We start from the raw sequence: 57,671 nt of genomic DNA on the forward strand, positions 1-57,671 counted from the left end.
GGGGGGGGGCCCGCCCGGGGGGGGGGGGGGGCCGCGGGGGGGGGGGGGGGGGGGGGGGGGGGGGGGGCGGGCCCCCCCCCCCGGGGGGGCGCCCCCCCCCCCCCCAGGACCCTGGTGCCGGCGGAGGTGTCAGGGGATGGGGCGGTGGACGTTCTGCCGGGTGCTCGGGCCGGGTGTCGCGTCCGCGATCCAGGGGTTCTGGCCCGACGGGTCGATGACGCCCTGTTCCAGCCACTCGTAGGCGCCGCCCAGGACGCCCTTGACGACCTTGCGGTCGAGGTCGTCGGTGTTGGTCCACAGGCGGCCGAAGAGTTCCTCGACGCGGATGCGGGCCTGGCGGCAGAAGGCGTCGGCGAGCTGGTAGGCCTCGCGGCCGTGGTCGCCCTTCGCGCGCAGGTGCTCGGCGCGGACGCAGGCGGCGCTCATGGCGAACAGCTCGGCGCCGATGTCGACGACGCGGCCCAGGAAGCCCTGCTTGGTCTCCATCCGGCCCTGCCAGCGGGACATGGCGTAGAAGGTGGAGCGGGCGAGCTTGCGGGCGGTGCGTTCGACGTAGCGCAGGTGCCCGGAGAGGTCGACGTGGCCCGTGGGGTGGAAGTCGCCGTAGGAGCGAGGGAGGTGTCCCGGTCCCGCGACCAGTTTCGGCAGCCACTTGGCGTAGAAGACGCCCGCCTGGGCGCCCGCCCTCGCCTTGTCGGACAGGGACTTGTCCGGGTCGATCAGGTCGCCGGCGACCGAGAGGTGGGCGTCGACGGCCTCGCGGGCGATCAGCAGGTGCATGATCTCGGTGGAGCCCTCGAAGATGCGGTTGATCCGCAGGTCGCGCAGCATCTGCTCGGCGGGGACCGCGCGCTCGCCGCGGGCTTCGAGGGAGGCCGCGGTCTCGAAGCCCCGGCCGCCGCGGATCTGGACCAGCTCGTCGGCCATCAGCCAGGCCATCTCGGAGCCGTAGAGCTTGGCGAGGGCGGCCTCGATGCGGATGTCGTTGCGGTCCTCGTCGGCCATCTGGGAGGAGAGGTCCACGACGGCCTCGAGGGCGAAGGTGGTCGCGGCGATGAAGGAGATCTTGGAACCGACCGCCTCGTGCAGGGCGACCGGCTTGCCCCACTGCTCGCGCGCCGCCGACCACTCGCGGGCGATCTTCAGGCACCACTTGCCGGCGCCGACGCACATGGCGGGCAGCGAGAGGCGGCCGGTGTTCAGGGTGGTCAGGGCGATCTTGAGGCCGGCGCCCTCGGGGCCGATGCGGTGCGCGGCGGGCACGCGGACCCGGTGGAAGCGGGTGACGCCGTTCTCCAGGCCGCGCAGGCCCATGAAGGCGTTGCGGTTCTCGACGGTGATGCCCTCGGAGGACGCCTCCACGACGAAGGCGGTGATGCCGCCCTTGTGGCCCTCGCTCTTCGGGACGCGGGCCATCACGACGAGCAGGTCGGCGACGACGCCGTTGGTCGTCCACAGCTTCACGCCGTCGAGGACGTAGTCGTCGCCGTCCGGTACGGCCGTGGTCGCGAGGCGGGCCGGGTCGGAGCCGACGTCCGGCTCGGTGAGCAGGAACGCCGAGATGTCGGTGCGGGCGCAGCGCGGCAGGAACGTGTCCTTCTGCTCCTGGGTGCCGAACATCTTCAGCGGCTGCGGCACGCCGATCGACTGGTGGGCGGAGAGCAGCGCGCCGATCGCCGGGTTCGCGGATCCGACCAGGGCGAGGGCCTTGTTGTAGTAGACCTGGGTGAGGCCGAGTCCGCCGTACTTGGTGTCGATCTTCATGCCGAAGGCGCCCAGCTCCTTCAGCCCCGTGATCACCTCGTCGGGGATCCGCGCGTCGCGTTCGACGACGGACCCGTCGATCTTCGTCTCGCAGAAGTCGCGGAGCTTGGCGAGGAACTCCTCGCCGCGCTGGACGTCCTCGTCGGCCGGGACCGGGTGGGGATGGAGGAGGTCGAGGCGGAAGCGGCCGAGGAACAGCTCCTTGGCGAAGCTGGGCTTGCGCCAGTCCTGTTCCCGGGCAGCCTCCGCCACCTGGCGGGCCTCACGCTCGGTGACGGTGGGTCGGGAGGAAGGGGTGGGTGGAGCGGACATGAGGCTCACCTCGCCGCGAATCGGCATCGAAGGGAGGTACGGCCGCGAAGTCCCCGACGGGCGAACTCGCGGGCGTACGTTACTAGTCGGTGCTACCCGATCGTGTGTACCCGTTCCGGGGCGTACCCACCACCCCTCGTGCCGCCGTTCGGCCGATGGCCGTCGGCGCGAGAGGATGGGCGGGAGGCCGGGGAGACAGTGGGAAGGAAAGAAGCTGTCGAAGCGCTTCGACGACCTATGGACACCCACTGCCGCTGGGACTACTGTCGAACCACCCTCACCCGCCCTTGCCCACCCCGCGCGCTGTCGAAGCGCTTCACAAAGCTTGGAGAGCTGGATGGTCACCCTCGCCGAGGTCGCCCAGCACGCCGGAGTCTCGGCGAGCACGGTGAGCTATGTCCTCAGCGGCAAGCGGTCCATCTCCACCACCACCCGGCAGCGGGTCGAGGAGAGCATCCGGACGCTCGGCTACCACCCGAACGCCGGCGCCCGCGCCCTGGCCAGCAGCAGGTCGAACATCATCGCGCTGATGATCCCGCTGCGCACGGACATGTACGTGCCGGTGATGATGGAGATCGCCATCGCGGTCGCGACCAGCGCACGCGCCCACGGATACGACATCCTGCTGCTCACGGGCGAGGAGGGGCCCGACGCGGTGCGCCGCGTCACCGGCAGCGGTCTCGCCGACGCGATGATCCTCATGGACGTCGAACTCGACGACGAGCGGCTGCCGTTGCTGCGCGGCACCGACCAGCCCTCCGTGCTGATCGGCCTGCCCGCCGACACCACCGGCCTGACCTGCGTCGATCTCGACTTCCGGGCGACCGGTGCGCTGTGCGTGGAGCATCTGGCGTCGCTGGGGCACCGCGACATCGCTGTCATCGGTGAGGCGCCCGCCGTCTACGAACGGCACACGGGCTTCGCCGAGCGCACCCTCGACGGGCTGCGCACCCGCGCGCGCGAGCTGGGGCTGCGGCTGCTGCACCGGCCCTGCGAGGGCGGCTACGACGCGATGTCCGCGACCCTCGCCCGCGTCTTCGACGAACGCCCCGGCACCACCGGATTCGTCGTCCAGAACGAGTCGGCGGTCGAGCCGCTGCTCGCCCTGCTGCGCCAGCAGGGCCGGGCCGTGCCCGAGGACGTGTCGGTGGTCGCGATCTGCCCCGAGCAGGTCGCCTCCCAGGCCTCGGTGCGGCTGACCTCGGTCGCCGTGCCGGCGCAGGAGATGGGCCGGCACGCCGTGGAGCAGCTCGTCGCCAAGCTCGACGGGCGCGGCAGCGAGGAGGTCGTGCTGCTCGCGCCGGAACTGACGGTGCGGGCCAGCTCGGGGCCGGCACCGGTCCGGCCGTAGGCAGCGCCCTCCCGGCGCGGGATGGCCGTGACGGTCGACGCTCCGCTGGAGCGCGTCCCGCTGGCCCGCTGTGCCTGCGGAACGGGTGCGGCTGCCGGGCGCGGGGAGGGGCCGGTCCCGGGTGGGGCCGGCCCCTCGGCCGTGGTGTGTGGTGCCGGGGAGGCCCACGGCCCCGCTACCGCGCCTTGACGCCGATGACGCGGTCCTCTCCGGCGACGAGGTCGAGCGCTTCGGTGCCGGCGGGGGTCCTCAGTTCGACGCGGTGGGTGCGGTCCGGACGCAGGACGGCCGTCGCGCTCCCGTCCGGCGACCAGGTGAGGTCGAGCACCGCTCCGAACCGGGTGCGTACGCCCTTGAGCTCGCCCTCGGGGCAGTCCGCGGGGAGAGCCGGGAACAGGACGAGCCGGCCGGGGGTGGACTGCACGAGCATCTCGATGAGCACGGCCGGGAGGGCGTGCGCGGCGTCGGCGTTGTAGACGTCGCGGTGGGGGTAGTGCGCGCTCATCAGGGACGCGTGGAAGTAGTCGCCGTCGAGCACCCGGCCGAGGGCGTGGGCGACGTGGGCGCCGTCCCGGAGCCGGGCGGCGACCAGGGCGTGGTGGAGGTGGCCGTGGGCCGAGTCGTTCTCGGCGCCCCGCAGCCGGAGGGCGCGGTGGGCGGCCTCGGCGAGTTCGGGGGTGTCGTAGGGGGTGATCTCGTCGAGCGGCCAGACGCCGTAGAGGTGGCTGAGGTGGCGGTGGTCGTAGGTGTCCGTCAGGCCGGGCCGGGCCCACTCGGCGAGGGCGCCGTCGGCGTTGATCCGGTGCGGCGGGAGCCGGTCGGCGAGGGCCCGCCAGCGGTCGGCGTGCTCGGGGTGGTGGTCGGCGGCGGTCAGCAGGGCGTGCCGGGCGGCGGAGAGGTCCATGGCCGCGTCGACCGTGCCCCAGCTCGCGTTCGCGGGCCGGTTCTCGGGCGAGTAGGAGGGGACGACGGCGAGGCGGCCGTCGCTGTCGGTGCGGGTGAGGAAGTCCTCGTAGAACAGGGCGGCTTCGGCGAGTGCGGCGACGGTGCGCGGGTCACGGGTGCCGTACGTCTCGTCGTGGTCGACGAGGGGCTTGAGCAGCCAGTCGGCGCCGGCCGTCCACAGGTGCAGGGGGTATTCGCGGCTGAAGTGGTACGTGTGGCCGGACTCGCCGTCGGTGTGGGAGGGCGCGACGATGCCGCGGGTGCCGAAGATCGCGCGGGCGTTGTCCCGCCAGTCGGGCAGCTGGCGGTGGACCAGGGCCGCGTGCGCCTCGGTGACCTCGGGCAGGGCGGCCGCGGCGGCGGAGGCGGTCTGGAGGTTGAGGTTGGCGTTGGTGGTGAACGCCCCGGACCAGGCGGTGTCCCAGTCGCCGGTCCACAGGCCGGTCAGGCGGGGCGGGAGCAGTCCGCTGGCCGACAGGAGGTGATAGCGGCCGGCGGCGAAGAGGCGCTCCAGGAGGGCCGCGCCGCGGGGTCGTGCCAGCAGGACCGAGCCCGGCAGGGCGCGTTCGGCGGGGTCGGCGGCGAGGTCGAGGGTGACGCGGTCGTAGGCGGTGCGGTGCCGGGCGAGGTGACGGGCGAGGAGGGCGTCGTACGGGGTGCCGGGCGGTCCGTCGCGCAGGGGCGTGTCCTGCCCGTCGTCCGGGGTGCCCTCCTGCCCGTCGTCCGAGGTGCCGGGCGGTCCGTCGGGGAAGGTCCCGTCCGCCAGGTCGCGCAGGGCGCGGCCCTCGGCGGTCACGTCCAGTTCCCCGGTGTGCCGGCGCACCCGGGTGAGGAGCAGGACCTCCGTGGCGCCCTCGACGAGCACGCCCGGCGGTACCAGCTTCGTGGTGCCGCCGGTGACGGCGACCAGGGTGACGCCGGTGTACCCCAGGTCGCTGCCGGGGTAGCGGGCGCGCAGGCTCAGCAGGGCGCCCCCGGGGGTGAGGACGGCGCCGTGGCCGACGCCCAGACCGGCGGGGGCGCCGGGGAGGCGGGGGTCGAGGGAGATGTCGAGGGTGAGGTGCGGGGCGGTGACCTGCTGGACGATCACGTCGTCGGCGCGGGAGACGAAGACGCGGCTGGCCCACGGGGAGCGGACGGCGGTCGCCTCGCCGGTGGCGAAGTCGACGGAGCGGCGGTAGCGGTGGCCGGTGTCGTCGGGGGGCCGGTTCAGCCGGATCTGGAACGCCGGGTGGAAGGGCCGCACCCATTGCAGCGGGCGGCCGTCGGTGAATTCCTCGGCGGCACGCACATCGCCCGCCAGCAGGCGGTCCTGGAGCGCGGGGAGCCGGGCGGCGAGCTGCGGCGGCCGGCGGTGCTCGTCGCCGCCGGGGCGGACGAGGGTGTGGTGGGTGACGACGATCCGGTCGGCCTGCGGGTCGCCGAACACCAGGGCGCCGTGGTGGCCGTTGCCGCTGAGGAAGGCGTCCTCCCAGCGGGCGGCGGGCTCGGGCTCCCAGGTGCCGTGCACGGGCCCGCCGGTCATGAGGCCGGCTCCGTCAGGACCGCCACGCCGTAGCGGCCGAGGGTGACGCGGCCGGTGACGTCCGTCTCGGCCAGCAGGTCGTGGTGGGAGCCCGGGACGTCGACGGTGACCGGCTCGCGGCCGTGGTTGAGGAGGAACAGCAGGTCGCCGCGGCGTACCGCCTCGACCGCGGCCGGGAGGCCGTCGAGCACCGGGCGGGCGCCCGCGTCGGCGGCGACGCGGGCGAGCAGGTCGCGCAGCGCCTCCGGTTCCGGCAGGGTCGAGACGTACCAGGCGCGGCCCTTGCGCAGGACGGCCGGGAGCCCGTCCAGCTCACCGCCCTTGTACGGGATCGTCTCGTCGGCGGTGCCGTCGGGCTCGATCTCCTCCGACCACAGGGTGCCCCGGAAGCCGTCGCAGGCGGCCGTCTCGTCCGTCTCCAGGGGCCACCACTCGTGCAGGACGCGGATGCCGAACAGGTCGCGCAGCCGGGCGTCCATGGCGCCGGGCCTGATCCGGTCGTCCTGGTCGGCGATGCCGGTGAGGAAGCCGCAGACGAGGGTGCCGCCGCCGCGGACGTAGGCGAGGAGGTTGTCGACCGCCGCGTCCGTGAGCGCGTAGAGCTGCGGCACGACGACCGCCCGGTAGGGGGTCAGGTCGTGCTCGGGGTGGGCGAAGTCGGTGGTGAGGTGGGCCTCCCACAGGGCCCGGTGCCAGGCGTGCAGGACGTCCGGGTAGTCGAAGCGGGCGGAGGGGCGGCCGTCCTGGGAGCCGGCCCACCAGGAGTGCCAGTCGTGCAGGACGGCGACGTCGGCCGTGGTCCGGGTGCCGGCCACCTGCGGGCCGAGCTTCGCGAGGTCGGCGCCGAGCCGCTTGACCTCCTGGTACGTACGGCCCCGCTCCCCCGCGTGGCCGAGCATCCCGGAGTGGAACTTCTCCGCGCCCTGCCTCGACTGGCGCCACTGGAAGTAGCAGACGGCGTCCGCGCCGCGCGCCACGGCCTGGAGGGACCACAGGCGGTTCAGGCCGCGCGGCTTGGGGTGGTTCGCGCCGCGCCAGTTGACCGGTCCGGCCGCCTGTTCCATGAGCATCCACGGGCCGCGCGCCTGCGAGCGGGTCATGTCCTGGACGAGGGCGCCGTGCTGGGCGCCGAGCGGGTCGCGCGGGTCGGGGTAGAGGTCGACGGAGACGACGTCCTCCTCCTCGGCCCAGCGCCAGGCGTCCTGGCCGTGCCACAGCGGCATGAAGTTGGTGGTGACCGGAAGGTGCGGGGTGTGGCGGCGGACGATGTCGCGTTCGGCGGTGAAGCACTCCAGGAGCATGTCGGAGGTGAAGCGGCGGAAGTCCAGGACCTGGGTGGGGTTCTTCAGGTAGTGGGCGCGGCGGGCCGGGAGGATCTCCTCCCAGTCGCCGTAGCCCTGGCTCCAGAATGCGGTGCCCCAGGCGGTGTTGAGGGCGTCGAGGGTGCCGTACCGGTCCTGGAGCCAGCGGCGGAAGCGGGCGGCGGCCTCGTCGCCGTGGTCGAAGGTGCAGTACTCGTTGTTGATGTGCCACATCGTGAGGGCGGGGTGACCGGCGTAGCGGGCGGCCAGGGCCTCGGTGATGGCGGCGGCGTGGCGGCGGTAGGCGGCGCTGGAGTGCGAGAAGTGCTGCCGGCCGCCCCACCACTCGGTGCGGCCGTCCTCGTCGCGGGGCAGGGTGTCCGGGTGGAGGCGGCCGAGCCAGGGTGGGGGCGAGGAGGTGGGGGTGGCGAGGACGACGCCGATGCCGTGCGCGTGCATCAGGTCCATGAGGCGGTCCAGCCAGGCGAAGTCGTGGACGCCGGGCCGGGGTTCGAGTTTCGACCAGGAGAAGACGCCGAGGGTGACGGAGTTGACGCCGGCGGCCTTCATCAGCCGGACGTCCTCGTGCCAGGTCTCCTCGGGCCACTGCTCGGGGTTGTAGTCGCCTCCGAAGAGGACGCGGTCGCGGGTGACGTCCGCGAGGCTCGGTGTCATCTGGGCTCTCCGTACTGGATGCCGCGCCCGTTGGTGGCGAGGTAGACGCGGCCGTGGACGCGGGGGTCGCCGGTGATGGTCTCGCCGGTCCAGCCCCACTGGTGCTGGTCGTCGTTGATGCGCGTCCAGGTCCGCGCCTCGTCGTCGGAGCGGTGGACGGCGGTGCCGGCGCCGGTGGAGCCGACCTGGTAGATCGCCGGGTAGCCGGCGCCGTCGGCGGCCTTGCCGAAGCCGAGGGTGTGGGAGGAGCGGCAGCTGGTGACCCTGGTGAAGGTGGCGCCGCCGTCGGTCGAGCGGTGCAGGCCGTTCTCCTTGGCGCTCAGCCACAGGTCGCCGGACCGGCCGGGTGCCGCGGCCAGCTTGAACTGGCTGTCGCCGGAGGGAAGTCCGGTGGCACGTGCGGTGAAGGTGCGGCCGCCGTCGGTGCTGGCGAGCAGGACCCCCGCGTCCGTGTCGTAGGCGTAGAACAGCGCCGGGTCCACCGGGTCGGCGACCGGCACGGCGCCCTTCGGGAAGGAGGGGACCTCGCTCCAGGTCGTGCCGTTGTCCGCCGAGCGGTGGGCCGGGTACCTGGTGCCGTCCCAGTGGACGAAGGACCACAGGAGCACGCCGCCGTCGGCGTTGACGGCGATCGGTCCGGGCGCGTCCTTGGCGAGGGCGGGCTGGGACGCGAAGGGCGCCCAGGTCCGGCCGCCGTCGCGGGAGTACGCGCCGTTGCCGTGGTCGCCCCAGCCCGTGCGGACGACGTACGCCGGTCTGCTCGCCGCCTGTGCGAGGCCCGTCGCCGATCCGGTCACGGGGTTGGTCGCCATGCCGCGCGCCGGGGACGAGGTGAGCCGCTCGTGGTACATCACGCCGATGTCCCGCGAGCCGCTGAGCAGGTGCGCCCCGCCGGCCGGGGGTGAGATCAGCTGGGTCACGGACGACTCCTCCAGGCCGCGGATCCGCGGGGCCCAGTGGCGCAGGTCGCGGGTGGCGTAGAGGGTGGCGCCGGTGCCGTACACGACGTGTCTCGCGTCGTACGGGTCGACGGCGACGGCCTGGATCCACCAGCCGAACTTGGGCCGGTCCTCGCCCCATTCGAGGTAGGGCGTCTCCGACACGTCGAGGACGGCGGAGTCCTTGAGGGACGTCCAGGTGCGGCCGCCGTCGGTGGTCCGGAACAGGGTGTCGACCAGCGCCCACCGGTTGTTGGTGGAGACGACGACGGTGCCGGGGCGGCGGGCGTCGACGGCGACGCCGCCGTAGCCGAAGGTGTCCGTGGAGCCGTCGCCGGTGGTGCCGCCCGGCCGGACGGGCGTGACGTCGGTCCAGCGGCCGTCCGTGGTGCGCAGCTTGTGCACGCCGCCGGTCGACTGTCCGTTGGGGCCGGGGGCGTCGGCGTACGTCACGTACAGCTCGCGGGCGTGACCGTCGTACGCGGCGCGGACCGGGACCCTGGCCGCGGTGCCGGAGGGCTGTCCGGGGACGGCCTCCCAGGTGCGTCCGTCGGCCGTGCGGAACAGGTTCGGCGCGGTGCCGTCGGCGTCGCCCCAGCCGGCGTAGACGGTGCGGCCGGCGGCCACGAGGAGGGTGACGCCCTGGCCGCCGGCGGCCGGGGCGGCCGGGAAGCCGGGGGCGGGGGCCCAGGTGGCGCCCCGGTCCGTCGACCGCCACAGGCCGTCGTGCCGGGTGCCCAGCCACAGGGTGCCGCTGTCGCGCGGGTCGACCAGGAGCCGCTCGCCGGTGCCCCGGCCGTCCTCGTTGGCGCCGAGCTTCACGGTGAGGTCGGTGCGCCGCCAGGTGGTGCCGCGGTCGTCGGAGCGCAGGATCGCCCCGGTGCCCGCCCAGGCCTGGGCGTAGGTGCCGCAGGCCAGGTAGAGCCGGTCCGGGTGGGCGGGGTCGACGGCCATCGCCTCGACGCCGAGGAGGTTCCAGTCGTCCCAGCCGAGGTGGTCGAGGAGCGGGGTCCAGCGGGCGGCGCGGTCGTCCCAGCGGTAGGCGCCGCCGATGTCGGTACGGGCGTAGGCGAGCCCGCGGACGCGGGGGTGGAACATGACGCCGGTGACGAACCCGGTGCCGCCGATGACGACGTTGCGCCAGCGGTAGGAGGAGGCGTCCGCCGTGTTCTCCGCCGCCTGTGCGTGCCCGGGTGCGAACGGGACGGCGGTGAGGGCGGCGGCGGCCGCGGTCCCGGCGAGAACGGCACGCCGGCTCGGGCGTGACATGGACGCAGACATGGCATACCTCGTTCTGTGCGGCTCGGGGCTGGGGGCGTACGGGGTTGCCGTGGCCGGCCGCCGGTCAGGAGCGGCCGGCCACGACGGGACCGGGGTGAGGGGGTCAGCCCTTCACCGCGCCGGTGAGCATGCCCTTCTTGAAGTGGCGCTGGACGAACGGCGACAGCACGGCGACGGGCAGCAGGGCCATGACCATGACGGCCATCTGCACGGCCAGGCCGGAGAGTTCGCCGGTCTTGATCGCCTGGCCGAGGCCGACGGGCGCCTCCTGCTTCTGCACGAGCTGGATCATGACGTTCTGCAGGGGCAGCATGTCCTGGTCGTTGAGGTACAGGGAGGCGTTGAACCAGGCGCTCCAGTAGCCGACGGCGTAGAACAGGGTGATCACCGCGACGACCGCGCGGGACAGCGGCAGGACGATCCGCCACAGGATGCGCAGGTCACCGGCGCCGTCGATGCGTGCGCTGTCGATCAGCTCCGGCGAGATGCCCATGAAGAACCCGCGCAGCACCAGGATGTTGAAGACGCTGATCGCGCTGGGCAGGATCAGCGCGAGATAGCTGTCCATCAGGCCCAGGGACTGCACCAGCAGGTAGGTGGGGATGAGTCCCGCGCTGAAGAACATCGTGGCCAGCAGCACCATGAGGATCCAGCGGTGGCCCAGCGAGCCGCTGCGGGACAGCCCGTAGGCGCACAGCACCGACACCGCCATCGAGAACAGGGTGCCGACGAGGGTGATGCCGATGCTCACGAGCGCGGCCCGGGTGACCTGGCCGCCGCTGAGCAGCTCCTGGTAGGCGACGAAGGTGATGTCCTTCGGGATCATCACCAGTCCGCCGGCCTCGTCGATGGTCCTGCGCGAGGAGAGGCTGGTGACGACGACGATCCACAGGGGGAACAGGATGGCCAGGCAGGCCAGGAGCAGGACCAGGCCCTTGCCGGCGAGTCCGGTGCGGCTGGGTTTCTCCTCCCACACCGGCCGGGGCGGGGCCGCCCAGCGGCTCGGCGTGCGGCGCGCGGGTTCGTCGGTCACGGCGGTCGCTTCTCGGACGGCGGTCACTTCTTGTACACCCCCTGCTCGCCCATGAGGTGGGCCACCTTGTTCGCGATCAGGACCAGGCCGAGACTGATGACGCCCTTGACGAGCCCCGCGGCGGCCGCGTAGCCGAAGTCCTGGTTGCGGACGCCGTTCCACCACACGAAGGTGTCGAGGACCTCGGCGGCTCCCGGTCCGACGGCGTCGCGTTGCAGCAGGATCTGTTCGAAGCCGACCGTCAGGGCGTCGCCGACGCGCAGCACCAGCAGCAGGGCGATCACGGGACGCAGCGCGGGCAGCGTGACGTGCCACATGCGGCGCCAGCGGTTCGCGCCGTCCATCGCGGCGGCCTCGTACAGGTCGGGGCTGACCGAGGCGAGCGCGGCGAGGAAGACGATGATCCCCCAGCCGGCGTCCTTCCAGACGCTCTGGGCGGTGACCAGGAACTTGAAGGTGTCCGGGTCGGTCATGAGGCTGAGCCCGTCGTACCCGTGGTCGCGCAGCAGCTGGGAGAGGAGCCCGGCACCGCCCAGCAGCTGCTGGAAGACGGCGACGACCAGCACCCAGGAGAAGAAGTGCGGCAGGTAGAGGATGGCCTGCGCGACCGCCCGCACCCGGGGCCGGACCACGCTGTTGATGAGCAGCGCGAGCAGGATGGGGACCGGGAAGTACAGCACGAGCTGGAGGACGAACAGCACCAGCGTGTTCCGCACGGAGTTCCAGAAGGCGGAGTCCTCGAGGATCCGCTGGAAGTTCTCCAGCCCCACCCAGGGGCTGTGCAGCATGGAGACGATCCCGTTGTCGCTGACGTAGGGGTCGTACTCCTGGAAGGCGACGACGTTGCCGAGGATCGGTACGTAGTTGAAGAGCAGCACCAGCAGGAGGGCCGGCAGTGTCATCAGCAGCAGTACGCGGTCACGCCGGAACCTCAGCCGCAGGCTGAGGTTCCCCGTGGTCGGACCGTCCTTCCGGGGACCGGCGGCGTCGCCGGACGCCATCGGGTTCTTCTTCGTCGTGTCGGCCTCGGCCCTGGACCGGGGCACCGTGCTGTGGGACACGGCCGTTCTCCTTGCCTCGGTACCGGTCAGCCCGCCGCCGTGCCGTTCTCGTCGAGCAGCTTCTTGTACCAGTCGCGCAGCTTGTCGCCGCCCTTGCTCCGCCAGTCGGAGACGGCCTGCTGCATGTCGCTGATCTTCTTGCGGCCGCGGACGATGTCGTCCTCCAGCTGCTCGAAGTCGTTGGAGAGGTTGGTGTAGCGGGCGGGTTCGGTGATCTGCATGCCGTAGAACGTGGACTTCTTGGTGACGGCGCCCATCCGCTGCTGCCACTCGACCTGCCCCTTGGCGACCTCGGGGAAGTCGGGGTGGGCGATGGTCGCGGCGGGGCTCTCGATCATCACGTAGGCGTTCATCACGTCGAGGTTGCCCTGGTCGGTCTTGGTGGGCACGCCGTCCTTGACGGTGTAGTGGGTGCCCTCGACGCCGTAGTTGGTGGCCATGTACTCCTTGGTGCCGTACGGCGCCGCGGTGACGTTGGCGACGGCCAGCACGTCGCGGATGACGGACTCGGACGCCTTCTTGTTGACGAAGGCGAAGATGCTGGCCGGGTTCTGCGCCCACAGGGTGGGGGCGCCGCCGTCGTGGCCGAAGACGTCCATGCCCCAGACCTTGAACTCGGGGTTCTGGGTGGCCTGTTCGGCGGTGCGGCTCCACCACTGCGACATGTCCTGGTTGTAGACGAGGAACTCGCCGGCGGCGAACTTGGGCCCGGGGTCGGCGGCGTTGCTCTTGCCGAGCTCGGCGTCGGGGTGCACGACCCCGGCGGCGAACAGCTTGCGCGTCCACTCCAGGGCCTCGAGGTACTCGTCGGTCTCGATGCGGTAGACCAGTTTGCCGTCGACCTGGTTCCAGCCGAGGGACTTCTCGTTGCCGGAGAGCACGCCGAAGGCGTTGAACGCGGTCCACTTCATGTCCAGGCAGGCCCAGCGCTTGGCCTTCGCGTTGGTGGCCTCCTTGGCCAGCGCCATGAACTCGTCGCAGGACCGGGGGACTTCGTAGCCCTCCTTCTCGAAGATGTCCTGCCGGTACAGCGGCACGATGCCGGTCACGTACGAGGACGGCATCGGCAGGCCGCGCAGCTTGCCGCCGAAGATGGACCGCTGCCAGGCGTCGGTGGGGATCGCCGCGAGGTTGGGGTACTCCTTGACGGCGTCGCCGGAGAGGTACGGGCCGAGGTCGGCGAACTTGCCGATGATGGCACTGGGGATCTTGCCGGTCATGTTCCAGCCGGGCACGACCACCACGTCGGGCACCTCGCTGGAGGCGAGGACCGCGCCGAGCTTCTGGTCGTAGGTGTTGCCGTCCTGGTTCTGCCAGACGACGTCGACGCCGATGAGGTCGTTCATCGCCTTGTAGTAGGCGTTGTCCCCCTTCGGCGGGGACCCCCAGAACGGCGACATGACGGTGACCTTGCCGCCCTTGCCGAGCTTCTCGGGCACCGAGGTCTTCAGGCCGGCGATGTCGAGCTTGCCGGTGAAGCCGACCGCGGAGCCGTTCTTGCTGGGGATGTCGGGGGTGACCACGTTGCTGGCCACGTACGCCGGCAGCAGCTTCTTGGCGTCCTTGCCCGACGTGGTGCCGTCCCGCGAGCCGCCGTCGGAGCCCCCGCCGCAGGCGGAGAGCAGCGGCATCCCTCCTGCCACCGCTGCGGTGGCGACCGCCGTGGAGGCGAGGAACTTTCTCCGGCTGGGGCCGGAGGCGGCGTTCGGCGTCATTGCGTCAACCCTTCATGGCGCACCAGGACACCCGGCGGTGGCCGTCGGCTGCGGTGTCTTCAGTGGAACTGGCTGAGCTGAAGCGGTCGTTGGAGGAATGCGCGGTTCCGGATGCACCCGCGGGTGCACCTCCGGTTCACCGCCTCCGGGAGTCGAAGCGCTTCGATGTTGCAGTGAGGTTAAGTGAACCCCTGGGGGCGCACAAGGGTCGCTTCCAAGATTCCTCCGAGTGCACTGCATGAACGAGCGTCTGACCTTGTTCAACCACCCCTTGGTTCCCGGAGGTAAGTCCGGGACGGTTGGCGGATAGCGCTTGACACCCACCCCACAACCGACTGAGCATCGAAGCGCTTCGAAAGCGTCTCTCCGCTCCATCGCAAGGGGAACTCCACGTGACCGCACCCACGCCGCCCACGCCGCCTTTCCGTGATCCGCACCTGCCGTTCGGGAAGCGCGTCGACGACCTGATGTCGCGGCTGACGCTCGACGAGAAGACCGCGTTCCTGCACCAGTTCGCCCCGGCCGTCGAGCGGCTCGGCATCGCCGCGTTCCGCACCGGCCAGGAGGCTCTGCACGGGGTGGCCTGGATGGGCCCGGCGACCGTGTTCCCGCAGGCCGTGGGCCTGGGCGCCACCTGGAACGAGGACCTGGTGCGCCGGGTCGGCGAGGCGGTGTCCCAGGAGGTCCGGGCGATGCGCGCCCGCGACGAGCGCGTCGGCCTCAACGTGTGGTCCCCGACCGTCAACCTGCTGCGCCACCCCCTGTGGGGCCGCAACGAGGAGGGCTACTCCGAGGACCCGAGGCTCACCTCGGCCATCGCCACCGCCTACACCCGCGGGCTGCGCGGCGACCACCCGGCGTACTGGCGCACGGCGCCCGTGCTCAAGCACTGGCTCGCCCACAACAACGAGACCGACCGGGACACCGCCTCCTCGTCCGTCCGCCCGCGCGTCCTGAACGAGTACGACCTGCGCGCCTTCCGCGAGACGGTCGAGGCGGGCGCGGTGGCCGGGGTGATGCCGGCGTACAACCTGGTCAACGGCCGCCCCAACCACGTCTCCCCGTACCTGCGCGAGCACCTGCGCACCTGGACCGAGGAGGAGCTGCTGGTCTGCTCGGACGCCGGAGCCCCCTCCAACCTGGTCGACTCCGAGCACTACTTCGACACCCACGAGGAGGCGACCGCGGCCGCGCTGCGCGCCGGGGTGGACAGCTTCACCGACCACGGCACGGACTCCTCGAAGATCGTCGCGCGCGTCCGGGGCGCCCTGGAGCAGGGGCTGCTCACCGAGGCCGACCTCGACGCGGCCGTGCGCCGCCAGCTCTCGGTCCGGTTCCGCCTCGGCGAGTTCGACGGGTACGACGAGCCGGGCGCGTTCGACACCCCGGAGCACCGGGCGCTGGCCCTGGAGGCCGCCGAGCAGGCGGTCGTCCTGCTCAAGAACGACGGCGTGCTGCCGCTGGCCCCGGACGCCCGCGTCGCCGTCGTCGGACTGCTCGCCGACGAGTGCAAGCTCGACTGGTACAGCGGCACGCTCCTCCACCGCTCCACCCCGCTGGAGGGCCTGTACGAGCGGTTCGGCACCGACCGCGTGGACTTCGCGGAGGGCGTGGACCGGGTCCGGCTGAAGACCGCCGCCGGTACGTTCCTGCACGTGCTCCCGGCGGAGGACTCCCCGGGCGACGCGCCCGGCGCCGAGGGCGCCCTCGACCCGGCTCTGATCGCCGGCCGCACCGACCTGCCGCCGCTGACCACCGACGCCACCGGCAGCGAACTCGCTCTCGTCGACTGGGGCGAGGGCGTGCTCACCCTGCGCGCCGACGACGGCCGGTACCTGTCGGTCGCCGAGGACGGGTACGTCCGCGCCTCCGCCGACCAGCCCGGCGGCTGGGTCGTGCAGGAGACGTTCCGCCTGGAACCCCACGGGAACGGTCACCTCCTCCGGCACCTGGGAACGGGTCGTCCCGTCCGTGTCGCCGCCGACGGCGTGAAGGTTGCCGCGGAGGGCTCCGACGACACGGCCGGCGAGGTCTTCGAGCTGGTCGTCGCCGAGCGCGGCGAGGACGCGGTGGCGCGGGCCGCGGCCGGCGCGGACGTGGTCGTGGTGGTCGCGGGCAACGACCCGCACATCAACGGACGGGAGACGGAGGACCGGACGACCCTGCGGCTGCCGGACCACCAGGAACGGCTGCTGCGCGCGGCCCGCGCCGCCAACCCGCGCACGGTGCTGGCGCTGGTCTCCGCCTACCCGTACGCGGTCGACGCCGAGGCCCTCCCGGCGGTGCTGTGGACCGCGCACGGCGGCCAGGCGGGCGGCACCGCACTGGCCCGGGTCCTGGCCGGTGACGTCTCCCCCGCCGGGCGGCTCCCGCAGACCTGGTACGCCGACGACGCCGACCTGCCCCCGCTGCTCGACTACGACGTGATCGGCGCCCGCCAGACCTACCTGTACTTCGAGGGGACCCCGCTGTTCCCGTTCGGACACGGCCTGTCGTACGCGTCCTTCGCGTACGCCGGCCTCTCGGCCCGGGTGGCGGACGGCTCGGTTCACGTGTCCTTCACCGTCACCAACACGGGGGGCGTCACCGCCGACGAGGTGGCCCAGCTCTACGCCCGCGCCGAGGAGCCCTCGGTCCCGCGCCCGCGCCGGGAACTGCTGGCGCACCGGCGACTCACCCTGGCCCCGGGCGAGCGGGCGGAGGTGTCCTTCCAGGTCCCCCTGTCCGCCTTCGCGTTCTGGGACGTCGCGCACGGCCGGTGGCGGCTGGAGCCGGGCCCGTACGCGCTGCTGGCGGGCGCGTCCAGCGAGGACGTGCGCCTGTCGGCGACCGTGGTCCTCGACGGGGAGCCCGCCGCGCCGCGCCCGGTGCACGAACGCGGCCTGGCGGCGGCCGACTTCGACGAGCAGAGCGGCACGGAGATCGTGGACCGCACGAAGGTGGCCGGTGACGCGGTGACGCCGGCCGCGGGCGGTTCCGGTGAACTGCTCTACCGGTCCTGCGACTTCGGCACCGGCGTCACGGAGGTGACCGTCGCGGTGGCGGGCGAGGGCACGGTGGAGATCGAGGTGGCCTGGAGCCCGTCGGCGGCGGTGCTGTCACCGAAGGCGCCGACGCGGGGCCCGTACGACTACGTGGAACTCGGCGCCGCCCTGACCGCCGAGGGCGTGCACGACCTGACCGTCAGGCTGCGCGGCTCCCTGCGGCTCGCGCACGTCGGCTTCTCCGGCTGAGGGTCCGGAGAAGCCGACGGGAGGAAGGGGCCCGGTACCGGTACGCCCGGAACGCGGTGGGCGAATTCGCCAACGCGCCCCAGGCGTGCTCCGGGGCCTCGATCGGAGCGGATGTCCCGGCGGAGCGACGCCCGGGCGGCGTGTCGCCGGGACATCCGCTCCACTCGCCACGCCTCGGCGCCCTGGGTGCGCGCCGACTCCGCAAAGACCGGTGCCGGAGGAGGGGGCCGTCAGACCCGCGCGTCGCGGGCGCGGGCGTCACCGCCCGCCCGGACCAGGCCCAGTTCGTAGGCCACGATCACGGCCTGGGCCCGATCGCGCAGTCCCAGCTTGGCGAACAGCCGGTTGATGTGCGTCTTCACCGTGTGGTCGGTGATGGTGAGCCGGTCCGCGATCTCCGCGTTGGACAGGCCCCGCGCGATCAGGGTCAGCACCTCCGTCTCCCGGGCCGTGAGGTCACCGGCCGGGCGGCCGGCCTGCCGGGACGCGCGCGCGTGGACGAACTCGGCGATCAGCCGCTTCGTGATCTCGGGCGAGAGCAGCGCGTTGCCGTCCGCCACCACCCGGACCGCGTGCAGCAGTTCGGGAAAGGTGGCGTCCTTCAGCAGGAAGCCGCTCGCCCCGGCGGCGAGCGCGTCGTACACATACTCGTCGAGGTCGAAGGTCGTCAGCATCAGCACCTTCGTGGCGCCGCCGGACGCGGCCAGGATCTCGCGGGCCGCCTCGATGCCGTTCTTGTTCGGCATCCGGATGTCGAGGAGGGCCAGGTCGGGCCGGGTCTCGGCGGCGATCCGCACCGCCTGTGCGCCGTCCTCGGCCTCGCCCACGACCTCGATGTCCTCCTGCGTGTCCAGGAGGTTCACGAAGCCGGTGCGGACGACCGCCTGGTCGTCGGCCACCAGTGCCCTGATCATGTGCGTCTCTCTCCTCCGCTCCATGGTCACCCGCCCCCCCAGGGGAGTTCCGCCTCCACCAGGAAGCCGCCACCGGGGACCGCGCCCGCGCTGAGCCGACCGCCGACCAGGGCCGCCCGCTCCCGCATCCCGGTCAGACCGTGCCCCGCGCCGGGTCCGGAGACCGCGCCGGAGCCGGCCTCCGGGCGGGAACCCGGCGCGGGACCGTCGTCGCGCACGCGCAGCCTCAGCAGCCGATCGGCGCCGTAGTCGACCTCCACCACCGTACGGGCGCCGGGTGCGTGTTTACGCGCGTTGGTCAGCGCCTCCTGGGCGATCCGGTAGGCGGACAGCTCCCACGCGGCGGGCAGGGGCACCCGCTCTCCGGTGATCCTCAGTTCGGCTGCGCCGCCCACCGCCCGGTGCTGCTCGACCAGTTCGGGGAGGTGGTCGAGGGTCGGCTGCGGGGCGGTGAGGGCCCTGTCACCCTCGGAGGTGCGCAGGACGCCGAGCAGACGGCGCAGTTCCGCCATGGAGGAGCGGGCGGTGGCGGCGATCTGCTGGAAGCCGTCGTGGGCCTCGGGGGTGAGTCCGGGGGTGGTGTACGTGGCGCTCTCGGCCTGGACGGCGATCATCGACACCGAGTGGGAGACGATGTCGTGCAGCTCGCGGGCGATGGCCGCCCGTTCGGCCTCGGCGGCCTGCTGCCGCTCCATCGCGATCAGCTTGGCCTGGGACAGGCTCCGTTCGTTGCGGGTCTCCTCCCGTGAGCGCACCGCGTCGCCCATCATCACGGCCCCGAAGACGACCACGCTCAGCAGGAACGACTCGGCGAACAGGCTGAGCGAGCCCTTCTCCCACAGCGCGGGCACCGGCAGTTCCATCCGCGACCAGGTGTTGATGTGCACCAGGTTCACGCACAGGGCCCCAAGGGCGCCGCCCGCGACGGTGACGGCGGGGTGCAGCACCCGGTTGCGGCCGAGCGAGTAGCAGCCGATCAGACCGCTCGCCACGATCGATAGGTACAGATTGACGTCGCCGGCGAACCCGAGGAGACCCGCCGAGACCGTCAGCACCGCGATGGGCGGAAAGGCCCTCCGCCACATCAGCGAGGCGGAGGACACCAGCACGCCGACCGTGGTCGTCACGGACCCGGGGATGGCGACCAGTTCCGCGACGGCCCCGACGGTCAGTGCGCCGCCGGTGACCCACGGGTAGACGGGTGCGGTCATCAGGTCACGGAGGAGCCGCTGCGGCGACGTACTCATACGCCCATGATCCAGGCCGGGGCGAGAACGCGCGTCACCGTACGGGTCGAGTCCGCGGACGCCTGTCGTACCACGGGTTGACTTCCTTGTGCGGAGCCTCGTTTGACGCCTTCCCGACCGCGGATTCCTAGCGTCGACGGGCATGAGGCAGATCCTTCGGGAACAGGTCACGACGTATGCCGACGGGCACGTCGAACGGTGGGTGTGGGCCGGATCCGCAGTCGTCGCGGTGAGCTTCGCGGCGGTGTCCGGCATCGTGGCACACCGGGCGTGGGGGATGGTGGCGGGTGCCGGGTACGCGGCCGCCGCGTATCTGGCGTCCGGCGACCGCACGCGCCGCGCGGCGCGCGTGGTCGCCTTGCTGGGGGCCGTCGTGGTACCGCTCGTCGGGCTGGTGTCGGCCGGGCTCGGCCAGTCGGAGGTCGCCGTCGTCGAACGGTCGGGGCACCTGCTGCTCACCACCGGCAGCCCCTACGTCACCGCCCCGAAGGCCGTCGCCGACTTCAACCCCTACCTGCCCGGGACGGCGCTCTTCGGTGTGCTGCCCGGGGACGCCCGGTGGTGGCTGGGCGGCGCGTTCGTGGCGGCCCTCGCCACCGCCGGACTGTGCCGGGCCCGGCTGCTCGCCTGCCCGCTCGTCGCGCTGCCCCTCGCGGTGAGCGGAGTCGACCTGCCCGTGGTCGCTCTCATGTGCCTCGGCCTGACACTCGCCGGGCAGGGGCGTGCGGGTCGTGCCGGTCTGGCGCTCGGGGCCGCCGCCGCCCTCAAGTGGACCGCCTGGCCCGCACTGCCCGTGGTGCTCGTCCTGACAGCCGTACGCCGGGGCGGCCGGCCCGCGCTGCGGTGCGCGGCCGTGAGCCTGAGCACCGTGACGGCGGTGGTGCTGCCCTTCGTCCTCATCGACCCGTCCGGCTTCTGCCGCAACGTCGTGGCCTTCCCGTTCGGCTTCACCGCGGTCTCCTCACCCGCCGCGAGTCCCCTGCCCGGACATCTGCTCGCGACCCATGTACCCGGCGGGACGGTGATCGCGCTCGCGCTCCTCTCGGTGGGCGCGCTGCTGATCGCTCTCTCCCTGGCGGTGCGCCCTCCGGCCACGGTGCGGGCGGCGGCCGGCCGGCTCGCGTTCGGCCTGGGTCTGGCGACGGCCCTGATGCCCGCCTCCCGCTTCGGCTACCTGGTCTTCCCGCTGGTGCTCGGCGCACTGGCCCACCGGGCGGCGGGCCGCGGCGCCACTGTCACGACCTCTCCCGCAAAGGCCCCGGCATGACGGACAACACCCGTACGCGCACCCTGATCGTCACCAACGACTTCCCTCCCCGGCAGGGCGGCATAGAGACCTTCGTCCGGCACCTGGCCGACCGCTTCCCGCCCGGCGAGGTCGTCGTCCTCACCTCGACACCCGCCACGGCCGGCCCCCGCGAGCCCTTCCCGTACCCGGTGATCCGCCACCCGGTCGGCACCCTCCTGCCCTCCCCTCGCGCCACCACCCACGCCGCGTCCGTGGCCCGCCGGTACGGCTGCGACCGGGTGTGGTTCGGCGCGGCGGCGCCTCTCGGGCTGATGGCGGGCACACTCCGGCGTACGGCGGGAATCCGTACCGCCGTCGCCACCACCCATGGCCACGAGGTGTGGTGGGCCCGCACACCCGGGGCCCGGGGCCTGCTGCGCCGCATCGGCACCGAGGTCGACACGCTCACCTGGCTGGGTGCGAGCACCCGGCGCCCCATCGAGGCGGCCCTCGCGCCCGGTACCCGGACCGCCCGCCTCGTCCCCGGCGTGGACACCACGGTCTTCCACCCGGCTGTGGACGGCGGCCCGACCAGGGCGCGGTACGGCCTGGGCCACCGTCCGGTGATCCTGTGCGCGGCCCGCCTGATCCCCCGCAAGGGCCAGGACACGCTGATCAGGGCGCTGCCCTGGATCCGCAGGGTGGTCCCCGACGCCGTACTCCTCCTGGTCGGCGACGGCCCGTACGCCCCGGAGCTGCGCCGGCTGGCGCTGCGGGAGGGCGTCGTGGACTCGGTCGTCTTCGCGGGTGGCCGGCCCCACCACGACCTCCCGCGGTTCTACGCCGCCGCCGACGTCTTTGCCATGCCCTGCCGTACCCGCAGGGGCGGCCTGGAGGTGGAGGGGCTGGGCATCGCCTGCCTGGAGGCCGCGGCGTCCGGTCTCCCGGTCGTGGCGGGCGACTCGGGCGGCACGCCGGACACCGTACGCGAGGGCGAGACGGGCCATGTCGTCGACGGCCGCTCGGTGGCTGCCACGGCGGACCGGCTGATCAGGCTCCTGCTCGACCCTCGACTCGCCCGTGCCATGGGCGAGAAGGGCCGCCACTGGGTACGTACCGAATGGTCCTGGGACCGCTCGTGGGCGACGCTGAGGGATCTGCTCTCCGGGGAGGCGCCCGCGCCCCACGCGGACTGACTGCCCTCCTGTGCGGCCGCCACCGACCGGTCCGCCGTGACCGGCCAGGACGTGCTGCGCAGCCGGACGGTGCCGTCCAGGAAGCGACAGCGGGCTGTCTGGAGGCCGAGCGGGACTCGGGCGGACGGCGGACACCGTCGACCCGCACACCGTGGCCCTCGCCGTCGGCGGCACTGCCCACCACCCGCCGATGACCGCCTGGCCGGGCAGCCCGGACTCGCGTCCGGCCATGAGCCGCTTGGCGGCGGCGCTGGTGGGCGGCCGGCGCTCCGGCAGGACTTCCGGGCCCCCGGCCGACGGAGCGGTGGCGAAGCGCGCGGCCGGTGTGCGGCCGTCGCGGGGCGGCCGGTGCCCGGCGGGCGCGGGGCGGTCCTGGAAAGGCGAGGTAAGGCCGTTGTCTCCGGCGGGGGCTTGCGGGAATCTGGAGGGATGAGCGAGGGGGAAACGAAGCGGACGCCCGCATCACCCGGACCCGCATCACGAGCAGAGGAGACAAGTCCCCCGGTCCGTCCGGTCGACGGAAGGATCGGCGTGTACGCGCAGTGGCTTTCCCCGGTCGAGGGGGCCCACCCTCCCCCGTCCGTCTTCGTGCTGTCGACGCCGAAGCCCGGCTCGAGGGTCACCACCGTCCCCTGCGACCCGGAAACCTGCCGCCGGTGGTGGGAAGCCGGCCTGCGGTATCAGCGCACCGTCCACCGGATCGCGGACGAGATCCGGGTGGCCGAGCGGAGGGTCCGGCACACCGGAACGTGGATACCGTTCCGGCGACGACGCGCCATGAGCGCCCTGGAACACCTCCGGCGCCGCTGCCTGCAGGAGTTCCAGGCGGCGGAGGCGGCGTACGCCCCCGTGCGCCGACGGATCGCGGACAGTCTGGCACTGGAGGCGTGGGGGCGGCGCCGGAAGATCCTCGACGAGGAGATCTGGGGCTGGACGAGAGCCGTCGGCCGGGACGGGACCGAGCGGGTCCACGTCTTCCGCCACGACGTCCCGCCCTCGGACTTCCCCCGGACGGCCACGGCCGGCCGGCCGCGCCTGACCCTGCCGGAGCTGCGGGAGGCCCTGATCGAGCTGGGTCGGCGGGAAGCCCGCTGGGACCGTGCCGCGATCACCGCGACCGACCGGGCGTTGCACGACATCGGTCTCGCCACCCTGTGGCACCAGGAATTCCGCGAGGACTTCTTCACAGGTCACTCGTACGCGACCGGGCCCGGCCCGTCGACCGGCGGGGGCAACCCCTCCGGTGGCAGCTCCACCGGCGGAACGGGTGGCTACATCGGGGGCGGCACCTTCTAGCTTCCGCCCGCACGGTGAGCCCCCTGCCGCCCTCTGCGGGAGCGGGCCGGGGGCAGGGGACGGCTCGGACAGAGCCGGAGGGTCCTCGCGGGGGCCGCGGGACCCTCCGGCCCCGGAGACGACGGCCCGAGCCCCCGCACAGTTCGGGCTCGGGCCGTCGGCCTTCTCGGGTGGGTCAGAGGGCGAGGTCCGTCAGGACCAGCACCCGCTCGTAGGTGTAGTCGTCCATCGCGAACCTGACGCCCTCGCGGCCCACGCCGGACTGCTTGGCGCCGCCGTACGGCATCTGGTCGGCACGGTAGGAGGGCACGTCGCCGATGACGACGCCGCCGACCTCGAGGGCGCGGTGGGCGCGGAAGGCGGCCTGCAGGTCGTGCGTGAACACGCCTGCCTGGAGGCCGTACTTGGAGTCGTTGACGGCGGCGAACGCCTCGTCCTCGCCGTTCACCTTCTGCACGCTCAGGACGGGACCGAAGACCTCCTCGCGGGCGAGGGTGGTGTCGGCCGGCAGGTCGGTCAGGACGGTCGGCGCGTACGTGGCGCCGTCCCGCTTGCCGCCGGTGAGGAGCTTCGCGCCCGCGGCGACGGCCTCGTCGACCCAGGACTCCACGCGCTCGGCGGCGGCCTCGCTGACCAGCGGGCCGACGTCGGTGGCGTCGTCGTTCGGGTCGCCGGTGACCTGAGCCTCGACGGCGGCGACGATGCGCGGCAGCAGCCGGTCGTAGACGGCGGCGTCGGCGATCACGCGCTGCACCGAGATGCAGGACTGGCCGCCCTGGTAGTTGGAGAAGGTCGCGATGCGGTTCGCGGCCCTGTCGAGGTCCTCGTCGCTCGCCCAGTCGCCGAGGACGACGGCCGCGCCGTTGCCGCCCAGCTCCAGGGTGCAGTGCTTGCGCGGCACCGAGTCCATGATCGCGTAGCCGACCGTCTCGGAACCCGTGAAGGAGATGACCGGCAGCCGCTCGTCCTGGACGAGGGCGGGCATGCGGTCGTTGGAGACCGGGAGGATGCTCCAGGAGCCGGCGGGCAGTTCGGTCTCGGCGAGCAGGTCGCCGAGGATCAGGCCGGAGAGCGGGGTGGCGGGGGCCGGCTTGAGGATGATCGGCGCACCGGCCGCGATCGCCGGGGCGACCTTGTGGGCGCACAGGTTCAGCGGGAAGTTGAACGGCGCGATGCCGAGGACGACGCCCTTGGGGAAGCGGCGGGTGAGGGCGAGACGGCCCTGGCCGCCGGCGTCGGTGTCCAGGCGCTGCGCCTCGCCGCCGTTGAAGCGGCGGGCCTCCTCGGCCGCGAAGCGGAAGACGGACACCGCGCGGCCGACCTCGCCGCGGGCCCACTTGATCGGCTTGCCGTTCTCGGCGGAGATCAGCCGGGCGAGCTCCTCGGTGCGCTCGGCCAGGCGACGGCTGACGTGGTCCAGGGCGGCGGCGCGGACGTGGGCGGGGGTGGCGGCGAACTCGTCCCGTACGGCGTACGCGGCGGCCACGGCCTCCTCGACCTGGGCGTCGGTCGGCAGGCTCACCGTGGCGACGGTGCGGCCGTCCCAGGGGGACGTGACGTCGAAGGTGTCCTCACCGGTGGCCTGGCGGCCGGCGAGCCAGAAGGCGTGGGTGGAAGTCATAGTGGAGTCCCGGCCCTTCCGCGTTGGGGGTGTGTGTACGGGTGTGCGGAGTCCACGGTAGGGCGGGCGGCGGCGGGTGGCGTTTGTCCGAGTCGTAGTGGTGGGGGGTGGGGGTTCGACGGATTGGCGGGGTGCGGGCCTCGGGGGCGGGGTGGTTTCGCCCCGCCGCTCCTTCCCGTCCCGGCCCCGGGTCCCGCTTCGGCCCTGAACGGGCCTCGTCCTCGAGCTCCCCTGCGAGGGTGCCCCCGGGGCGGGCCCGGATCACTCCGGTGACGTCGCCTTCAGAGCCAGCCACAGCTCCATCCGTACGTCCGGGTCGTCCAGGGAACGGCCGAGGATCTCCTCCACGCGGCGCATCCGGTAGCGCAGGGTGTGGCGGTGGACGCCGAGGTCGGCCGCCGCCGCGTCCCACTGGCCGTGCCGGGAGAGCCAGGCGCGCAGGGAGGCCACCAGGTCGCCCCGGCCGGTGGCGTCGTGGTCGCGCAGCGCCCGCAGCAGTCCGTCGGCGAAGGCGCGCACCGCGTCGTCGGCGAGCAGCGGCAGCACCGAGCCGGCCGCCAGGTGTTCGTGCTCCACACAGACGCGGCCGCGGCGGCGGGCCACCGACAGCGCCTGATCGGCCTGCTTGTAGGCGGCGGACGCGGCGATGGGCCCGGACGGCGCCGACAGGCCGACGACCAGCCCTCCCTCGTCGCCGCCCGTGATCGGCTCCGGCGTCGGCCGGGACGCCTCCAGTGCCGCCGCGTACGCGGCGCAGGCGGCGACGGCCGCGCCCCCGTCGGTGGCCAGGACGACCAGCCGCTCCCCCTCGGGCACCACCAGCACCGCCTCGCCGGCCCGGGCCGCAGCCGACTCGACGACCTCGGCGAGGGCGCCGAGCGGATCGCCGCCGGTGTCGGCCGCGGCCTGCGCGGCGGCGGAGGGCTTGGCCACGGGCACGCGCGCCTGGGGCCCGGCATGAACCCGGGCGGCCGAGGCCGACGCCGACTCGGCGACGATCATCCGGAAGGGCGCGTCGAGCAGGTCGCCGTACAGGTCCCCGGCGACCGTGCGGGCGTGGTCCGGTTCACCGGCGAGGAGCATGCGCAGCACGGCCGCGCCGAGGCGTTGCTCGGCGGCGTGCAGGGAGCGGGAGCGTTCCGTGGTGAGCGTCAGCAGGGCGATGGCGGAGTGGACGGCGTACCGCTCGGCGGTGCCCAGCGGCGCGGCCGTGCCGACCGCGAGCGCCGCGCGGGCCTTGCGGGAGGTGCCCAGGGAGTGCAGCTCGACCCGGTCCGCGTTCTCGGACCGCCCGGAGTCGTCGGCCGCACCGACCACCGAGGAGGCCGGCGCGGGACGCTCGCGCAGCCGCTGCACGTCCGCCGTGAGCCGCGCCGCCCTGCGGACCGCCCACTCGGGTGCCGCGGCGACGACGGCGCCCGCGGTGTCGTACAGCGCCGCCCAGCCGTCGACCTGCGCGGCCAGCGCGGCCAGCACCCCTTCCGGACCGTCGGCCAGTGCCCGCTTGGTCAGCTCCCGCTGCGCCGCGAAGCCCGCCGTGACCGCCCGGTACTGGTCGGCGGCGATGGCGGCGGACACGGCCTTGCTGATGGCGAGGAAGGGGGTGCGGCGCGGTACCTCCAGCAGCGGCAGGCCCTCCCTGCGCGCGGCCTCGACCAGCGCCTCGGGGATGTCCTCGTAGTGGACCCCGACGGCGAACCCGAGCCCCACCACGCCGGCCCCGGCCAGCCGCTTCACGTACTGGCGCATCGCCTCCGGGTCCTCCGCGTCCAGCTTGAGCGCGGTGATCAGCAGGAGTTCCCCGCCCTCCATGTAGGGCACGGGGTCGGCGAGCTCGCTGGAGTGGGCCCAGCGGACGGGCACGTCGAGATGGTCCTCGCCCGCGCGCACGGTCAGTTTGAGCGCGGAGTGGTGGACGAGCGAGGCGAGGGTCGGGGGCATGGGGCCTTCAGGTCGGCGTCAGGGATGCGAGGGCGGTGCGGAGTCTCGGTGATCTTTTGGCCGCCGCGTATGAACGGCCTGTGTCGATTCTGCCTCACCGTACGGTCCCCGCGGGGGTGTCCCCGGCCGGAGGCGCTCCGTGGGCGGCCCTCCCTGCCGGAGACCTCGGCCGCGGGCGTCTCCCCGCCGAGACCTCGGCCGCGGGCGTCCGCCCGGCCGACGCCTCGGCCGCGGGCGTCTCCCCGGCCGGGGCCCGGGCGCGTCCCGTCCCGTGGGCTCAGCCGCGCAGGTCCACCAGCAGCGGCGGCGCGTGCTCCCCGCTCACGGTGGTCAGCGACAGCACCGCGTGCCCCGCCGGTACCGCGTGCGCCAGCTCGGACGCCGACCAGCGCTCGCGCTCGACCTGCCGCACGGTGACCGCCCGCGCGGTGGGCGCCTTGCCGGTGATCACCCGGCGCAGCATGTGGACGGCCTTGCCCGCCGGGGTCTCGGCGATGATCTGCCGGTCGGTGACGTCCCGGGCCTCGGTCCACTCCTTGCCCCAGACCTCGGCGAAGTCCTGCCCGTCCCAGGGCGTGAGCCCGGACAGCGCCATCCGGCACCCGATGGACCCGAGCAGCGGCCCGCGCAGCGGCCGCGGTACGTCGTCCAGGGTGCGCAGGGTCAGGACGACCCCGGCGCCCGCGGAGCGCAGCCGCTGGACGCCCCGCACGGCCTCCGGCGTGACGACGCCGCTCGCGTCGTCCAGCACCAGGCAGGCGAACAGCGACCGGTCCTCCCGCACCGACACGCTCGCCGTGAACTGGGCGAGCACCAGCCGGGCGAGGATGCGCGAGGCGTCCGCGTGGCCGCGTTCGGGCAGGTCGATGCGGACCCGTACCGGGTGGTCGAGGGCCTTGAGCGAGAACGGCCGGGTCTGTCCCGAGGTGTCGAAGAAGGAGGCGAAGGCGGGCCGGTCGAGGAGCGCCACCCGGTCGGCCAGGACACCGCCCACGTCACCGGGATGCCCCATCTGGCGTTCGCGGGCGTCCAGCTCGCGCAGCAGCGACTCCTGCCCGGCCGCCTGCAGGCCCCGGCGCAGCTCGGCCAGCGGTCCGGGCGTCCCGTCGAGCAGCTGCCGCAGCTCCGGTACGCCGGGGAAGCGTCCGTGGACCGCCCGGAACGGGCCGAGCAGCTGGGCGAGGACGGTGGTGGAGCGGCGGCTGTCGCTGCCCGGGTGGGGATCGGCGAGGTCGCCGACGAGGGCCTCGGCGAGCACCGCGGCGGCCTCGTCGGGGTCGGTCGTGCCGCCGTACAGGTCGAGGTCGTACACGGAGTCCGGGTTCCCGACGCGTACGACGACGTCGTAGGCGTCGGCCGGGCCGAGTCCGGCGCCCGCCGCGCCGACCACGACGACCGCGGCGCGGCCGGCCAGGGCGTGCAGGCACAGGGACTCGGCGAGCGGCCGCACGACCGCGCCGGTCTTGCCGGAGCCGGCCGGGCCGACGGCGAGCAGGGAGGTGCCGAGCAGGTCGGGTCCGAGGGCGAGGCCGGTGCCGCGGTAGGCGTAGGGGTTGCGGGCGTCGTCGGCGGCGGTGCCCAGCCGCACCTGCCCGGTGACCAGGTCGTGCCGGGCCTGGCGGGAAGGCAGGTCGCGGGCGCCGGAGGGGTGCGGGCAGGCGGCGGCGCCGTGGCTGAGCACGGCGCCGGTGAACGTGGCGAGGCTGTGCCTGCCGCGCACCACGCCCTGCCAGGCGCGGGCGATGCGGGCGTGGTCGACGTCCCGCATCAGCCCGGAGCGCGCGTCGGCGGCGAGCCGCTCGGCGGCGTCGACGGCACCGGCGGCGCGCAGGGCGGGCCAGGCGGCGGGGTCCTCCGCGGGCGCGGGCGCGGGGCCGCCGCCCGGGGCGGCGCGGCGCCAGGCGGGCGGTCCGTAGCGGCGCCAGATCTCGCTCCAGCGGCCGAGCCGGCCGACGCCGACCATGATGATCGCGGCGACCAGGACGTAGTAGGCGTAGACGGCCACGACCGCGCCGAAGCTGTGGGGCTGGGCCCAGGAGTCCGGGATCATCGCGTAGAGGGGCAGCAGCCACCAGCCGCCGAGGTAACCGTTCCACAGCAGCGACCAGATCAGCCAGCCGACGAGGAAGGCGATCAGCGCCCCGCTCAGCAGCTGCCGTGCCGGGATCCGCTCGGGCTCCTCCTCGGGCCTGGGCCGGTGTCCGAAGCGCCACACGCCGGGCGGCGCCTCGGGGCGCGGGGTGCGCAGCCAGGTCAGGAACGCCGAGCCGTCCGGCAGCGGCGGCACCGCCGGCGGCGCGGGCGTCCCGGGCTCGCGCGCGGGCCGCGGCGGCACCGCGGGCACTGCGGGCGGCCCCGCCGGACGCGGCACAGGATTCGCGTGCGTACCCCGCGTGTCCCGCATCCCGTCGCTGTCCATCGCCCTGCCCCCTGACCAGCCGCTCCGTCCACCATCAGCGAGCCAATCTAACGCCCTCCCAGGGCGAGTTCACCGCTTACGCGGCCGGGCCCGCGCCGACGTGTCCACATGTCGCCGCACCCGCCACCTGTCCACCGCGGACAACCGGCGGCGCGGACAACGCCCACATGGAGCATGCCCACCCCCCGCTCCCGGTCCTAGCCTGCGAGAAAAGAAGGCAAGCGTCCGAAAAGATCCACAGGAGCCCCCATGACCGCACTTCCGCAGGAGCGCCGCGTCGTCACCGCCATTCCCGGCCCGAAGTCGCAGGAGCTGCAGGCCCGCCGGACCGCCGCGGTCGCGCAGGGCGTGGGCTCCACGCTGCCCGTCTTCGTCACGCGCGCCGGCGGCGGCGTCATCGAGGACGTCGACGGCAACAGCCTGATCGACTTCGGCTCCGGCATCGCCGTGACCTCCGTCGGCGCCTCCGCCGAGGCCGTCGTGCGCAAGGCGTCCGCGCAGCTCGCCGACTTCACCCACACCTGTTTCATGGTCACGCCGTACGAGGGCTACGTCGCCGTCGCCGAGGCGCTGGCCGAGCTGACCCCGGGCGACCACGCCAAGAAGTCGGCGCTGTTCAACAGCGGTGCCGAGGCCGTCGAGAACGCCGTCAAGATCGCGCGTGCGTACACCAAGCGCCAGGCGGTCGTCGTCTTCGACCACGGCTACCACGGCCGCACCAACCTCACGATGGCGCTGACGGCGAAGAACATGCCGTACAAGCAGGGCTTCGGCCCGTTCGCGCCCGAGGTGTACCGCGTGCCGGTGGCGTACGGCTACCGCTGGCCGACCGGCCCGGAGAACGCCGGCCCGGAGGCCGCCGCCCAGGCCATCGAGCAGATCACCAAGCAGGTCGGCGCCGAGAACGTGGCCGCGATCATCATCGAGCCGGTGCTCGGCGAGGGCGGCTTCATCGAGCCGGCCAAGGGCTTCCTGCCGGCGCTCGTGAAGTTCGCCAACGACAACGGCATCGTCTTCGTCGCCGACGAGATCCAGTCCGGCTTCTGCCGCACCGGCCAGTGGTTCGCCTGCGAGGACGAGGGCATCGTCCCGGACCTGATCACGACGGCGAAGGGCATCGCGGGCGGTCTGCCGCTGGCCGCCGTCACCGGCCGCGCCGAGATCATGGACTCCGCCCACGCCGGCGGCCTCGGCGGCACCTACGGCGGCAACCCGGTCGCCTGCGCGGGTGCGCTCGGCGCGATCGAGACGATGAAGGAGCTCGACCTCAACGCGAAGGCGAAGCGGATCGAGGAGGTCATGAAGGCCCGCCTGACCGCCATGGCCGAGAAGTTCGACATCATCGGCGACGTCCGGGGCCGCGGCGCGATGATCGCCGTGGAGCTGGTCAAGGACCGCGCCACCAAGGAGCCGAACCCCGAGGCGACCGCCGCGCTCGCCAAGGCCTGCCACGCCGAGGGCCTGCTGGTCCTGACCTGTGGCACCTACGGCAACGTGCTGCGCTTCCTGCCGCCGCTGGTCATCGGCGAGGACCTGCTGAACGAGGGCCTCGACATCATCGAGCAGGGCTTCGCCCGCGTCTGAGCGGAGCACCTGGACGGACCCGGGCGCCCGCACACCTGCGCGAGCGCCCGCTCTGCGGTTCGCACGCCCGGTACGGCGACCCGCAGAGCGTGTGAAGAACGTGTGCGGGGTGGATGGCAGGACGCCGATGCCCCTGTCCTGGGCCCACCCCCTGTCGTAGGTTCTACGCAGATGAGAGATACACCCCGCCCACGGGGGACCGTGGGCGGAAGTCCAGGACGGGGCCTCCCCAGCTTCGGCCTGGTCGTGCCTCGCGCACACCACCGGAACCCGAGGGTTCCGGGTCTCCTCACCGATCGGACGGTCGCTCGCCCCACACCCCCCGGGGCGCGCGACGTTCCGGTCAGGACGCCGCCTCGGCACCCGGGACGGTGATTCACCGAAGGGCCGGCGCACTCCCCCCTTGTGCCGGCCCTTCAGTGTGTCCACGCGCGGGTGCCGTGCGGCGCCCCGGCCGTGGCCGGGTCCGGCTCGCGCGCACGCTCCCGCGGCGTCCGTACACTCTTCGCGGGCGGTGGGCGGACGCGGGCGGGAAGCCTGTCAGGCTGGTGGGCATGCCGGATTCCTCACCCCGCCCGCCCCGTGGCCCGCTCGGGCTGTTCGCCGTGCCCGTACTGCTCTTCGCGCTGATCACCTGGCAGGTCGTCGCCGACGGGCCGCTGGTGGGGCTGGACGAGCGGGTGAGCCGGGCGCTCGTCCACCCGGACCGGTTCTCCGAACTGCTGGCCGACCTGGGCAACGTGCAGGTGGCGGTGCCCGTCCTCGCCGTCGCGCTGGCCGGCGTCGCGTGGCTCGGGCGGGCCGGAGGCGTGGACCGCTGGTGGCTGCCGCCCCTCGCCGGGGCCGCGGCGATGGTCCTGGTGCCGGCACTGGTCGTCCCGCTGAAGGAGTGGACCGACCGCCCCGGCACCCCGGCGGTGCCGCCGGCCGTCGGCTACTACCCCTCCGGCCACACCGCCACCGCGGTCGTCGCGTACGGCGCGGCGACGCTGCTGCTCCTTCCGCTGCTGCGCGCGCCGGCCGTCCGCCGCCTGCTCGTCGTGCTCTGCGCCGTCCTCGTCCTCGGCGTCTCCTACGGGCTGGTCCGCCGGGGCTATCACTGGCCGCTGGACGTGGTGGCCAGTTGGTGCCTGGGGGCGGTCCTGCTGACGGGTGTGTCGCTGCTGCTCGGCCGGAGTACGGGTCGTACGGGTCGGTGTCCTTCCGGCACTCCCGGTCCGCGTACGGATCCCGGAGGGTCTTCGTGAGGAGCGGCCGGTCCGTTCCCCGCCCGTCCGCCGTCCGCCGGGGGCGGCGTCGCCCGCCCGGCGCGGCTCACCGCTCGCCCTCCCCCGCCGCGAGGCCCGCCGCCGCCTCGTGCATCGCCAGTTCGAGGAGGGCCGGGTCGGTGAGGGTGCCGGATCCGTCGGGCGGGATCAGCCAGCGGACGCCGGCGGCCGACGGCCGCCCCGGGTGCGGCACGACGATCCAGGTGCCGGGTCCGGCCGTCCGGACGCCGGTGCCCAGCCAGCGGGCGGCGGTGCCGGGCGGCACGAGGAACCCCGTGCGCGCGTCGCGGGAGTCGGCGAGCACGGGGCCGGGCTGGTCCAGGACGCGGAACAGCACGTCGAGGGTCGGGCAGCCGAGCCGGCTCGGCAGGAAGAGCACGTCCCAGGCCTTGCCGGCGGGCAGCAACGCGATCCCCTGGGGGTTGCGCTCCCACTCCCGCCGGCAGGCTCCGGGATCCGGTGCGACGGATGCCAGCCACGCGACCGCCGTCTTCGCACCAGGCATGTGAGGACCTCCCTCTCGCTCGTGGACGCGGGGTGCGTCACGAGGGAGAGGGAGGTCCCCGGGCGGCATTACGCGGGTTGTGGTGCCTCGTTGGGGTGAACCGGGTCACTCCCCGAGCGCGGCCGGGTCAGCTGTCGAAGCCGAGGCCCAGCCTGTCCATCGTCCGCAGCCACAGGTTGCGCCGGCCGTCGTGCGCGTCCGCGCGGGCCAGCGACCACTTGGTGAGCGCGATGCCGGTCCAGGCGAAGGGCTCGGGCGGGAACGGCAGCGGCTTCCTGCGGACCATCTCCAGCGCGGTGCGCTCGGTGCGCTCCCCCGCCAGCAGGTCGAGCATCACCTCGGCGCCGAACCGGGTCGCGCCCACACCGAGGCCGGTGTACCCGGCGGCGTAGGCGACCCTGCCCCGGTGCGCGGTGCCGAAGAACGCCGAGAAGCGCGAGCAGGTGTCGATGGCGCCGCCCCAGGCGTGCGTGAAGCGGACGCCCTCCAGCTGCGGGAAGCAGGTGAAGAAGTGCCCGGCGAGCTTGGCGTAGGTCTGCGGGCGGTGGTCGTACTCGGCGCGCACCCGGCCGCCGTACGGGTAGACCGCGTCGTAGCCGCCCCACAGGATCCGGTTGTCGGAGGTCAGCCGGAAGTAGTGGAACTGGTTGGCGCTGTCCCCGAGGCCCTGCCGGTTCTTCCAGCCGACCGAGGCGAGCTGCCCGTCGGTGAGCGGCTCGGTCATCAGGGCGTAGTCGTAGACCGGGACGGTGTACGGGCGCACCCGCCTGACCAGGTTCGGGAAGACGTTGGTGCCGAGCGCGACCGTGCGGGCGCGGACACCGCCGTACGGGGTGCGTACGGCCATGCCGGCGCCGTACGACCGCAGGGTGAGCGCCGGGGTGTGCTCGTGGATGCGGACGCCGAGGCCGAGGCAGGCCCGCTTGAGGCCCCAGGCGAGCCTGGCGGGGTTGACCATGGCCACGCCCCGGCGGTCGTACAGGCCCGCCCGGAAGGTGGGCGAGTCGACCTGCTCCCGCACGGCGTCGGCGTCCAGGTACTCGATGCCGTCGGCGAGGCCCTTCGCGCGGATCTCCTCGTGCCATTCCGCCAGTTCCCGGGCCTGGTACGGCTCGGTCGCGACGTCGATCTCGCCGGTGCGCTCGAAGTCGCAGTCCAGGGAGTACCGGGCGACCGCCGCCTCGATCGCGTCGAGGTTGCGGGCGCCCAGCTCCTCCAGCCGGTGGATCTCGCCGGGCCAGCGGGTGAGGCCGTTGGCCAGCCCGTGGGTGAGGGAGGCGGCGCAGAAGCCGCCGTTGCGGCCGGAGGCGGCCCAGCCCACCTCGCGGCCCTCCAGCAGCACCACGTCCCGCTGCGGGTCGCGTTCCTTGGCGAGCAGCGCGGTCCACAGTCCGCTGTAGCCGCCGCCGACGACCAGCAGGTCGCAGGTCGTGGGGCCGGTGAGGGCGGGCTCGGGGCGGGGGCGGCCGGGGTCGTCCAGCCAGTACGGGACCGGCTGGGCGTCGGAGAGGGATGTCGTCCGGTCGTTGCTGCGGCCCGTGACGCTCGGGACCATGATGTCAACTCCCTGCGAATGCGTGACGCGGCGTCTTACGCCTTGCGGCGGTTGCGGCGGTTGCCGAGGACCATGGAGACCAGGACGAACAGCACGGCGACGACGAACATGGCCGTACCGATCACGTTGATCTGCACGGGCGTTCCGCGCTGGGCCGATCCCCAGACGAACATGGGGAAGGTGACGGTGGAACCCGCGTTGAAGTTGGTGATGATGAAGTCGTCGAAGGAGAGCGCGAAGGCGAGCAGCGCGCCGGCGGCGATCCCGGGGGCGGCGATGGGCAGCGTGACCCGGACGAAGGTCTGGAAGGGCCCGGCGTACAGGTCCTGCGCGGCCTGCTCCAGTCGCGGGTCCATCGACATCACGCGCGCTTTGACGGCCGTCACGACGAAGCTGAGGCAGAACATGATGTGGGCGATGAGGATCGTCCAGAAGCCCAGCTGGGCGCCCATGTTGAGGAACAGGGTGAGCAGTGAGGCGGCCATCACGACCTCGGGCATCGCCATCGGCAGGAAGATCAGCGAGTTGATCGCGCCGCGCGCCCGGAAGCGGTAGCGGACCAGGGCGAAGGCGATCGCCGTGCCCAGCGCGGTGGCGCCGAGCGTCGCCCAGAAGGCGATCTGGAGGCTGAGCGACAGTGAGCCGCACAGTCCCGCGACGCCGCACGGGTCCTTCCAGGCGTCCGTGGAGAACCGCTGCCACTCGTAGTTGAAGCGCCCGTTGGGCCGGTTGAACGAGAACACCGTGACGACGATGTTGGGCAGCAGGAGGTAGGCGAGCGTCAGCAGCCCGGCGATCACGACCAGGTGGCGCTTGAACCAGTTGACGAAGGTCATCTAAACCAGATCCTCCGTGCCGGACTTGCGGATGTAGACGGTGACCATGGCGAGGATCGCGGCCATGAGGATGAAGGACAGCGCCGCGGCCGTCGGGTAGTCCAGCACCCGCAGGAACTGGGACTGGATCACGTTGCCGATCATTCCGGTGTCGGCCGAGCCCAGCAGGGAGGCGTTGACGTAGTCCCCGGTCGCCGGGATGAAGGTCAGCAGCGTGCCGGAGACCACGCCCGGCATCGACAGCGGGAAGGTGACCTTGCGGAACACCGTGGACGGCCTCGCGTACAGGTCGCCCGCCGCCTCGTGCAGCCGCCCGTCGATCCGCTCCAGCGACGTGTACAGCGGGAGGATCATGAACGGCAGGAAGTTGTACGTCAGACCGCACACCACCGCGAGCGGGGTGGCCAGGACGCGGTCGCCGGCCGTCCAGCCGAGCCAACTGGTGACGTCCAGGACGTGCAGGGTGTTCAGGGCGCCGACGACGGGTCCGCCGTCCGCGAGGATCGTCTTCCAGGCCAGGGTGCGGATCAGGAAGCTGGTGAAGAACGGCGCGATCACCAGGATCATGATCAGGTTGCGCCAGCGGCCGGCCCGGAACGCGATCAGGTAGGCGAGCGGATAGCCGAGCAGCAGGCACAGCACGGTCGCGGAGGCGGCGTAGGCGACCGAGCGCAGGAACTGCGGCCAGTACTCGGACAGGGCGTCCCAGTAGGCGGCGACGTGCCAGGTGACCTTGTAGCCCTCCTCCAGCGAGCCCGTCTGCACGGACGTGGAGGCCTGGTAGACCATCGGCGCGGCGAAGAAGACGAGCAGCCACAGGATGCCGGGCAGCAGCAGCCAGTACGGCGTCAGGCGGCCCCGTCCGCGCGGGGGCTTCTTCCCGGGCGCGGTCGGGGCGAGCGGTGGCGGCGCCTCGGTGAGGGTGGACATCAGGCGGCCTCCTCCGCGGTCTCGACGCCCGCGTCGCCCATCGTCCCCGCAAGCACGGACTGGGCGGCGTCCAGGCCGAAGGTGTGCGCCGGGTTCCAGTGCAGGACGACGTCGGCGCCGGGCGCCAGGCGGGGGTCGCGGTCGATGTTCTGGGCGTAGACCTCGAACCCGGGGCAGGCCGCGCAGTCGACGACGTACTGGGTGGAGACGCCGATGAAGCTGGTGCTGCTGATCTTGCCGGTGATGCGGTTGCGGCCCTCGGGGACGGCGCCGGCGTCGTCCGCGTGCGTGAGGCTGATCTTCTCCGGGCGTACGCCGACCAGCACCTTGCCGCCCGCCCGGGCCGGCGCGGAACACCGGGCGCCGGGCAGGGCCAGCCTGCCGCCAGCCGCCTTCACCACGAGGTCGTCGCCGCTCGCGGAGACGACCTCGGCCTCGATGAGGTTGGAGGTGCCGAGGAAGTTGGCGACGAAGGTGGTCCGCGGGTTCTCGTACAGGTCGGCGGGGGCGCCCAGTTGCTCGACGCGGCCGGCGTTCATCACGGCGACCCGGTCGGCCATCGTCATGGCCTCCTCCTGGTCGTGGGTGACGTGCACGAAGGTGATGCCGACCTCGGTCTGGATGCGCTTGAGCTCCAGCTGCATCTGACGGCGCAGCTTGAGGTCGAGGGCGCCGAGGGGCTCGTCGAGCAGCAGCACCTCGGGGTGGTTGATCAGGGCGCGGGCGACCGCGACGCGCTGCTGCTGGCCGCCGGAGAGCTGGTGCGGCTTCTTGCGGGCCTGCTCGCCGAGCTGGACGAGGTCGAGCATCTCCTCGACCTGCTTCTTCACGCTCTTGATGCCGCGCCGGCGCAGGCCGAAGGCGACGTTCTCGAAGATGTCGAGGTGCGGGAAGAGGGCGTAGGACTGGAAGACCGTGTTGACCGGCCGCTTGTAGGGCGGGAGCGCGGTCACGTCCTGGTCGCCGAGGTGGACGGTGCCGGTGCTGGGCTCCTCCAGTCCGGCGATCATGCGCAGGGTCGTGGTCTTGCCGCACCCGGAGGCGCCGAGCAGGGCGAAGAAGGAGCCCTGCGGCACGGTGAGGTCGAGCGGGTGCACGGCGGTGAAGGAGCCGTAGGCCTTGCTGATGCCGGTCAGTCGGACGTCGCCGCCGCGGTCCGTCGTGTCTGTCTGGGTCTTCTGGGTCTTCTTCGTCGTCATCTGCGTCACGCCCCCGTGAGCTTCGCGAACTTCTCTTCGTAGGCCGTCTCTTCCTTCGCGCTGAGCAAGCGGAAGTCGTGGGACCGGGCCTGCATGGCCTTGTCGGGAATGATCAGTGGGTTGTTCGCCGCCTTCTCGTCGATCTTCGCGAGCTCGTCCTTCACGCCGTCGACGGGGCAGACGAAGTTGATGTAGGCGGCGAGCTGCGCGGCCGGGACCGGCTCGTAGTAGTAGTCGATGAGCCGCTCGGCGTTCGTCTTGTGGCGGGCCTTGTTGGGCACCAGCATGTTGTCGCTGCCCGTCATGTATCCGCTGTCCGGGATGACGAAGTCGACGTCCGGGTTGTCCGCCTTGAGCTGGACGACGTCCCCGGCCCAGGCCAGGCAGGCCGCGAAGTCGCCCTTGGAGAGGTCGGAGGTGTAGTCGTTGCCGGTGAAGCGGCGTATCTGGCCGCGGTCGACGGCCTTCTGGAGACGGGCGACCGCCGCGTCGTAGTCGTCGTCGGAGAAGCGTGCCGGGTCCTTGCCCATGTCGAGCAGCGTCATGCCGACGGTGTCGCGCATCTCGGTGAGGAAGCCGACGCGGCCCTTGAGCCTGGGGTTGTCGAGCAGGTCGGAGACCGACTTCACCTCGATGCCGTCCAGCGCCTTCTTGTTGTAGGCGATGATGGTCGAGATGGCCTGCCAGGGGTACGAGTAGGCACGGCCCGGGTCCCAGTCGGGGTCGCGGAACTGCTGTGACAGGTTGGCGTAGGCGTGCGGCAGGTTGGCCGGGTCCAGTTTCTGGACCCAGCCGAGGCGGATCAGGCGGGCGGCGAGCCAGTCGGTGAGCACGATGATGTCGCGGCCGGTGTCCTGGCCGGCGGCGAGCTGCGGCTGGATCTTGCCGAAGAACTCGTTGTTGTCGTTGATGTCCTCGGTGTACGTGACCTTGATGCCGGTCCGCCGGGTGAACGCGTCCAGGGTCGGGTGCCGGTTGCCGCCGTCGTCGACGTCCATGTACTCGGTCCAGTTGGAGAAGGAGACCTCCTTCTCCTGCTCGGACCGGTCCTCGGCGGACACGCCGCCCCGGGTCTTGCCGGCCGCGGGGATGCCGCAGGCGCTCAGTGTCCCGAGGCCGCCGGCCGCGAGCGCGCCGCCCGTGGAGGCGCGCAGCAGCGAGCGTCGGGTGAGGGCGGCCCTGCCGTTGGCGAGACTGCGCCGCATGGCGGCCACTCGGGCCGGGGACAGGCGGTCGGGCTCGTACTGCTCCATGCGCGTGGTTGCCCTTTCGGGTGGGTCGGCCGTGGTCGGCGGCCTGGCGTGATGGCTAACGGTCCCCGAAGACGGTGCGGTGCCAGTCCTTGCGGACCACCGCGGTGTTGTCGAACATGACGTGCTTGACCTGGGTGTACTCCTCGAAGGAGTACACGGACATGTCCTTGCCGAAGCCGGACGCCTTGTAACCGCCGTGCGGCATCTCGCTGATGATCGGGATGTGGTCGTTGACCCACACGCAGCCCGCCTTGATCTCGCGGGTGGCGCGGTTCGCCCGGTACACGTCCCTGGTCCACGCGGAGGCGGCGAGCCCGTACGGGGTGTCGTTGGCCAGCCGGATGCCCTCGTCGTCGCTGTCGAAGGGCAGGACGACGAGGACCGGTCCGAAGATCTCGGACTGGACGGCCTCGCTGTCCTGCGCGGCGTCGGCGATGAGCGTGGGCCGGTAGTAGGCCCCTTCCTTCAGGTCGCCCTGCGGGGCCTCGCCGCCGGTCACCACGCGCGCGTAGGAGCGCGCCCGGTCGACGAACCCGGCGACGCGGTCCCGCTGGACGTGGCTGACCAGCGGGCCGAGGTCGGTGTCCGGGACGAAGGGGTCGCCGACGCGGACGGTGTCCATGAGGGCGGCGGTCCGCTCCACGAACGCCTCGTACAGGGACCGCTGCACGTACGCGCGCGTGGCGGCCGTGCAGTCCTGGCCGGTGTTGATCAGCGCGCCCGCGACCGCGCCGTGGACGGCGGCGTCGAGGTCGGCGTCGTCGAAGACGAGGAAGGGCGCCTTGCCGCCGAGCTCCAGGTGGAGGCGTTTGACGGTGGCCGTGGCGACCTCGGCGACCCGCCTGCCGACGGCGGTGGACCCGGTGAAGGAGGTCATGGCGACGTCGGGGTGGCCGACGAGGTGCTCACCGGCCTCCCGCCCGGTGCCGGTGACGATGTTGATCACGCCGTCGGGGATACCGGCGTCCGTGGCGGCCTGGGCGAACATCAGGGAGGTCAGCGGGGTGATCTCGGCGGGCTTCAGGACGATGGTGTTGCCCGCGGCGATCGCCGGGAGGATCTTCCAGGCGGCCATCTGGAGGGGGTAGTTCCAGGGCGCGACGGAACCGACGACGCCGATCGGCTCGCGGCGGACGTACGAGGTGTGGTCGCCGGAGTACTCGCCGGCCGACTGTCCTTGCAGGTGGCGGGCGGCGCCGGCGAAGAAGGCCGCGTTGTCGATCGTGCCCGGCACGTCGAACTCGCGGGTCAGCTTCAGCGGCTTGCCGCACTGCAGGGACTCGGCGCGGGCGAAGTCCTCGGCGCGCTCGGCGAGGACGGCGGCGAACCGGTGCAGGGCGTCGGAACGCTCGCCCGGTGCGGCGCCGGCCCAGCCGGGGAACGCCTCCCGCGCGGCGGCGACGGCCGCGTCGACGTCGTCCGGCCCGGCGAGTCCGTAGGTGAGGACGTCCTCACCGGTCGCCGGGTCGACGACCGTGTGCGTACGGCCGGAGGTGCCCTGCGTCAGGCGGCCCGCGATGTACTGCGCGCCGTCCGCGAAGCGCTGCTGGGCCGGGAATCGGTCCGGGGTGGCGTGGCCCGGGTGGTGCATGTCGGCTCTCCTCGTTGTTCCCGCGACAGGTCCGCGGCAGGAAGGCCCGTGACGGGAGTCCCCATGACGGGGCCGGCGTGGCTCAGGCCCGATGTGAGTGCCGATCCTGACAGAGCACCAGGGAGCCAACAAGTGATTCCGTTGTTGCCATTTGGTTACGCGACGGAATCTGTCGACCAGGTGTCGAGTCGCCGCGGAAAAGGACGAACGGAGTGTCAGTGGCGCGTGCCAGACTCGCGTGCATGGAGAGGATCACCGGGGCGGCGAGGACGATCGACAGCACGGAAGCGCTGCTCGGAGAGGTCCGGGCGGGCACGAGGATCAAGTACCTCTGCTTCTGGGGACACCGGCCGCTCCCGGACGGCCGGATCGGACCGAGCTGTCTGAGCCAGTGGTGGCCGTCGCCCTTCACCGTGGACGGGGTGGAGTACGCGACCGCCGAGCACTGGATGATGGCGGGCAAGGCGCGGCTCTTCGGGGACGCGGAGGCGGAGCGGCGGGTGCTGGCCGCGGGGCATCCGGCGGAGGCCAAGAAGGCGGGCCGGCTGGTGCGCGGCTTCGACGAGGCGGTGTGGGAGCGGGAGCGGTTCCGGATCGTCGTCGAGGGCAGCGTCCACAAGTTCGCCTCGGCCCCCGCCCTGCGGGCGTTCCTGCTGAACACCGGCGAGCGCGTACTGGTGGAGGCGAGCCCGGTGGACCGGGTGTGGGGCATCGGTCTGACGGCGGACGACGAGGGGGCGACGGATCCGGAGCGGTGGCGGGGCGCGAATCTGCTGGGGTTCGCGCTGATGGTGGCGCGGGAGCGGCTGCGGGGATGAGGCGGGCGCGGTGAGGCCGGGCCGAAGGCATGGTGGGGGGCGAGGGGCGCCGGGCGGGCGCCCTGCGGGTCGTCTGCGCACCGGGGCCGACGACACCGCCGGTCCCATGGCCGACTCGGCCGCTGGTGCCGCGGCGGGCGACGTTCGCCCGGTGAGGAGCGGCGTCCGGTGCGTGCTCCGGGGGTCCCCCCGGCCGGAGGCTGGGGAGTGCCGGCCGGAAGCCCTCGTACCGGACGTACTCGGGCTTCCGTCCGGTGCGGCGAGTGGGGGCACCCCCTCCGGGGGAGCCTGCCGGGCGTCGCGACGGGGCGGACGTCGCCTGTCGCGGCACTAGGTGAAGAGCACCAGGGCGCCGAAACCGATGCCGAGCACGATGCCGACGGCTCCGCAGATGACGCCGGCCAGGGCCTGGCCCGGGTTGGTGGCTTCGCCCCGGCGGCCCTTGCCGCGGCCGATCGCGCCGAAGACGACGCCCAGGACGCCCAGGACGATGGCGAGCGGCCACAGGCAGAAGACGACGGCCGCGACGATGCCCAGCACGAGACCGGCCGTTCCCATCCCGTTGCTCGGCATCGGCGCCGTGCCCGGCCAGCCGTAGTGACCGTGCGGCCCCGGGCCGGCGTAACCGCCCGGCCCGGGGCCGCCGGGATAGCCGTAGGGGACCTGCCCGGGGCCGCCGGGGGCGATGGGCGGCGGAGGGACCGCCTGGTCCTGACCGGCGTACGGCGGTGTCGGGGCCAAAGGCGCGAAGGGGCCCGCCGCACCGTTCGCCGGCGCGGCCGCTCCGGGCGGTGCGAAGGGATCGGCACCGCTCGCGGGGGCCGTCGCACCCGGCGGCGCGAAGGGGCCGGCCGCGGCGTCCGCCGGTGCCGGGGCCCCGGGGGCCGCCCACGGCGGGGGCTGCGTGCCCATGGCCGGCATGGACGTGACCGTCCGCTGGTCGTGGACGGACGGGGCCGACCACGGCACCGGCCCGTTCGACGCGAGGGTGCCGCCGGGGCCGCCGGGCGCGGACGCGGCGTCGTCCGCCGGCGGCGCCCACGGATCGGCTCCGGAGCGATCGGTCCCGGGCCGCGCGTCGGCGCCCTGTCCCGCGGGCGTCGCCCGGCCGGGGCTCCCCGCCGGGCGGTCCGGCTTGTCGAGGCCCACACCGGGGACCGCGTCCGTGATCCCGTCGGCTCTCCCGCCGGCCGGCGCGGCCCAGGCGCCGGCCGGCGGGTGCGGCCGGGGCGCGGACTCGTCCCCCGCGGCTCCCGGCGTCCGCTCGTCGGCTCGCGGCGGCTGCGCGTCGTCGGGCATGCGCGGGATCCCCTCTGTTCGAACGTCCCGTCATGCTACGGCCCGCCCCCGCCGGGCACGGACCCGGCCTACGATGATCCCGGATCACCGATCAGCCGATCATCCGCGTCCCACGGGACCCGCCCGCCCCCGGGCGGCCCCAGGACGCCGTTCCGGGGAGGAACCCCTTGACCGAGCACCTCGTCGAACCCGACGTCCCGCGCGACCTGCACGCCTTCATCGCCGGACTGCCCAAGGCCGAACTGCACGTCCACCACGTCGGCTCCGCCTCCCCGCGCATCGTCTCGGAGCTGGCCGCCCGCCACCCCGACTCCAGGGTCCCCACCGACCCCGAGGCCCTGGCCGACTACTTCACGTTCACGGACTTCGCGCACTTCATCGACGTGTACCTGTCCGTCGTCGACCTGATCCGCACCCCGGAGGACGTGCGGCTGCTGACGTACGAGGTGGCCCGGGACATGGCCCGGCAGCAGGTGCGCTACGCCGAGCTGACCATCACCCCGTTCTCCTCCACCCGGCGCGGTATCGACGAGGGCGCGTTCATGGACGCGATCGAGGACGCCCGCAAGGCGGCCGAGGCCGAGTTCGGGACCGTGCTGCGCTGGTGCTTCGACATCCCCGGCGAGGCCGGTCTGGAGTCGGCCGAGGAGACGACGCGGCTCGCCACCGACGACCGGCTGCGCCCCGAGGGGCTGATCTCCTTCGGCCTCGGCGGACCCGAGATCGGCGTGCCCCGGCCGCAGTTCAAACCGTACTTCGACCGGGCCGTCGCCGCGGGACTGCACTCGGTGCCGCACGCGGGCGAGACGACCGGCCCGCAGACGGTGTGGGACGCGCTCACCGACCTGCGCGCCGAACGCATCGGCCACGGCACCAGCTCCGCGCAGGACCCGAAGCTGCTGGCACACCTCGCCGAGCGCCGGATCCCGCTCGAGGTGTGCCCGACCTCGAACATCGCCACCCGCGCGGTGCGCACCCTGGACGAGCACCCGATCAAGGAGTTCGTGCGCGCCGGAGTCATGGTGACGGTCAACTCCGACGACCCGCCGATGTTCGGCACCGACCTCAACAACGAGTACGCCGTCGCCGCCCGGCTCCTCGGCCTCGACGAGCGGGGGCTCGCGGACCTGGCGAAGAACGGCGTCGAGGCGTCCTTCCTCGACGGGCCCGGCAAGGCCCGGCTGCGGGACGAGATCGACACGTACACCGCCGCCTGGCTCGCCTCCTGAGACGGCCCGTCACCATGAACGCCCCGCGCGACGTGACCGCCGTGGCCCACCGCGGTGATCCCTACCGCTTCCGCGAGAACACGATCGACTCCCTGCGCTCCGCCCTGGCCCGCGGCGCGGACGCGGTGGAGGTCGACGTCCGCCTCACCCGGGACGGCGTGCCCGTGCTCCTGCACGACGAGACCCTGAAGCGCCTGTGGGAGCGGGACCGGCCGCTGCGCTCGCTGTCGGCGCGGGAGGTGAGCGACCTGACGGAGGGCCGGGTGCCGACGCTCGCGGAGGCGCTGACCGTCTGCGACGGCAGCCGGGTGATGCTCGATCTGCCGGGTGCCCCCGACGTGCGCGCGGCACGGCGCGTGGTGGACGCCGTGCACGCGTGCGGGGCGCAGGACCGCGTGTACTACTGCGCGGGTCCCGCCGCCATGCTCGCCGTGCGGGCCGCCGACCCGGCCGCCGAGATCGCGCTGACCTGGACGACGGTGGCACCGCCGAGGCCCGCGCTGCTGGCGGCGGTGCGGCCGCGGTGGCTCAACTACCGGTTCGGGCTGGTGGACCGGGCGCTGGCCGAGCGCGTCCACCGCGACGGCCGTCTGCTGTCCGTGTGGACCCCCGACACCCGCCGCTCGATGCGCCGCCTGCTCGCCCTGGGCGTCGACTCGATCACGACCAACCGCATCGACACCCTGTGCGCCCTGCGCGCCGGCCGCCGCCCGTAGGGGCGGCCCCGCACACGTACCCGGGCACGTGAGGGGATCGGGGACGCGGACGGCGTCGGTTCGCGCGTCGGCGTCCCCGCTGCCCACGCCCCGCCGGCTTCCCGCCGGGGCCGGGCCCCTGCCCCGCTCCCGCGCCGATGCCCCGTCGTGCGTGCGGGCACCTCTGTGGTGGGTGCTCGTCCCGCCGGCCGGAACGGTCACCGGCGCCTCACCGTCGTCGGCCCTGCGAAGGCGTTGGCGTGGCGGAAGCGGCCGTGTCGATACTGCGGGGTCGACAGGGCAGCGTCGCGCCCTCGATGCCGTACTCCTCGCGCCGGCCGCACATACCGAACCCGCCGTACCGGGTCGGGGTCGCGGAGTGGGCGGTCGCGGCGGCCAGGTAACCGTCGGCGTCACCCCGTTCCAGGGCGTCGAGTTGGGTGCCGGTCCGCTCCGCGGCGGCCAGGGCGCCGGTGCGCCACAGCTCGCGCCAGACGGCGACGCGCGGGCGGACCAGGGCGGCGGCCGCCCGCTGGAACTCCCGCAGCGGTCCGGCGTCGCCCGCGGCGAGCGCCTCGCGCAGCGGCAGGTAACCCTCGACGGCGAGGTCGCGCCGACGCCGCGCGGCGGCCTCCGCCTCGGGCCCCTCCGGGGCCGGCAGGGCGGCGGCCGTCGCGTACTTCTCCGGGTCGGCCAGGTACGCGGGCGGGAACGTGAACACCGCGTCCCCCGCCTCCGGCAGCCCGCTGTTCTGCATCAGCACGGTGATCCGCAGGCCGCCGCCCTGCACCATGCGGTGCACGGTGCCCGGCGTGAACCACGCCACCGAGCCCGCCTCCAGCGGCGTCTCCCGGTAGCCGTCGGGGCTGAGCGTCTGCACGGCGCCCCGGCCGCCCGTGACGACGTACGCCTCCGTGCACACCAGGTGCAGGTGCGGGCTGCCGCCGCAGACACCGTCCGCCGCCTCCCAGTCGTACGCGGACAGGTGGGACAGGCCGACCGCGCCGGGCAGCGGGCGGTCGAGTCCCGGGCTCACCACGGCAGTTCCGCGAGGCGGGAGGCGACCCGCTCGCGGTCCCAGGCGCCGTCGGCGACGACGATCCGGTACCGGTAGCGGAACGTCTCACCGGTGCCGAGCGCGAACTCCTCGAAGAACGCCCAGGAGAACGCCACGGTCGGGATCGGCTCCGCGCGCACGAACCAGTGCGAGGCGTGGACGGCGTCCTCGTTCTCGGGGGCGTGCGCGAAGACGAGCGTCGAGTGCGCGTCGACGTCGTCGTGCTCGGCGGTGAACGCGAGCCACGGCCCCTGCGTGCCCATCAACTCGCCGCCGGACAGGCCGGGCCGGGGGCCGAGGACCGTGCCGCCCGTGAAGTCGCGGGGACCGCGCCACTGCAGGCCCGTGTAGCCGGCCATCTCGCGGCCCGCCGTGGTCGGCGAGCCGAAGTGTAGCGGCTCGCCGTCGGCGCGGGTGTTCGTCAGCCCGATCGACCAGTCGACGGCGTACGAGCCGGACCCGGCGTCCACGGAGTGCACCCGCACGCCGCGCTTCTCCCGGGCCCACTCGGCGCCGCCGTTCTCGATCCAGGTCAGCGACTCGGTGAAGGACAGCTCGTCGCCCGTGACGTCCACGGCGTCGAACCCGTCGTGCCGCATCGAGCCGATGCGCTCGGGCAGCCGCAGATAGCCCTCGCCGTGGACGTAGCAGTTGCCGCCCCAGAAGTTCTGCCCGGAGAGGTGGCTGGCCGTCATCTGCAGGCCCTTGTGCCAGCGGTGGTCGCTCGGCCGGTAGCCCGTGACCAGGTTGCCGGACAGGGTGCGCAGCGGGTGGACGTAGGGCTTGCGGGCCTCGAACGCGTCCGGGTCCGGCTTGTAGACGTACGAGAACAGGTCCGTTCCGGTGGCCGTGGCGCGCACCGTGATGCGCTCGCCGTGGACGTGGGTGACCTCGAGGAGTTCGGGGGCGCTGCTCACCGCTTCGGGCTCCAGTCCGGGTGGTCGCCGTGCATCGCGGTGTAGAACGGGTCGCCGGGTCCGATCTCGCCCGCCCGGACCGGGTTGCCGGTGAAGGCCGCCTTGTACAGCGCCGCGGCGAACTCCAGCGTGCCGCGGGCGTCCTCGCCGCTGCCGGGCGGGCGGGTGCCGGCGTCGTACGCGTCGAGCAGTGCGGTCAGCTGCGCGGTGTGCGAGCTGGGCACGTCGGCGGTGGGCGCGGGCGGCTCGGGGGCGCCGGGGGCCGGGGTGTAGCGCCAGTCGTCGTTGGTGTGCCCGTACAGGTGCGTGAGCTCGACGGTGGCCTTCTCGCAGTCGACGCGGACACGGCTGGTCTCGTCGGGCGAGAGCACGGAGTTGACGACCGTGGCGAGAGCACCGCTCGCGAAGCGCACGAGTGCGGTCGAGACGTCCTCGCTCTCGGTGTCGTGCACCAGGCGGGCCGCCATCGCCCGGATCTCGGTCCACTCACCGAGCAGGTGCAGCATCAGGTCGAACTGGTGGATGCCGTGGCCCATCACCGGGCCCCCGCCCTCGGTGGCCCACCGGCCGCGCCAGGGCACCTCGTAGTACCCGGCGTCCCGGTACCAGGTCGTCTGGCAGTGGGCGACCAGCGGGCGGCCGAGCGTGCCCGCGCCGAGCAGCTCGCGCGCGTGCACCGCACCGGAGCCGTAGCGGTGCTGGAAGACGACCGACGCGTACGCGCCGCTCGCCTCCTCGGCGGCCGCGATCTCGTCGTACTCGGCGAGGGACAGCGTCAGCGGCTTCTCGCACAGCACCCAGGCCCCCGCCTTCAGGGCGGCGACGGTCTGCTCGCGGTGGAACACCGGCGGCGTCCCGATGAGGACGAGGTCGGGCCGCGCCTCCTCGAGCATCGCGGTGAGGCCGGTGTGCGCGGTGACGTCGGGGAAGCCGGCCTCGGCGGCCTTCGCACGGAAGGCGTCGAGGCGCTCGGCGTCCACGTCCACGGCCGCGACGAGCTCGGCGCGCCCGCTCAGAGCGGCGAGGGCCGGAAGGTGGCTGCCGGTGACGATGGCGCCGGTGCCGACGACGGCGACACGACGGCGGGGGGCCGGGGTGGGTGAGGGGAATGGCATGCGGCGGTTCCTCGATGGGCCGTCGGAAGGGGGAAAGCGCTTTCCGCGACCCTAAGCGGGAGACGAGCCGCGGGACAAGGGCCCGTGACGAGTCGGCGCGGAGGCCCGGCACGGGCCGCCGGGCCTCCCGGCCGGTCGGGACGGCCGTGCCCGCCGGTCACGCCCCACGGGAGGAGCGGCAGGACGTGTCCCCTGGTCGGCCACCGCGACGGACGCCCGGGGCGAGGCGGCCGGCCCCGCGGCCGACGGCGACACCGCGGCCGCCCTCAAGCGGCCCGGACGACCCGTCGAGCCACGGTGTGCGACGCGGCGACGGCCGCGCCCGCCAGACCGATTCCCACGGCGAGGTCGCGCGGGCGCGTGGCGCGCAGGACGCCGGCCCGGCGCAGCCGGTGGCGGGCCCAGAGCGTGAACGGCACGACGAGCAGGGGCGAGGTCGCGGACCCCGGCGTGTATCCGCGGACGAGCCCCGCCTGCGCGAGATGGACGAGGCCGTGCAGGCCGAAGGCGTTGAGCACGCTCTGGTAGAAGGCCGATCTGCCGCCGGTCAGCCGGCCCGCGACGGACGCGGAGGCCACGATCACGGCCATCGCCCCCACCGCGGCCGCGAACTCCCGCGGCTCCGTCGGAGCGGCCCGCCGCCACACCGCCTCCGGCACCGTCGGGTACCGCTCGCGCAGCACGGGCAGGTTGCGCCGCCACCAGCCGGGCATGACCGCCAGTTCCTCGATGTCGTGCAGGGCCCAGGCGGCCAGCAGCCCGAGGGTGACCGCGTCCCCGGCCATTTCCTCACGCGGTGAATTCCCCATGCCGGGCAGTCTGCTGCACGCCCGCGGTCCCGTTCCACCGCTTCGCGGGCTCCGCCCGCTCCCCGCCCGGACGCCCTGCGCGGTCGCGAGCCGTTCGCGCATCGCCGCGCCGGGGAAGACCGGCGGATCCCCGGCCGGGGCGGCGGTCTCCTCAGCGCCGGAGGGGGCGAGCCCACCCCCGCGCGACCGGGGCCGGGGGACGCGGTCGCGCCAGGCGGCCGGTCCGGCGGCGGCCCGCTCACCGGCGGGGACGTACGCGGCGGGCGCCCCGCAGCCGGTGGGACCGCCGGACTCGGCGCCGGCGCCGAGGGTGCGCGGCAGGGTCCGGCGGGAGAGCGGGGACGTCTTCGGCGTCGGGGGCTTTCGGGCGGCGCGGTGGCCTACGCGGCGCCGGGCGGCCGACGCCGCGTCGAGCGGACCGGCCCGGGGACCCGGCGCCCCGTCGCGCACGTGCCGTCCGCCGGAGGAAACGCGGACGGCGCGGCCCCGGACGGGAGTTCCCGTCCGGGGCCGCGCCGTCGAGGGCGTCAGGCGTCCAGCGACGTCATCACGTGCTTGATCCGCGTGTAGTCCTCGAAGCCGTACCCCGACAGGTCCTTGCCGTAGCCGGACTTCTTGAAGCCGCCGTGCGGCATCTCGGCGACCAGCGGGATGTGGGTGTTGATCCACACACAGCCGAAGTCGAGCTTCTTGGACATCCGCATGGCGCGGCCGTGGTCCTTGGTCCACACGGAGGAGGCCAGCGCGTAGTCGACGCCGTTCGCCCACTCCACGGCCTGGTCCTCGTCGCGGAAGGACTGGACGGTGATGACCGGGCCGAAGACCTCGTTCTGGATGATCTCGTCGTCCTGCTTGAGGCCCGAGACGACGGTGGGGGCGTAGAAGTAGCCCTTGTCGCCGACCCGGTGGCCGCCGGCCTCGACCTTGGCGTGGGCGGGCAGCCGCTCGATGAACCCGGCGACCTGCTTGAGCTGGTTGGGGTTGTTCAGCGGGCCGTACGCCACGTCCTCGTCGTCCGGCTGCCCGGTCTTGATCTCGGACGCGGCCTTCGCGAGCGCGCTCACGAACTCGTCGTGGATCGACTCGTGCACGAGCACGCGCGTGGCCGCCGTGCAGTCCTGGCCGGCGTTGAAGTAGCCCGCCTCCGTGATGCCCTCGACGGCCTTGGCGATGTCGGTGTCCTCGAAGACCACGACCGGGGCCTTGCCGCCCAGCTCCAGGTGGACCCGCTTGAGGTCCTTGGAGGCGGACTCGGCGACCGACATGCCGGCCCGCACGGAGCCGGTGATGGAGGCCATCGCCGGGGTCGGGTGCTCGACCATCAGGCGGCCGGTGTCGCGGTCGCCGCAGATGACGTTGAAGACGCCCTTGGGCACGATCGAGCCGATGATCTCGGCCATCAGGACCGTGGAGGCGGGGGTGGTGTCCGAGGGCTTCAGGACGACCGTGTTGCCCGCGGCGAGCGCCGGGGCGAACTTCCACACGGCCATCATCATCGGGTAGTTCCACGGCGCGACCTGCGCGCAGACGCCGATCGGCTCGCGGCGGATCATGGAGGTCAGGCCCTCCATGTACTCGCCGGCCGAGCGGCCCTCCAGCATCCGGGCCGCACCCGCGAAGAAGCGGATCTGGTCGACCATCGGCGGGATCTCGTCGGAGCGGGTCAGCCCGATGGGCTTGCCCGTGTTCTCCACCTCCGCCGCGATCAGTTCCTCGGCCCGCTCCTCGAACGCGTCCGCGATCTTGAGAAGGGCCTTCTGCCGCTCGGCCGGGGTGGTGTCGCGCCAGGCCGGGAAGGCCGCGGCGGCGGCCGCCATGGCGGCGTCGACGTCCGCCTGGCCGGACAGGGGGGCGGTCGCGTACGCCTCTCCCGTCGCGGGGTTGACCACCTCGGTGGTCCGTCCGTCGGCGGCGTCCCGGAACTCACCGTCGATGTAGTTGCGCAGACGACGCAGCTCGGTGCTCACTGCCGGCCCTCCAAGTTCGGGTGTCGATCAGGTCTCTCAGGCGTCCAAGCACTGAGACACCCACCCTAGACGGATCCCCGACGTTTTCAACACCCCCACCTGCCTTCGAATTGCGAAATCCGCAGCATGGGGCTACTCAGACAACGAATTACACCGGTCCCCGCCTTGCAAAACTATCGATACGTCGTGCACAGTGAAGTCGTGGCCAGTCGAAGCGCAGACCCGAAGGACTCCCGCGAGTCCAGGAACGGCGGTCCCCAGTTGGACGCCGTCTCCCTCGCCATCATCGAACAGCTCCAGGAGGACGGCCGCAGGCCGTACGCCGCGATCGGCAAGGCCGTCGGCCTGTCGGAGGCGGCCGTGCGCCAGCGCGTCCAGAAGCTGCTCGACCAGGGCGTGATGCAGATCGTCGCCGTCACGGACCCGCTCACCGTGGGTTTCCGCCGGCAGGCGATGGTCGGCGTCAACGTCGAGGGCGACGTGGAGTCCGTCGCCGACGCGCTGGCGGCCATGTCCGAGTGCGAGTACGTGGTGATGACCGCGGGCTCCTTCGACCTGATGGTGGAGGTCGTCTGCGAGGACGACGACCACCTCCTCGAGGTCATCAACCGACGCATCCGGGCCGTACCCGGAGTGCGCTCCACCGAGAGCTTCGTCTACCTGAAGCTCAAGAAGCAGACCTATATGTGGGGAACCCGATAAACGTGAGTACCGACAGCCCCAAGGACCTCAGCAAGACCGCCTACGACCACCTGTGGATGCACTTCACCCGCATGTCGTCGTACGAGAACGCCCCCGTCCCCACCATCGTCCGCGGTGAGGGCACCCACATCTACGACGACAAGGGCAAGCGCTACCTCGACGGCCTCGCCGGTCTGTTCGTGGTCCAGGCCGGTCACGGCCGCACGGAGCTCGCCGAGGCCGCCGCGAAGCAGGCGCAGGAGCTCGCCTTCTTCCCGGTGTGGTCGTACGCCCACCCGAAGGCCGTCGAGCTGGCCGAGCGCCTCGCGAACGAGGCCCCGGGCGACCTGAACAAGGTCTTCTTCACCACCGGCGGCGGCGAGGCGGTCGAGACCGCCTGGAAGCTCGCCAAGCAGTACTTCAAGCTGACCGGCAAGCCGACCAAGTACAAGGTCATCTCCCGCGCGGTCGCCTACCACGGCACCCCGCAGGGCGCCCTGTCCATCACCGGCCTGCCCGCCCTCAAGGCCCCCTTCGAGCCGCTCGTCCCGGGCGCGCACAAGGTGCCGAACACCAACATCTACCGCGCCCCGCTGTTCGGCGACGACCCCGAGGCCTTCGGCCGCTGGGCCGCCGACCAGATCGAGCAGCAGATCCTGTTCGAGGGCCCGGAGACGGTCGCGGCCGTCTTCCTGGAGCCCGTGCAGAACGCCGGCGGCTGCTTCCCGCCCCCGCCCGGCTACTTCCAGCGCGTGCGCGAGATCTGCGACCAGTACGACGTGCTGCTCGTCTCGGACGAGGTCATCTGCGCCTTCGGCCGCCTCGGCACGACGTTCGCCTGCGACAAGTTCGGCTACGTCCCGGACATGATCACCTGCGCCAAGGGCATGACCTCGGGCTACTCCCCGATCGGCGCCTGCATCGTCTCCGACCGCCTGGCCGAGCCGTTCTACAAGGGTGACAACACCTTCCTGCACGGCTACACCTTCGGTGGCCACCCGGTCTCCGCCGCGGTCGGCCTCGCCAACCTCGACCTGTTCGAGCGTGAGGGCCTCAACCAGCACGTCCTCGACAACGAGGGCAACTTCCGCGCCACCCTGGAGAAGCTGCTCGACCTGCCGATCGTCGGCGACGTCCGCGGCAACGGCTTCTTCTACGGCATCGAGCTGGTCAAGGACAAGAACACCAAGGAGTCGTTCAACGACGAGGAGACCGAGCGCGTCCTGTACGGCTTCCTGTCGAAGGCGCTCTTCGACAACGGCCTGTACTGCCGTGCCGACGACCGCGGCGACCCGGTCATCCAGCTCGCCCCGCCGCTGATCTCCAACCAGGAGACCTTCGACGAGATCGAGCAGATCCTGCGCGCCACCCTGACGGAGGCGTGGACCAAGCTCTGATCCCGCGGCGCTCCGATCATCCTTCTGGATGATCATCACCGGCCCCGGTGTCGTCCGTTCGAGTGAGAAACGGCGGCCCGGGGCCGCGTGCTGTCCGGCCGCACCCCGGCGACTGCCTACGGTGCCTCGTGACCGATCGGCCCCGCCTTCGTTCGCCCGTACGGGGGAACGGCCGGGGAAAAACGGATCAGAACCGAGGTGTACGCCCATGGAGGCTCCGCCGGACAACGACGTGCTCTGGGCCCGCGCCCTGCACTTCCAGCACCACGACGGCTCGCCCGCTCTGCAGGGCGTCTCGCTCGGCGTCCGGGAGGGCGAGATCCTCGCCGTCAGCGGCCCGCGCGGCAGCGGCAAGACGACGCTGCTGCGGTGTCTGTCCGGGATGCTGCGGGTCCGGGACGGCGAGGTCTGGTTCAACAGCGTGCCGGTGCACACCATGGGCCCGATCGGCCGCGAACGGCTGCGCCGCGACCGCTTCGCGTGGATCGACCCCGCCCCCGTGCTCGTCCCGGAGCTCACCGTCTGGGAGAACACCGCCCTCCCCCTGATGCTGCGCGGCACCGCCCGGCGCCGGGCGAAGACGACCGCCCTGGAGTGGCTGGAGCGCCTCGACGTCGGCGGCGCGTCCCGCCGGCGCCCGCACGCGCTCCAGCAGGCCGAACGGCAGCGCGTCTGCATCGCCCGCGCGCTCGCCGTCGCCCCCACGGTCCTGTTCGCCGACGAGCCGACGGCGCCCCTGCACCGCGCCGACCGCGCCCATGTGCTGCGGACGCTGACCACGGCGGCCCGCTCGCACGGCATCACCGTCGTCCTCGCCACGCACGACGCGCAGACCGCCGCGCTCGCCGACCGCACCGTCTCACTGCTGGACGGCCGGCGGGTCAGGACCGTGCACCTGCCGCCGGTGACCGAGACCACGGTCGGCTCCCCGGGCGCCGGGACGGAAGGCCGGGCAGCGTGCTCGCTCTCCGTCTGACCCGCCGCGCCCGGCTCGCCGTCCGGCTGCGCCGCCTGCTGGTCGCCGCGTTCTCGGCGGGCACGGGTTTCCTGCTGCTGTGCGTCCTCGGCCACGCCGTCGGCCATCCGGACACGCACGGCGCCTCCGCCCTCCGCCTCGCCTGGTGCGCGGCCCCCCTCGCCGCCACCGTGTACTTCGCCGTCGCCGTGGCCCGTACCGACCCGGGCACCCGGCCCCGCTCCGGTCTGTCGGCGATCGGCCTCGGCCCCGGCCGGCTGATGGCCGTCTCCGCGACGACCACGGCCCTGTCCGGAGCGCTCGGCTCGCTGGCGGCCCTGGTCCTCTTCCTCCACCTGCGCGGCGACCTGACCGCCGCGCCCTTCGACGGCGCCGCGGCCGACTCCCTCGCCGTCGGCGTTCCCCTCCCCTTCCCGGCGGCCGTGACCCTTCTGACGCTGCTCCCGGCGACCGCGTCCGCCGCGGTGGCCCTGTCCCTCCGCCCCCGCGACGCCCGGCCCGCCCGCACCGCCGGTGCCCGCGGTTACGGCCGTTTCGGCGCGTACGGCTGGGGCGCGGCCCGCGAGACCTTCGGCACCTACGGCCGCTTCGGCGCCCGCTGGGCCCCCAGGACGACCACGACCGCCACCGCTCCGGCCGCCGACGCCTCCGCCGACGGCCGCACCGCCGAGCTCGCCGGCGTCCTCACCACCGAGTCCGCCGAGCCTGCGGGCAGTCGTGCCGCCGGGGCGGCGGGGGTCCCCCCGCGCGTGGGGGGACCCCCGCGCGAGCGAAGCAGAGCGTGGGAGAGGGTGGGCACCGGGGACACCCCCTCCGGGGGAGACGCCCCGCACGCGCCGGCGAACGCCCCCCACCCCCCGACCCCGGCGGGCGCCCAGCCCCACGCCCCGGACACCCCGCGCCGCCAGAACGCCACCACCCTCCCCTGGGGCGTCGCCGTCCTCACCGCCGGCCTCGCCGTCGAGGCCTACGCCCGCACCACAGCCGCCCCCCGCACCACCCCCTCCGCCGGCGTCCTCCTCGGCTGGACCCTGACCGCCCTGGGCCTCGCCCTCGCCGGCCCCGGCCTCACCCATCTGTGCGGCCGCCTCCTCCAGGCCGTCCACCCCGGCGCCCTGCGCCTGCTCGCCGGCCGCGTCCTCATGGAGGAGTCGAGCCGTATCGGCCGCCCCCTGGGCGTCGTCTGCGCCGTGGCCTCCGCGACCTACGCCGCGAGGGTCCTGTACGGCACGGACGGACCGGCGTCCCACCCCCTGGGCACCCTCGGCGTCCTGGTCGTCGCGGGCAGCACGGTGGCCACCCTGCTCACCACGGCCGTCGAGGCCAGGCAGACCCGCGCCGACACCACCGCCGCCCTGCTGCGGCTGGGCGCGCCCCGGACGACGCTGCGCGCCGCCGCCGCCCTGCGGGCCACCGCGCTGCTGGTCCTCTTCGGCCCGCTGACCCTCCTCGTCGCGGCCCTGGCCGCACTGCCCCTGGCCCGCTGAGGAAATCCCCCGAGATTTCCGCCGGACCACCGATGATTTCCGCGCCGCCCTCCCGTCCAACCCTGCGAACGGCACGACACCAGCACCGCACCGACGGGAGAGGCCCCATGTACCAGCAGATGATCTTCGTGAACCTGGCGACGAACGACCTCGACGCCTCGAAGAAGTTCTTCACGGAGCTCGGCTACACGATCAACCCCCAGTTCACCGACGAGACCGGTTCCGCGGTCGTGATCAGCGACACGATCGTCGTGATGCTGCTGACCAAGGAGAAGTACGCGCAGTTCACGAAGAAGGAGATCGTGGACGCGACGAAGTCCAGCGAGGTGCTGATCGCGCTGAGCGCGGAGAGCCGTGAGAAGGTCGACGAGCTGGTGGACCGGGCGATCGCCGCGGGCGGTTCGGCCTCCGGCGAGACCCAGGACCACGGCTTCATGTACGGCCGGGCCTTCGACGACCTCGACGGCCACACCTGGGAGGTCGCGTGGATGGACCCGGCGTTCGTCGAGGGCTGATCCGGACGCGGACCCGGCATGGGCGGGTGGATCCGGCACCCGCCCAGCCCCAGCCGCCGTCCCCGTCCCAGGCGCAGTCCCACCACGCCTCGCACGACCGGCAGACAGAGACCCGCGCCGAGTTCGACGAGGTCGTCTCCGCACACGGCGCCCTCGCCCGTCACCGCGTCCGGGCCCTCGACCCGACGGTCCGTGCGGACGTCCTGTTGTCCACGGACGTCACGGGCGCCGTCTTCCTCGGCTGCCCGATGCCCCCGAGGCCGCGGCCCGTGTACGCGCCGCCGGGGCCCTGGTCTTCCCGCCCGTACCCGGCCTGCCCTTCGGCCCGTACCGCGGGCACGTCCACTCCCCCGACGAGTTGTACGCCGGCCTCGACGGCGGCTACGAGGCGACACCGGACGCGCTCGCCCACGACTGGTTCCAGCGCACCAAGGCGGACGGGGACGTGTTCGCCTCCATGCTGCGCGATCCACGACGACGCGGTCTCGGACGCGGTCGGCGAACTCCTCGCAGGTGCCCGGGTGGTGGGCGTCATGGGCGGCCACGCCATGGCCCGCGGCACCCGCGCCCACGCGGGCGCCGCGCGTCCGGGGCGCGAACCGGCCCGCGCCGGGCACACCGTGGCCACCGGCGGCGGACCGGACGCGATGGAGGCCGCGGACCCCGGCGCGTACGCCGCCCCGTTCGACGACGGCATGCTGGACGACGTCCTGTCGCTCCTCGCGAAGGTCACGTCGTTCACGCCGTCGGCCACCGACTGGGCGCGCTCCGCCTTCGAGGTGCGGGAGCGCTGGCCCGGGGCGGTGCCTCGGTCGGTATCCCGGCCTGGTTCTACGGCCACGAGCCGCCGAACGCCTTCGCCGCGCGCATCGCCAAGTACTTCGCCGACGCCACCCTCCCCACTCTCGGCTTCGCTCGGGCGGGGGACCCCCATGGACGGCCTGCTGGCGCGCTCGAACGCGGGCGTGGTGTTCCTGCCGGGAGCGCCGGCACCGTACAGGAGATCTTCGCCAACGCGACGCCGAACTACTACGAGTCGCGGGGAGAGCCCACTCCCATGGTGCTCGTGGACCGCGCGCACTGGACGCGGACACTGCCGGCCCGGCCGCTGCTGGCGTCACCGGCCGAGGGGCGGTCCATGGAGGCCCGGATCACCCTGGTCGACCGGATCGAGGAGACCCCCGAAGCGCTGAAACATCTCGGCGGTTAATAAGAGAGCAAAGCCAACACCCTTGGCCGGCATATGCGTTGACACTTCTTATGCACCGCTTATAGACCAGTGAGGCTCGTGGGCGTGCTGATGACATCGGCACCCTCTCCACCCCCCGCATCCGCGCTTCCCGTAAAGGAACAACGTGGCAGTCCTGTCCATACTCAGCCGCACGGCGTCCCGCCGTAGCGTCCGTGCCCTCGGCGTCGCCTCGGCCACCGCGGCCCTCGCGATCGGCGCCGCCGGCAACGCCTTCGCCTGCACCATCGGCGATTTCTCCGCCGCCGCCACGTGCGACGGCGACAAGGGCGTCATCACCGTCACCGACGTCGACTCAGGCGGCGTCCCCGCCACCGTCACCGTGTACCTGGAGAACCACGGCGGGGACGCGCAGAAGATCGGCGAGCAGGTGGTCAAGGGCTCGCGCGAGGGCAGCACCCTCACCTTCGCCGCGGACTGGAAGCCGAACGCCGAGTACCGCGTCCACGTCAAGGCCGGCGACTACGTCGACGAGGACATCAAGCCGAACCTCGTCACCCCGGCGACCGCCTGCGCGACCGAGGACACGCCGTCCCCGTCCCCGTCGCAGTCCTCGTCGGCCCCGGCCGAGGAGACCGGGACGTCGGCCCCGGCCCCGTCGCCGTCGGCCCCCACCGCCTCGCAGAGCGAGAGTTCCGCCCCGGCGGCCGTGCCGAGCAACGCCCCGTCCGCGGCGGCCGGTGACTCCCACCTCGCCGAGACCGGTGCGAACTCCAACACCGGCATGATCGTCGGCATCGCGGCGGCCCTCGTCGCCCTCGGTGGCGGCGCGGTCTTCTTCGGCCTGCGCCGTCGCGGGGCGAACGGCAGCCGCTGACGTCCTCGCCCCGGTGGCGGCCGATGGCCCGCCCCCTCCCGACGGAGGGGCGGGCCATCGCCCTGTCAGCCGAACGAGGCCCGTTCCAGCCAGAACTCCAGCACCTCCCGCTCGCCGAGCACCTCGAGGCCGGGAGCGTCCAGCGGCAGCCTGCGGTAGAAGGCGAGCAGGACGTCCGTGAGCGGTCCCCGCAGGGCGACGTCCGCCTTCTCGTGGCCGCGGCGCCAGGTGACGCCGTCCTCGCCCAGCTCGATCAGCCACTCCGCGCGCAGCCCGGGGTCGGTGTCGGTGGCGTGCAGATGCAGGCTGCGACCGGTCCCGCGCAGCTCGCTCGCCCCGGGAACCGCGCCGGTGCGCTGCATGAACTCCACGATCTCCAGCCACTCGTCGATCGCGTCGGCGGCCACCTCCGGCGCGACCCGGTAGGGCTGCCCAGCGGTCAGCACGGCGTCCGCGCGGTGGACGGTGACCTCGTGCGTCATCCGGCGGGCCCAGAAGCCCGCGTCGTGCCGCTCGCTCCAGGACCACACCTTCGCGTCCTGCCCGGCCTCGCGCAGCGCGCCGACGACCGCCTCGCCCGACTCCGCCAGCCAGGCGCCCAGTGCGGCGGCGTCGCCCCGGGCGCCGGGACCCGCGGCGTCCGGCACCTGTTCGCCGGGGACGTTCTCCCGGGCCCGGGTGCGCACCAGCAGCTCCACCCAGCGCAGGGCGCCGCCCGTGTGCCGGACCAGCTCCTCCAGGGACCAGTCCGGGCAGGTCGGGACGGTGGCGGAGAGATCGGCGCCGGATACCACCAGGTCTCTCAACTGCCCTACCTGGCGGGCGATTTCGTCGCAGTAACGGTCGTGCGTCAAAGACGTCATGCGCCGCATCCTAGGAGCGGCCGGTCACCCGAGCACCACGATTTCCGCCCCGTCGAACTCCAC

General features: G+C 73.4%; 43 protein-coding genes and 1 pseudogene (1 of these 44 running past the window's edge). 17 read left to right on the forward strand and 27 right to left on the reverse strand.

The window, feature by feature from the left end; all coding sequences use genetic code 11:
- Window positions 1-129: 129 nt before the first annotated feature.
- Window positions 130-2,076: an acyl-CoA dehydrogenase family protein gene (locus tag ACIRFH_RS19685; protein WP_403522227.1), complete on the reverse strand. Its 1,947-nt coding sequence runs from the start codon at window positions 2,074-2,076 to the stop codon at window positions 130-132.
- 337 nt (window positions 2,077-2,413) lie between these two features.
- Here ACIRFH_RS19685 and ACIRFH_RS19690 point away from each other — a divergent pair, with 337 nt between their 5' ends.
- Window positions 2,414-3,427 (forward strand): LacI family DNA-binding transcriptional regulator, encoded by a 1,014-nt coding sequence (locus ACIRFH_RS19690; RefSeq protein ID WP_403522229.1) that lies wholly within the window; start codon window positions 2,414-2,416, stop codon window positions 3,425-3,427.
- A gap of 175 nt (window positions 3,428-3,602) precedes the next feature.
- On the opposite strand, the gene ACIRFH_RS19695 is transcribed toward ACIRFH_RS19690, so the two are convergent.
- From ACIRFH_RS19695 to ACIRFH_RS19720, 6 genes are all read right to left on the reverse strand, one after another.
- On the reverse strand, window positions 3,603-5,897 hold the full coding sequence (locus ACIRFH_RS19695) for a glycosyl hydrolase family 95 catalytic domain-containing protein (RefSeq protein ID WP_403522231.1): 2,295 nt from the start codon (window positions 5,895-5,897) through the stop codon (window positions 3,603-3,605).
- Window positions 5,894-7,873, reverse strand: coding sequence for a beta-galactosidase (locus tag ACIRFH_RS19700; RefSeq protein ID WP_403522233.1), 1,980 nt, complete (start codon window positions 7,871-7,873; stop codon window positions 5,894-5,896). The genes ACIRFH_RS19695 and ACIRFH_RS19700 overlap by 4 nt, the downstream gene beginning before the upstream one ends.
- On the reverse strand, window positions 7,870-10,080 hold the full coding sequence (locus ACIRFH_RS19705) for a WD40/YVTN/BNR-like repeat-containing protein (protein WP_403522235.1): 2,211 nt from the start codon (window positions 10,078-10,080) through the stop codon (window positions 7,870-7,872). Before ACIRFH_RS19705 ends, ACIRFH_RS19700 begins: the two co-directional genes overlap by 4 nt.
- Window positions 10,081-10,195: 115 nt before the next feature.
- Window positions 10,196-11,125 carry a carbohydrate ABC transporter permease gene (locus tag ACIRFH_RS19710; protein WP_403522237.1) on the reverse strand — a complete coding sequence of 310 codons (930 nt, stop codon included), beginning with the start codon at window positions 11,123-11,125 and terminating at the stop codon, window positions 10,196-10,198.
- A 23-nt stretch (window positions 11,126-11,148) separates the two neighbouring features.
- Complete coding sequence (locus ACIRFH_RS19715) at window positions 11,149-12,186, reverse strand: ABC transporter permease (protein ID WP_403522239.1); 1,038 nt, start codon at window positions 12,184-12,186, stop codon at window positions 11,149-11,151.
- A 26-nt stretch (window positions 12,187-12,212) separates the two neighbouring features.
- On the reverse strand, window positions 12,213-13,901 hold the full coding sequence (locus ACIRFH_RS19720; RefSeq protein WP_403522241.1) for an extracellular solute-binding protein: 1,689 nt from the start codon (window positions 13,899-13,901) through the stop codon (window positions 12,213-12,215).
- 392 nt (window positions 13,902-14,293) lie between these two features.
- Here ACIRFH_RS19720 and ACIRFH_RS19725 point away from each other — a divergent pair, with 392 nt between their 5' ends.
- Complete coding sequence (locus ACIRFH_RS19725) at window positions 14,294-17,134, forward strand: glycoside hydrolase family 3 C-terminal domain-containing protein (RefSeq protein ID WP_403522243.1); 2,841 nt, start codon at window positions 14,294-14,296, stop codon at window positions 17,132-17,134.
- A gap of 230 nt (window positions 17,135-17,364) precedes the next feature.
- Here ACIRFH_RS19725 and ACIRFH_RS19730 read toward each other — a convergent pair whose 3' ends face one another.
- Both ACIRFH_RS19730 and ACIRFH_RS19735 read right to left on the reverse strand, forming a co-directional pair.
- Window positions 17,365-18,048, reverse strand: a complete 684-nt coding sequence (locus ACIRFH_RS19730; RefSeq protein WP_403522245.1) for a response regulator — start codon at window positions 18,046-18,048, stop codon at window positions 17,365-17,367.
- A gap of 26 nt (window positions 18,049-18,074) precedes the next feature.
- Window positions 18,075-19,295 carry a sensor histidine kinase gene (locus tag ACIRFH_RS19735; RefSeq protein WP_403522247.1) on the reverse strand — a complete coding sequence of 407 codons (1,221 nt, stop codon included), beginning with the start codon at window positions 19,293-19,295 and terminating at the stop codon, window positions 18,075-18,077.
- 142 nt (window positions 19,296-19,437) lie between these two features.
- Here ACIRFH_RS19735 and ACIRFH_RS19740 point away from each other — a divergent pair, with 142 nt between their 5' ends.
- The 3 genes from ACIRFH_RS19740 (at window position 19,438) to ACIRFH_RS19750 (ending at window position 23,015) form a co-directional block, all read left to right on the forward strand.
- Window positions 19,438-20,562 carry a hypothetical protein gene (locus ACIRFH_RS19740; protein ID WP_403522249.1) on the forward strand — a complete coding sequence of 375 codons (1,125 nt, stop codon included), beginning with the start codon at window positions 19,438-19,440 and terminating at the stop codon, window positions 20,560-20,562.
- On the forward strand, window positions 20,559-21,719 hold the full coding sequence (locus tag ACIRFH_RS19745; RefSeq protein WP_403522251.1) for a glycosyltransferase family 4 protein: 1,161 nt from the start codon (window positions 20,559-20,561) through the stop codon (window positions 21,717-21,719). The genes ACIRFH_RS19740 and ACIRFH_RS19745 overlap by 4 nt, the downstream gene beginning before the upstream one ends.
- Window positions 21,720-22,250: 531 nt before the next feature.
- Entirely contained in the window at window positions 22,251-23,015 is a 765-nt protein-coding gene (locus ACIRFH_RS19750) for a hypothetical protein (RefSeq protein ID WP_403522253.1), read from the forward strand.
- Window positions 23,016-23,190: 175 nt separating this feature from the next.
- On the opposite strand, the gene ACIRFH_RS19755 is transcribed toward ACIRFH_RS19750, so the two are convergent.
- From ACIRFH_RS19755 to ACIRFH_RS19765, 3 genes are all read right to left on the reverse strand, one after another.
- Complete coding sequence (locus ACIRFH_RS19755) at window positions 23,191-24,636, reverse strand: aldehyde dehydrogenase family protein (RefSeq protein ID WP_403522255.1); 1,446 nt, start codon at window positions 24,634-24,636, stop codon at window positions 23,191-23,193.
- Window positions 24,637-24,897: 261 nt separating this feature from the next.
- Window positions 24,898-26,577, reverse strand: coding sequence for a PucR family transcriptional regulator (locus ACIRFH_RS19760; protein WP_403522257.1), 1,680 nt, complete (start codon window positions 26,575-26,577; stop codon window positions 24,898-24,900).
- A 277-nt stretch (window positions 26,578-26,854) separates the two neighbouring features.
- Complete coding sequence (locus ACIRFH_RS19765) at window positions 26,855-28,996, reverse strand: ATP-binding protein (protein WP_403522259.1); 2,142 nt, start codon at window positions 28,994-28,996, stop codon at window positions 26,855-26,857.
- A gap of 249 nt (window positions 28,997-29,245) precedes the next feature.
- On the opposite strand from ACIRFH_RS19765, the gene gabT reads away from it, so the two are divergent.
- Both gabT and ACIRFH_RS19775 read left to right on the forward strand, forming a co-directional pair.
- A complete protein-coding gene (gene gabT, locus ACIRFH_RS19770) occupies window positions 29,246-30,580 on the forward strand; it encodes a 4-aminobutyrate--2-oxoglutarate transaminase (RefSeq protein ID WP_403522261.1) in 1,335 nt (444 codons plus the stop codon).
- Between the two features lie 554 nt (window positions 30,581-31,134).
- A complete protein-coding gene (locus tag ACIRFH_RS19775) occupies window positions 31,135-31,827 on the forward strand; it encodes a phosphatase PAP2 family protein (RefSeq protein WP_403522263.1) in 693 nt (230 codons plus the stop codon).
- 67 nt (window positions 31,828-31,894) lie between these two features.
- Here ACIRFH_RS19775 and ACIRFH_RS19780 read toward each other — a convergent pair whose 3' ends face one another.
- The 7 genes from ACIRFH_RS19780 to ACIRFH_RS19810 form a co-directional block, all read right to left on the reverse strand.
- Entirely contained in the window at window positions 31,895-32,353 is a 459-nt protein-coding gene (locus ACIRFH_RS19780) for a hypothetical protein (RefSeq protein WP_403522265.1), read from the reverse strand.
- Between the two features lie 127 nt (window positions 32,354-32,480).
- A complete protein-coding gene (locus ACIRFH_RS19785) occupies window positions 32,481-33,908 on the reverse strand; it encodes an NAD(P)/FAD-dependent oxidoreductase (RefSeq protein WP_403522267.1) in 1,428 nt (475 codons plus the stop codon).
- Window positions 33,909-33,943: 35 nt separating this feature from the next.
- Complete coding sequence (locus ACIRFH_RS19790) at window positions 33,944-34,744, reverse strand: ABC transporter permease (protein ID WP_403522269.1); 801 nt, start codon at window positions 34,742-34,744, stop codon at window positions 33,944-33,946.
- On the reverse strand, window positions 34,745-35,674 hold the full coding sequence (locus tag ACIRFH_RS19795) for an ABC transporter permease (protein WP_403522271.1): 930 nt from the start codon (window positions 35,672-35,674) through the stop codon (window positions 34,745-34,747).
- On the reverse strand, window positions 35,674-36,873 hold the full coding sequence (locus ACIRFH_RS19800) for an ABC transporter ATP-binding protein (protein ID WP_403522273.1): 1,200 nt from the start codon (window positions 36,871-36,873) through the stop codon (window positions 35,674-35,676). The genes ACIRFH_RS19795 and ACIRFH_RS19800 overlap by 1 nt, the downstream gene beginning before the upstream one ends.
- A gap of 5 nt (window positions 36,874-36,878) precedes the next feature.
- Entirely contained in the window at window positions 36,879-38,126 is a 1,248-nt protein-coding gene (locus ACIRFH_RS19805; protein WP_403522275.1) for a spermidine/putrescine ABC transporter substrate-binding protein, read from the reverse strand.
- 55 nt (window positions 38,127-38,181) lie between these two features.
- Window positions 38,182-39,717 (reverse strand): gamma-aminobutyraldehyde dehydrogenase, encoded by a 1,536-nt coding sequence (locus ACIRFH_RS19810; protein WP_403522277.1) that lies wholly within the window; start codon window positions 39,715-39,717, stop codon window positions 38,182-38,184.
- Window positions 39,718-39,959: 242 nt separating this feature from the next.
- Here ACIRFH_RS19810 and ACIRFH_RS19815 point away from each other — a divergent pair, with 242 nt between their 5' ends.
- Entirely contained in the window at window positions 39,960-40,535 is a 576-nt protein-coding gene (locus ACIRFH_RS19815; protein ID WP_403522279.1) for an NADAR family protein, read from the forward strand.
- Window positions 40,536-40,865: 330 nt separating this feature from the next.
- Here the strand turns inward: ACIRFH_RS19815 and ACIRFH_RS19820 are convergent, their stop codons facing one another.
- Window positions 40,866-41,834 (reverse strand): DUF4190 domain-containing protein, encoded by a 969-nt coding sequence (locus ACIRFH_RS19820; RefSeq protein ID WP_403522281.1) that lies wholly within the window; start codon window positions 41,832-41,834, stop codon window positions 40,866-40,868.
- A 167-nt stretch (window positions 41,835-42,001) separates the two neighbouring features.
- Between ACIRFH_RS19820 and ACIRFH_RS19825 the strand changes: the two genes are divergently transcribed.
- Window positions 42,002-43,063: an adenosine deaminase gene (locus ACIRFH_RS19825; RefSeq protein WP_403522283.1), complete on the forward strand. Its 1,062-nt coding sequence runs from the start codon at window positions 42,002-42,004 to the stop codon at window positions 43,061-43,063.
- A 14-nt stretch (window positions 43,064-43,077) separates the two neighbouring features.
- A complete protein-coding gene (locus tag ACIRFH_RS19830; protein WP_403522285.1) occupies window positions 43,078-43,779 on the forward strand; it encodes a glycerophosphodiester phosphodiesterase in 702 nt (233 codons plus the stop codon).
- Window positions 43,780-43,987: 208 nt separating this feature from the next.
- Here ACIRFH_RS19830 and ACIRFH_RS19835 read toward each other — a convergent pair whose 3' ends face one another.
- From ACIRFH_RS19835 to ACIRFH_RS19855, 5 genes are all read right to left on the reverse strand, one after another.
- A complete protein-coding gene (locus ACIRFH_RS19835) occupies window positions 43,988-44,797 on the reverse strand; it encodes a cupin domain-containing protein (protein WP_403522287.1) in 810 nt (269 codons plus the stop codon).
- Window positions 44,791-45,732 carry a PmoA family protein gene (locus tag ACIRFH_RS19840; RefSeq protein WP_403522289.1) on the reverse strand — a complete coding sequence of 314 codons (942 nt, stop codon included), beginning with the start codon at window positions 45,730-45,732 and terminating at the stop codon, window positions 44,791-44,793. The genes ACIRFH_RS19835 and ACIRFH_RS19840 overlap by 7 nt, the downstream gene beginning before the upstream one ends.
- Window positions 45,729-46,847, reverse strand: a complete 1,119-nt coding sequence (locus tag ACIRFH_RS19845; protein ID WP_403522291.1) for a Gfo/Idh/MocA family protein — start codon at window positions 46,845-46,847, stop codon at window positions 45,729-45,731. Before ACIRFH_RS19845 ends, ACIRFH_RS19840 begins: the two co-directional genes overlap by 4 nt.
- 266 nt (window positions 46,848-47,113) lie before the next feature.
- A complete protein-coding gene (locus tag ACIRFH_RS19850; protein ID WP_403522293.1) occupies window positions 47,114-47,656 on the reverse strand; it encodes an HXXEE domain-containing protein in 543 nt (180 codons plus the stop codon).
- Window positions 47,657-48,183: 527 nt separating this feature from the next.
- Window positions 48,184-49,623: a gamma-aminobutyraldehyde dehydrogenase gene (locus tag ACIRFH_RS19855; RefSeq protein WP_403522295.1), complete on the reverse strand. Its 1,440-nt coding sequence runs from the start codon at window positions 49,621-49,623 to the stop codon at window positions 48,184-48,186.
- A gap of 186 nt (window positions 49,624-49,809) precedes the next feature.
- Here ACIRFH_RS19855 and ACIRFH_RS19860 point away from each other — a divergent pair, with 186 nt between their 5' ends.
- From ACIRFH_RS19860 to ACIRFH_RS19890, 7 genes and pseudogenes are all read left to right on the forward strand, one after another.
- Window positions 49,810-50,325 carry an Lrp/AsnC family transcriptional regulator gene (locus ACIRFH_RS19860; protein WP_107481940.1) on the forward strand — a complete coding sequence of 172 codons (516 nt, stop codon included), beginning with the start codon at window positions 49,810-49,812 and terminating at the stop codon, window positions 50,323-50,325.
- A 2-nt stretch (window positions 50,326-50,327) separates the two neighbouring features.
- Complete coding sequence (locus ACIRFH_RS19865) at window positions 50,328-51,701, forward strand: aspartate aminotransferase family protein (RefSeq protein ID WP_403522297.1); 1,374 nt, start codon at window positions 50,328-50,330, stop codon at window positions 51,699-51,701.
- A gap of 208 nt (window positions 51,702-51,909) precedes the next feature.
- Window positions 51,910-52,677 carry an ABC transporter ATP-binding protein gene (locus tag ACIRFH_RS19870; RefSeq protein ID WP_403522299.1) on the forward strand — a complete coding sequence of 256 codons (768 nt, stop codon included), beginning with the start codon at window positions 51,910-51,912 and terminating at the stop codon, window positions 52,675-52,677.
- Entirely contained in the window at window positions 52,659-54,164 is a 1,506-nt protein-coding gene (locus ACIRFH_RS19875) for a hypothetical protein (RefSeq protein WP_403522301.1), read from the forward strand. The genes ACIRFH_RS19870 and ACIRFH_RS19875 overlap by 19 nt, the downstream gene beginning before the upstream one ends.
- Before the next feature lie 107 nt (window positions 54,165-54,271).
- The gene (locus ACIRFH_RS19880) at window positions 54,272-54,679 is read left to right on the forward strand and encodes a VOC family protein (protein ID WP_403522303.1); all 408 of its coding nucleotides are present in this window, start codon (window positions 54,272-54,274) and stop codon (window positions 54,677-54,679) included.
- Window positions 54,680-54,705: 26 nt separating this feature from the next.
- Window positions 54,706-55,889, forward strand: a pseudogene (locus ACIRFH_RS19885) (Rossmann fold nucleotide-binding protein).
- 145 nt (window positions 55,890-56,034) lie between these two features.
- Window positions 56,035-56,745 (forward strand): LAETG motif-containing sortase-dependent surface protein, encoded by a 711-nt coding sequence (locus tag ACIRFH_RS19890; RefSeq protein WP_403522305.1) that lies wholly within the window; start codon window positions 56,035-56,037, stop codon window positions 56,743-56,745.
- Window positions 56,746-56,810: 65 nt separating this feature from the next.
- Here ACIRFH_RS19890 and ACIRFH_RS19895 read toward each other — a convergent pair whose 3' ends face one another.
- Window positions 56,811-57,608 carry a maleylpyruvate isomerase family mycothiol-dependent enzyme gene (locus tag ACIRFH_RS19895; RefSeq protein ID WP_403522307.1) on the reverse strand — a complete coding sequence of 266 codons (798 nt, stop codon included), beginning with the start codon at window positions 57,606-57,608 and terminating at the stop codon, window positions 56,811-56,813.
- Between the two features lie 24 nt (window positions 57,609-57,632).
- Window positions 57,633-57,671, reverse strand: the final stretch of a protein-coding gene (locus ACIRFH_RS19900; protein ID WP_403522309.1) for an ABC transporter ATP-binding protein. It continues 981 nt past the right edge of the window; 39 of the gene's 1,020 nt are visible here — the last part of the coding sequence; its start codon lies beyond the right edge, outside the window; the stop codon is at window positions 57,633-57,635.

The organism is Streptomyces sp. NPDC093586, assembly GCF_044764905.1.
Classification (GTDB): domain Bacteria; phylum Actinomycetota; class Actinomycetes; order Streptomycetales; family Streptomycetaceae; genus Streptomyces.

What these genes read in the sequence shown, in the direction of transcription:
- ACIRFH_RS19755 (WP_403522255.1), bottom strand. Translation starts at nt 24,636, where the DNA reads ATGACTTCCACCCACGCCTTCTGGCTCGCCGGCCGCCAGGCCACCGGT.
- ACIRFH_RS19780 (WP_403522265.1), bottom strand. Translation starts at nt 32,353, where the DNA reads ATGCCTGGTGCGAAGACGGCGGTCGCGTGGCTGGCATCCGTCGCACCG.
- ACIRFH_RS19790 (WP_403522269.1), bottom strand. Translation starts at nt 34,744, where the DNA reads ATGACCTTCGTCAACTGGTTCAAGCGCCACCTGGTCGTGATCGCCGGG.
- ACIRFH_RS19785 (WP_403522267.1), bottom strand. Translation starts at nt 33,908, where the DNA reads ATGGTCCCGAGCGTCACGGGCCGCAGCAACGACCGGACGACATCCCTC.
- ACIRFH_RS19740 (WP_403522249.1), top strand. Translation starts at nt 19,438, where the DNA reads ATGAGGCAGATCCTTCGGGAACAGGTCACGACGTATGCCGACGGGCAC.
- ACIRFH_RS19870 (WP_403522299.1), top strand. Translation starts at nt 51,910, where the DNA reads ATGGAGGCTCCGCCGGACAACGACGTGCTCTGGGCCCGCGCCCTGCAC.
- ACIRFH_RS19805 (WP_403522275.1), bottom strand. Translation starts at nt 38,126, where the DNA reads ATGGAGCAGTACGAGCCCGACCGCCTGTCCCCGGCCCGAGTGGCCGCC.
- ACIRFH_RS19705 (WP_403522235.1), bottom strand. Translation starts at nt 10,080, where the DNA reads ATGTCACGCCCGAGCCGGCGTGCCGTTCTCGCCGGGACCGCGGCCGCC.
- ACIRFH_RS19820 (WP_403522281.1), bottom strand. Translation starts at nt 41,834, where the DNA reads ATGCCCGACGACGCGCAGCCGCCGCGAGCCGACGAGCGGACGCCGGGA.
- ACIRFH_RS19845 (WP_403522291.1), bottom strand. Translation starts at nt 46,847, where the DNA reads ATGCCATTCCCCTCACCCACCCCGGCCCCCCGCCGTCGTGTCGCCGTC.
- ACIRFH_RS19745 (WP_403522251.1), top strand. Translation starts at nt 20,559, where the DNA reads ATGACGGACAACACCCGTACGCGCACCCTGATCGTCACCAACGACTTC.
- ACIRFH_RS19895 (WP_403522307.1), bottom strand. Translation starts at nt 57,608, where the DNA reads ATGACGTCTTTGACGCACGACCGTTACTGCGACGAAATCGCCCGCCAG.
- ACIRFH_RS19765 (WP_403522259.1), bottom strand. Translation starts at nt 28,996, where the DNA reads ATGGACAGCGACGGGATGCGGGACACGCGGGGTACGCACGCGAATCCT.
- ACIRFH_RS19800 (WP_403522273.1), bottom strand. Translation starts at nt 36,873, where the DNA reads ATGACGACGAAGAAGACCCAGAAGACCCAGACAGACACGACGGACCGC.
- gabT (WP_403522261.1), top strand. Translation starts at nt 29,246, where the DNA reads ATGACCGCACTTCCGCAGGAGCGCCGCGTCGTCACCGCCATTCCCGGC.
- ACIRFH_RS19685 (WP_403522227.1), bottom strand. Translation starts at nt 2,076, where the DNA reads ATGTCCGCTCCACCCACCCCTTCCTCCCGACCCACCGTCACCGAGCGT.
- ACIRFH_RS19700 (WP_403522233.1), bottom strand. Translation starts at nt 7,873, where the DNA reads ATGACACCGAGCCTCGCGGACGTCACCCGCGACCGCGTCCTCTTCGGA.
- ACIRFH_RS19850 (WP_403522293.1), bottom strand. Translation starts at nt 47,656, where the DNA reads ATGGGGAATTCACCGCGTGAGGAAATGGCCGGGGACGCGGTCACCCTC.
- ACIRFH_RS19760 (WP_403522257.1), bottom strand. Translation starts at nt 26,577, where the DNA reads ATGCCCCCGACCCTCGCCTCGCTCGTCCACCACTCCGCGCTCAAACTG.
- ACIRFH_RS19730 (WP_403522245.1), bottom strand. Translation starts at nt 18,048, where the DNA reads ATGATCAGGGCACTGGTGGCCGACGACCAGGCGGTCGTCCGCACCGGC.
- ACIRFH_RS19720 (WP_403522241.1), bottom strand. Translation starts at nt 13,901, where the DNA reads ATGACGCCGAACGCCGCCTCCGGCCCCAGCCGGAGAAAGTTCCTCGCC.
- ACIRFH_RS19775 (WP_403522263.1), top strand. Translation starts at nt 31,135, where the DNA reads ATGCCGGATTCCTCACCCCGCCCGCCCCGTGGCCCGCTCGGGCTGTTC.
- ACIRFH_RS19815 (WP_403522279.1), top strand. Translation starts at nt 39,960, where the DNA reads ATGGAGAGGATCACCGGGGCGGCGAGGACGATCGACAGCACGGAAGCG.
- ACIRFH_RS19795 (WP_403522271.1), bottom strand. Translation starts at nt 35,674, where the DNA reads ATGTCCACCCTCACCGAGGCGCCGCCACCGCTCGCCCCGACCGCGCCC.
- ACIRFH_RS19690 (WP_403522229.1), top strand. Translation starts at nt 2,414, where the DNA reads ATGGTCACCCTCGCCGAGGTCGCCCAGCACGCCGGAGTCTCGGCGAGC.
- ACIRFH_RS19810 (WP_403522277.1), bottom strand. Translation starts at nt 39,717, where the DNA reads ATGCACCACCCGGGCCACGCCACCCCGGACCGATTCCCGGCCCAGCAG.
- ACIRFH_RS19830 (WP_403522285.1), top strand. Translation starts at nt 43,078, where the DNA reads ATGAACGCCCCGCGCGACGTGACCGCCGTGGCCCACCGCGGTGATCCC.
- ACIRFH_RS19735 (WP_403522247.1), bottom strand. Translation starts at nt 19,295, where the DNA reads ATGAGTACGTCGCCGCAGCGGCTCCTCCGTGACCTGATGACCGCACCC.
- ACIRFH_RS19880 (WP_403522303.1), top strand. Translation starts at nt 54,272, where the DNA reads ATGTACCAGCAGATGATCTTCGTGAACCTGGCGACGAACGACCTCGAC.
- ACIRFH_RS19695 (WP_403522231.1), bottom strand. Translation starts at nt 5,897, where the DNA reads ATGACCGGCGGGCCCGTGCACGGCACCTGGGAGCCCGAGCCCGCCGCC.